The organism is Niallia yueguangensis (genome assembly GCF_052663115.1).
On sequence record NZ_JBQTCX010000023.1, the window covers coordinates 1 to 55,793 of the forward strand.

Annotated in this window: 73 protein-coding genes, 2 pseudogenes and 1 other annotated feature (1 of these 76 running past the window's edge); of the genes and pseudogenes, 64 read left to right on the forward strand and 11 right to left on the reverse strand. The window is 35.3% G+C overall.

What is annotated here, in order from left to right; all coding sequences use genetic code 11:
- Positions 1-60: 60 nt before the first annotated feature.
- Together ACTYA4_RS17650 and ACTYA4_RS17655 are read right to left on the reverse strand one after the other, a co-directional pair.
- Complete coding sequence (locus tag ACTYA4_RS17650; RefSeq protein ID WP_443481592.1) at positions 61-570, reverse strand: MepB family protein; 510 nt, start codon at positions 568-570, stop codon at positions 61-63.
- Between the two features lie 140 nt (positions 571-710).
- Positions 711-1,725 (reverse strand): annotated as a pseudogene (locus ACTYA4_RS17655) (IS1595 family transposase).
- A 374-nt stretch (positions 1,726-2,099) separates the two neighbouring features.
- Here ACTYA4_RS17655 and ACTYA4_RS17660 point away from each other — a divergent pair.
- From ACTYA4_RS17660 to ACTYA4_RS17670, 3 genes are all read left to right on the forward strand, one after another.
- On the forward strand, positions 2,100-2,759 hold the full coding sequence (locus ACTYA4_RS17660; RefSeq protein ID WP_443481593.1) for a type 1 glutamine amidotransferase domain-containing protein: 660 nt from the start codon (positions 2,100-2,102) through the stop codon (positions 2,757-2,759).
- Between the two features lie 97 nt (positions 2,760-2,856).
- Positions 2,857-3,741, forward strand: a complete 885-nt coding sequence (locus ACTYA4_RS17665) for a LysR family transcriptional regulator (RefSeq protein WP_443481594.1) — start codon at positions 2,857-2,859, stop codon at positions 3,739-3,741.
- 19 nt (positions 3,742-3,760) lie between these two features.
- A complete protein-coding gene (locus ACTYA4_RS17670; protein ID WP_443481595.1) occupies positions 3,761-4,717 on the forward strand; it encodes an NADP-dependent oxidoreductase in 957 nt (318 codons plus the stop codon).
- Between the two features lie 115 nt (positions 4,718-4,832).
- Here ACTYA4_RS17670 and ACTYA4_RS17675 read toward each other — a convergent pair whose 3' ends face one another.
- Both ACTYA4_RS17675 and ACTYA4_RS17680 read right to left on the reverse strand, forming a co-directional pair.
- The gene (locus ACTYA4_RS17675; RefSeq protein ID WP_443481596.1) at positions 4,833-5,330 is read right to left on the reverse strand and encodes a GNAT family N-acetyltransferase; all 498 of its coding nucleotides are present in this window, start codon (positions 5,328-5,330) and stop codon (positions 4,833-4,835) included.
- A gap of 199 nt (positions 5,331-5,529) precedes the next feature.
- Positions 5,530-5,781: a hypothetical protein gene (locus tag ACTYA4_RS17680; protein WP_443481597.1), complete on the reverse strand. Its 252-nt coding sequence runs from the start codon at positions 5,779-5,781 to the stop codon at positions 5,530-5,532.
- Positions 5,782-5,894: 113 nt separating this feature from the next.
- Between ACTYA4_RS17680 and ACTYA4_RS17685 the strand changes: the two genes are divergently transcribed.
- The 6 genes from ACTYA4_RS17685 to ACTYA4_RS17710 all read left to right on the forward strand — a co-directional run bounded on the left by ACTYA4_RS17685 (position 5,895) and on the right by ACTYA4_RS17710 (position 11,601).
- Positions 5,895-6,173 carry a hypothetical protein gene (locus ACTYA4_RS17685; protein ID WP_443481598.1) on the forward strand — a complete coding sequence of 93 codons (279 nt, stop codon included), beginning with the start codon at positions 5,895-5,897 and terminating at the stop codon, positions 6,171-6,173.
- Between the two features lie 120 nt (positions 6,174-6,293).
- A complete protein-coding gene (locus ACTYA4_RS17690) occupies positions 6,294-6,857 on the forward strand; it encodes an SMI1/KNR4 family protein (protein WP_443481719.1) in 564 nt (187 codons plus the stop codon).
- A 236-nt stretch (positions 6,858-7,093) separates the two neighbouring features.
- Positions 7,094-7,747, forward strand: a complete 654-nt coding sequence (locus ACTYA4_RS17695) for a YdeI/OmpD-associated family protein (protein ID WP_443481599.1) — start codon at positions 7,094-7,096, stop codon at positions 7,745-7,747.
- An 81-nt stretch (positions 7,748-7,828) separates the two neighbouring features.
- Positions 7,829-8,050, forward strand: a binding site (T-box leader).
- 236 nt (positions 8,051-8,286) lie between these two features.
- The gene (gene argS, locus ACTYA4_RS17700) at positions 8,287-9,966 is read left to right on the forward strand and encodes an arginine--tRNA ligase (protein WP_445505778.1); all 1,680 of its coding nucleotides are present in this window, start codon (positions 8,287-8,289) and stop codon (positions 9,964-9,966) included.
- A gap of 171 nt (positions 9,967-10,137) precedes the next feature.
- A complete protein-coding gene (locus tag ACTYA4_RS17705) occupies positions 10,138-10,458 on the forward strand; it encodes an iron-sulfur cluster biosynthesis family protein (protein WP_443481600.1) in 321 nt (106 codons plus the stop codon).
- A gap of 243 nt (positions 10,459-10,701) precedes the next feature.
- Positions 10,702-11,601 carry a PhzF family phenazine biosynthesis isomerase gene (locus ACTYA4_RS17710; RefSeq protein WP_443481601.1) on the forward strand — a complete coding sequence of 300 codons (900 nt, stop codon included), beginning with the start codon at positions 10,702-10,704 and terminating at the stop codon, positions 11,599-11,601.
- 131 nt (positions 11,602-11,732) lie between these two features.
- On the opposite strand, the gene ACTYA4_RS17715 is transcribed toward ACTYA4_RS17710, so the two are convergent.
- The gene (locus ACTYA4_RS17715; RefSeq protein ID WP_443481602.1) at positions 11,733-12,185 is read right to left on the reverse strand and encodes a YrvL family regulatory protein; all 453 of its coding nucleotides are present in this window, start codon (positions 12,183-12,185) and stop codon (positions 11,733-11,735) included.
- Positions 12,186-12,411: 226 nt separating this feature from the next.
- Here ACTYA4_RS17715 and ACTYA4_RS17720 point away from each other — a divergent pair, with 226 nt between their 5' ends.
- From ACTYA4_RS17720 to ACTYA4_RS17730, 3 genes are read left to right on the forward strand one after another with little or no spacing between them, the layout of a single operon-like run.
- A complete protein-coding gene (locus tag ACTYA4_RS17720; RefSeq protein WP_443481603.1) occupies positions 12,412-12,753 on the forward strand; it encodes a DMT family transporter in 342 nt (113 codons plus the stop codon).
- Positions 12,753-13,064, forward strand: a complete 312-nt coding sequence (locus tag ACTYA4_RS17725; RefSeq protein ID WP_443481604.1) for a DMT family transporter — start codon at positions 12,753-12,755, stop codon at positions 13,062-13,064. The genes ACTYA4_RS17720 and ACTYA4_RS17725 overlap by 1 nt, the downstream gene beginning before the upstream one ends.
- Positions 13,065-13,098: 34 nt before the next feature.
- Complete coding sequence (locus ACTYA4_RS17730) at positions 13,099-13,683, forward strand: TetR/AcrR family transcriptional regulator (RefSeq protein WP_443481605.1); 585 nt, start codon at positions 13,099-13,101, stop codon at positions 13,681-13,683.
- 69 nt (positions 13,684-13,752) lie between these two features.
- Here the strand turns inward: ACTYA4_RS17730 and ACTYA4_RS17735 are convergent, their stop codons facing one another.
- A complete protein-coding gene (locus tag ACTYA4_RS17735) occupies positions 13,753-14,880 on the reverse strand; it encodes an IscS subfamily cysteine desulfurase (protein ID WP_443481606.1) in 1,128 nt (375 codons plus the stop codon).
- Positions 14,881-15,041: 161 nt separating this feature from the next.
- On the opposite strand from ACTYA4_RS17735, the gene nadB reads away from it, so the two are divergent.
- The 5 genes from nadB to ACTYA4_RS17760 all read left to right on the forward strand — a co-directional run bounded on the left by nadB (position 15,042) and on the right by ACTYA4_RS17760 (position 20,669).
- Positions 15,042-16,610 carry an L-aspartate oxidase gene (gene nadB, locus ACTYA4_RS17740; RefSeq protein WP_443481607.1) on the forward strand — a complete coding sequence of 523 codons (1,569 nt, stop codon included), beginning with the start codon at positions 15,042-15,044 and terminating at the stop codon, positions 16,608-16,610.
- Positions 16,579-17,415: a carboxylating nicotinate-nucleotide diphosphorylase gene (nadC, locus tag ACTYA4_RS17745; protein ID WP_443481608.1), complete on the forward strand. Its 837-nt coding sequence runs from the start codon at positions 16,579-16,581 to the stop codon at positions 17,413-17,415. The genes nadB and nadC overlap by 32 nt, the downstream gene beginning before the upstream one ends.
- Before the next feature lie 23 nt (positions 17,416-17,438).
- Positions 17,439-18,545 carry a quinolinate synthase NadA gene (nadA, locus tag ACTYA4_RS17750; RefSeq protein ID WP_443481609.1) on the forward strand — a complete coding sequence of 369 codons (1,107 nt, stop codon included), beginning with the start codon at positions 17,439-17,441 and terminating at the stop codon, positions 18,543-18,545.
- Positions 18,546-18,717: 172 nt separating this feature from the next.
- Positions 18,718-19,131, forward strand: a complete 414-nt coding sequence (locus ACTYA4_RS17755) for a hypothetical protein (RefSeq protein WP_443481610.1) — start codon at positions 18,718-18,720, stop codon at positions 19,129-19,131.
- Positions 19,132-19,232: 101 nt separating this feature from the next.
- Complete coding sequence (locus tag ACTYA4_RS17760; RefSeq protein WP_443481611.1) at positions 19,233-20,669, forward strand: sigma factor-like helix-turn-helix DNA-binding protein; 1,437 nt, start codon at positions 19,233-19,235, stop codon at positions 20,667-20,669.
- A 39-nt stretch (positions 20,670-20,708) separates the two neighbouring features.
- On the opposite strand, the gene ACTYA4_RS17765 is transcribed toward ACTYA4_RS17760, so the two are convergent.
- The gene (locus ACTYA4_RS17765) at positions 20,709-20,840 is read right to left on the reverse strand and encodes a hypothetical protein (RefSeq protein WP_443481612.1); all 132 of its coding nucleotides are present in this window, start codon (positions 20,838-20,840) and stop codon (positions 20,709-20,711) included.
- A gap of 340 nt (positions 20,841-21,180) precedes the next feature.
- Here ACTYA4_RS17765 and miaA point away from each other — a divergent pair, with 340 nt between their 5' ends.
- From miaA to glnA, 7 genes are all read left to right on the forward strand, one after another.
- A complete protein-coding gene (miaA, locus tag ACTYA4_RS17770; protein WP_443481613.1) occupies positions 21,181-22,134 on the forward strand; it encodes a tRNA (adenosine(37)-N6)-dimethylallyltransferase MiaA in 954 nt (317 codons plus the stop codon).
- Positions 22,135-22,170: 36 nt separating this feature from the next.
- Entirely contained in the window at positions 22,171-22,407 is a 237-nt protein-coding gene (hfq, locus tag ACTYA4_RS17775; protein WP_443481614.1) for an RNA chaperone Hfq, read from the forward strand.
- A gap of 816 nt (positions 22,408-23,223) precedes the next feature.
- A complete protein-coding gene (gene spoVK, locus ACTYA4_RS17780; RefSeq protein ID WP_443481615.1) occupies positions 23,224-24,180 on the forward strand; it encodes a stage V sporulation protein K in 957 nt (318 codons plus the stop codon).
- A gap of 620 nt (positions 24,181-24,800) precedes the next feature.
- Positions 24,801-26,039 (forward strand): GTPase HflX, encoded by a 1,239-nt coding sequence (hflX, locus tag ACTYA4_RS17785; RefSeq protein WP_443481616.1) that lies wholly within the window; start codon positions 24,801-24,803, stop codon positions 26,037-26,039.
- Between the two features lie 27 nt (positions 26,040-26,066).
- Positions 26,067-27,338, forward strand: a complete 1,272-nt coding sequence (locus ACTYA4_RS17790; RefSeq protein ID WP_443481617.1) for a methionine gamma-lyase family protein — start codon at positions 26,067-26,069, stop codon at positions 27,336-27,338.
- A 124-nt stretch (positions 27,339-27,462) separates the two neighbouring features.
- Positions 27,463-27,882: a MerR family transcriptional regulator gene (locus ACTYA4_RS17795; RefSeq protein ID WP_443481618.1), complete on the forward strand. Its 420-nt coding sequence runs from the start codon at positions 27,463-27,465 to the stop codon at positions 27,880-27,882.
- 33 nt (positions 27,883-27,915) lie between these two features.
- Positions 27,916-29,253 carry a type I glutamate--ammonia ligase gene (gene glnA / locus ACTYA4_RS17800; RefSeq protein ID WP_443481619.1) on the forward strand — a complete coding sequence of 446 codons (1,338 nt, stop codon included), beginning with the start codon at positions 27,916-27,918 and terminating at the stop codon, positions 29,251-29,253.
- Between the two features lie 110 nt (positions 29,254-29,363).
- On the opposite strand, the pseudogene ACTYA4_RS17805 reads toward glnA, so the two are convergent.
- From ACTYA4_RS17805 to ACTYA4_RS17820, 3 genes and pseudogenes are all read right to left on the reverse strand, one after another.
- A pseudogene (locus ACTYA4_RS17805) lies at positions 29,364-30,508 on the reverse strand (site-specific integrase).
- Positions 30,509-30,588: 80 nt separating this feature from the next.
- A complete protein-coding gene (locus ACTYA4_RS17815; RefSeq protein WP_443481622.1) occupies positions 30,589-31,020 on the reverse strand; it encodes an ImmA/IrrE family metallo-endopeptidase in 432 nt (143 codons plus the stop codon).
- A 9-nt stretch (positions 31,021-31,029) separates the two neighbouring features.
- Entirely contained in the window at positions 31,030-31,467 is a 438-nt protein-coding gene (locus tag ACTYA4_RS17820; protein ID WP_443481623.1) for a helix-turn-helix domain-containing protein, read from the reverse strand.
- Positions 31,468-31,716: 249 nt separating this feature from the next.
- Between ACTYA4_RS17820 and ACTYA4_RS17825 the strand changes: the two genes are divergently transcribed.
- The 20 genes from ACTYA4_RS17825 to ACTYA4_RS17920 all read left to right on the forward strand — a co-directional run bounded on the left by ACTYA4_RS17825 (position 31,717) and on the right by ACTYA4_RS17920 (position 40,312).
- The gene (locus ACTYA4_RS17825; protein ID WP_443481624.1) at positions 31,717-31,941 is read left to right on the forward strand and encodes a helix-turn-helix domain-containing protein; all 225 of its coding nucleotides are present in this window, start codon (positions 31,717-31,719) and stop codon (positions 31,939-31,941) included.
- Positions 31,938-32,192 carry a hypothetical protein gene (locus ACTYA4_RS17830; protein ID WP_443481625.1) on the forward strand — a complete coding sequence of 85 codons (255 nt, stop codon included), beginning with the start codon at positions 31,938-31,940 and terminating at the stop codon, positions 32,190-32,192. Before ACTYA4_RS17825 ends, ACTYA4_RS17830 begins: the two co-directional genes overlap by 4 nt.
- 391 nt (positions 32,193-32,583) lie before the next feature.
- Positions 32,584-32,970, forward strand: a complete 387-nt coding sequence (locus ACTYA4_RS17835) for a hypothetical protein (protein WP_443481626.1) — start codon at positions 32,584-32,586, stop codon at positions 32,968-32,970.
- Positions 32,960-33,181 carry a YqaI family protein gene (locus ACTYA4_RS17840; protein WP_445505773.1) on the forward strand — a complete coding sequence of 74 codons (222 nt, stop codon included), beginning with the start codon at positions 32,960-32,962 and terminating at the stop codon, positions 33,179-33,181. Before ACTYA4_RS17835 ends, ACTYA4_RS17840 begins: the two co-directional genes overlap by 11 nt.
- An 11-nt stretch (positions 33,182-33,192) precedes the next feature.
- Positions 33,193-33,348, forward strand: coding sequence for a DUF6906 family protein (locus tag ACTYA4_RS17845; protein WP_443481627.1), 156 nt, complete (start codon positions 33,193-33,195; stop codon positions 33,346-33,348).
- A 106-nt stretch (positions 33,349-33,454) separates the two neighbouring features.
- Positions 33,455-33,628 carry a hypothetical protein gene (locus ACTYA4_RS17850; RefSeq protein ID WP_443481628.1) on the forward strand — a complete coding sequence of 58 codons (174 nt, stop codon included), beginning with the start codon at positions 33,455-33,457 and terminating at the stop codon, positions 33,626-33,628.
- The gene (locus ACTYA4_RS17855; RefSeq protein ID WP_443481629.1) at positions 33,628-34,512 is read left to right on the forward strand and encodes a hypothetical protein; all 885 of its coding nucleotides are present in this window, start codon (positions 33,628-33,630) and stop codon (positions 34,510-34,512) included. The genes ACTYA4_RS17850 and ACTYA4_RS17855 overlap by 1 nt, the downstream gene beginning before the upstream one ends.
- A gap of 16 nt (positions 34,513-34,528) precedes the next feature.
- A complete protein-coding gene (locus ACTYA4_RS17860) occupies positions 34,529-35,269 on the forward strand; it encodes a PD-(D/E)XK nuclease-like domain-containing protein (RefSeq protein WP_443481722.1) in 741 nt (246 codons plus the stop codon).
- Positions 35,262-35,429 (forward strand): hypothetical protein, encoded by a 168-nt coding sequence (locus ACTYA4_RS17865; protein WP_443481630.1) that lies wholly within the window; start codon positions 35,262-35,264, stop codon positions 35,427-35,429. The genes ACTYA4_RS17860 and ACTYA4_RS17865 overlap by 8 nt, the downstream gene beginning before the upstream one ends.
- A 101-nt stretch (positions 35,430-35,530) precedes the next feature.
- The gene (locus tag ACTYA4_RS17870) at positions 35,531-35,857 is read left to right on the forward strand and encodes an HTH domain-containing protein (protein ID WP_443481631.1); all 327 of its coding nucleotides are present in this window, start codon (positions 35,531-35,533) and stop codon (positions 35,855-35,857) included.
- Positions 35,841-36,356: a DnaD domain protein gene (locus ACTYA4_RS17875; RefSeq protein WP_443481632.1), complete on the forward strand. Its 516-nt coding sequence runs from the start codon at positions 35,841-35,843 to the stop codon at positions 36,354-36,356. Before ACTYA4_RS17870 ends, ACTYA4_RS17875 begins: the two co-directional genes overlap by 17 nt.
- Positions 36,357-36,369: 13 nt before the next feature.
- A complete protein-coding gene (locus ACTYA4_RS17880; RefSeq protein WP_443481633.1) occupies positions 36,370-37,218 on the forward strand; it encodes an ATP-binding protein in 849 nt (282 codons plus the stop codon).
- A 1-nt stretch (position 37,219) separates the two neighbouring features.
- Complete coding sequence (locus ACTYA4_RS17885; protein WP_445505774.1) at positions 37,220-37,396, forward strand: hypothetical protein; 177 nt, start codon at positions 37,220-37,222, stop codon at positions 37,394-37,396.
- Positions 37,389-37,655, forward strand: a complete 267-nt coding sequence (locus tag ACTYA4_RS17890; protein WP_443481635.1) for a hypothetical protein — start codon at positions 37,389-37,391, stop codon at positions 37,653-37,655. Before ACTYA4_RS17885 ends, ACTYA4_RS17890 begins: the two co-directional genes overlap by 8 nt.
- 1 nt (position 37,656) lies before the next feature.
- Positions 37,657-37,923, forward strand: a complete 267-nt coding sequence (locus ACTYA4_RS17895; protein WP_443481636.1) for a hypothetical protein — start codon at positions 37,657-37,659, stop codon at positions 37,921-37,923.
- Positions 37,920-38,120: a hypothetical protein gene (locus ACTYA4_RS17900; protein WP_443481637.1), complete on the forward strand. Its 201-nt coding sequence runs from the start codon at positions 37,920-37,922 to the stop codon at positions 38,118-38,120. The genes ACTYA4_RS17895 and ACTYA4_RS17900 overlap by 4 nt, the downstream gene beginning before the upstream one ends.
- Before the next feature lie 5 nt (positions 38,121-38,125).
- Positions 38,126-38,554: a RusA family crossover junction endodeoxyribonuclease gene (locus tag ACTYA4_RS17905; RefSeq protein ID WP_443481638.1), complete on the forward strand. Its 429-nt coding sequence runs from the start codon at positions 38,126-38,128 to the stop codon at positions 38,552-38,554.
- Between the two features lies 1 nt (position 38,555).
- On the forward strand, positions 38,556-39,275 hold the full coding sequence (locus ACTYA4_RS17910) for a 2-methylcitrate dehydratase (protein WP_443481639.1): 720 nt from the start codon (positions 38,556-38,558) through the stop codon (positions 39,273-39,275).
- Between the two features lie 124 nt (positions 39,276-39,399).
- The gene (locus ACTYA4_RS17915) at positions 39,400-39,978 is read left to right on the forward strand and encodes a dUTP diphosphatase (protein ID WP_443481640.1); all 579 of its coding nucleotides are present in this window, start codon (positions 39,400-39,402) and stop codon (positions 39,976-39,978) included.
- Between the two features lie 19 nt (positions 39,979-39,997).
- Positions 39,998-40,312 (forward strand): hypothetical protein, encoded by a 315-nt coding sequence (locus ACTYA4_RS17920; RefSeq protein WP_443481641.1) that lies wholly within the window; start codon positions 39,998-40,000, stop codon positions 40,310-40,312.
- Positions 40,313-40,372: 60 nt separating this feature from the next.
- Here the strand turns inward: ACTYA4_RS17920 and ACTYA4_RS17925 are convergent, their stop codons facing one another.
- A complete protein-coding gene (locus ACTYA4_RS17925) occupies positions 40,373-40,921 on the reverse strand; it encodes a GrpB family protein (RefSeq protein ID WP_443481642.1) in 549 nt (182 codons plus the stop codon).
- Positions 40,922-41,048: 127 nt separating this feature from the next.
- Here ACTYA4_RS17925 and ACTYA4_RS17930 point away from each other — a divergent pair, with 127 nt between their 5' ends.
- The 20 genes from ACTYA4_RS17930 to ACTYA4_RS18025 all read left to right on the forward strand — a co-directional run.
- Positions 41,049-41,210 carry a hypothetical protein gene (locus ACTYA4_RS17930; protein ID WP_443481643.1) on the forward strand — a complete coding sequence of 54 codons (162 nt, stop codon included), beginning with the start codon at positions 41,049-41,051 and terminating at the stop codon, positions 41,208-41,210.
- A gap of 20 nt (positions 41,211-41,230) precedes the next feature.
- Positions 41,231-42,226, forward strand: coding sequence for a DNA cytosine methyltransferase (locus ACTYA4_RS17935; RefSeq protein ID WP_443481644.1), 996 nt, complete (start codon positions 41,231-41,233; stop codon positions 42,224-42,226).
- Positions 42,227-42,313: 87 nt separating this feature from the next.
- Entirely contained in the window at positions 42,314-42,682 is a 369-nt protein-coding gene (locus ACTYA4_RS17940; RefSeq protein ID WP_443481723.1) for an ArpU family phage packaging/lysis transcriptional regulator, read from the forward strand.
- Between the two features lie 536 nt (positions 42,683-43,218).
- Positions 43,219-43,383 carry a hypothetical protein gene (locus ACTYA4_RS17945; protein WP_443481645.1) on the forward strand — a complete coding sequence of 55 codons (165 nt, stop codon included), beginning with the start codon at positions 43,219-43,221 and terminating at the stop codon, positions 43,381-43,383.
- A gap of 420 nt (positions 43,384-43,803) precedes the next feature.
- Positions 43,804-44,661: a DUF5677 domain-containing protein gene (locus ACTYA4_RS17950; RefSeq protein WP_443481646.1), complete on the forward strand. Its 858-nt coding sequence runs from the start codon at positions 43,804-43,806 to the stop codon at positions 44,659-44,661.
- Between the two features lie 178 nt (positions 44,662-44,839).
- Entirely contained in the window at positions 44,840-45,253 is a 414-nt protein-coding gene (locus ACTYA4_RS17955; RefSeq protein WP_445505775.1) for a hypothetical protein, read from the forward strand.
- Between the two features lie 442 nt (positions 45,254-45,695).
- Positions 45,696-46,301 (forward strand): DUF4145 domain-containing protein, encoded by a 606-nt coding sequence (locus ACTYA4_RS17960; RefSeq protein ID WP_443481648.1) that lies wholly within the window; start codon positions 45,696-45,698, stop codon positions 46,299-46,301.
- 167 nt (positions 46,302-46,468) lie between these two features.
- Positions 46,469-46,987: a hypothetical protein gene (locus ACTYA4_RS17965; RefSeq protein ID WP_443481649.1), complete on the forward strand. Its 519-nt coding sequence runs from the start codon at positions 46,469-46,471 to the stop codon at positions 46,985-46,987.
- Positions 46,965-48,794, forward strand: a complete 1,830-nt coding sequence (locus ACTYA4_RS17970; protein ID WP_443481650.1) for a terminase gpA endonuclease subunit — start codon at positions 46,965-46,967, stop codon at positions 48,792-48,794. The genes ACTYA4_RS17965 and ACTYA4_RS17970 overlap by 23 nt, the downstream gene beginning before the upstream one ends.
- Positions 48,795-48,806: 12 nt before the next feature.
- On the forward strand, positions 48,807-49,022 hold the full coding sequence (locus tag ACTYA4_RS17975) for a DUF6148 family protein (RefSeq protein ID WP_443481651.1): 216 nt from the start codon (positions 48,807-48,809) through the stop codon (positions 49,020-49,022).
- 5 nt (positions 49,023-49,027) lie between these two features.
- Complete coding sequence (locus ACTYA4_RS17980) at positions 49,028-50,467, forward strand: phage portal protein (RefSeq protein WP_445505776.1); 1,440 nt, start codon at positions 49,028-49,030, stop codon at positions 50,465-50,467.
- A complete protein-coding gene (locus ACTYA4_RS17985) occupies positions 50,451-51,056 on the forward strand; it encodes an HK97 family phage prohead protease (protein ID WP_443481724.1) in 606 nt (201 codons plus the stop codon). Before ACTYA4_RS17980 ends, ACTYA4_RS17985 begins: the two co-directional genes overlap by 17 nt.
- Position 51,057: 1 nt before the next feature.
- The gene (locus ACTYA4_RS17990; RefSeq protein WP_445505777.1) at positions 51,058-52,521 is read left to right on the forward strand and encodes a phage major capsid protein; all 1,464 of its coding nucleotides are present in this window, start codon (positions 51,058-51,060) and stop codon (positions 52,519-52,521) included.
- A 22-nt stretch (positions 52,522-52,543) separates the two neighbouring features.
- Complete coding sequence (locus ACTYA4_RS17995) at positions 52,544-52,879, forward strand: DUF2190 family protein (protein WP_443481654.1); 336 nt, start codon at positions 52,544-52,546, stop codon at positions 52,877-52,879.
- A gap of 11 nt (positions 52,880-52,890) precedes the next feature.
- Entirely contained in the window at positions 52,891-53,064 is a 174-nt protein-coding gene (locus ACTYA4_RS18000) for a hypothetical protein (RefSeq protein WP_443481655.1), read from the forward strand.
- Positions 53,061-53,387, forward strand: coding sequence for a hypothetical protein (locus ACTYA4_RS18005; RefSeq protein WP_443481656.1), 327 nt, complete (start codon positions 53,061-53,063; stop codon positions 53,385-53,387). The genes ACTYA4_RS18000 and ACTYA4_RS18005 overlap by 4 nt, the downstream gene beginning before the upstream one ends.
- A gap of 11 nt (positions 53,388-53,398) precedes the next feature.
- Positions 53,399-53,956 carry a phage tail protein gene (locus ACTYA4_RS18010; RefSeq protein ID WP_443481657.1) on the forward strand — a complete coding sequence of 186 codons (558 nt, stop codon included), beginning with the start codon at positions 53,399-53,401 and terminating at the stop codon, positions 53,954-53,956.
- Positions 53,956-54,453, forward strand: a complete 498-nt coding sequence (locus tag ACTYA4_RS18015) for a hypothetical protein (protein WP_443481658.1) — start codon at positions 53,956-53,958, stop codon at positions 54,451-54,453. The genes ACTYA4_RS18010 and ACTYA4_RS18015 overlap by 1 nt, the downstream gene beginning before the upstream one ends.
- Positions 54,446-54,769 carry a hypothetical protein gene (locus ACTYA4_RS18020; protein ID WP_443481659.1) on the forward strand — a complete coding sequence of 108 codons (324 nt, stop codon included), beginning with the start codon at positions 54,446-54,448 and terminating at the stop codon, positions 54,767-54,769. Before ACTYA4_RS18015 ends, ACTYA4_RS18020 begins: the two co-directional genes overlap by 8 nt.
- A gap of 1 nt (position 54,770) precedes the next feature.
- Positions 54,771-55,793 carry the 5' portion of a phage tail sheath family protein gene (locus ACTYA4_RS18025; protein WP_443481660.1) on the forward strand. It continues 423 nt past the right edge of the window, so the window shows 1,023 of its 1,446 coding nt (coding positions 1-1,023); it begins with the start codon at positions 54,771-54,773; the stop codon falls past the right edge of the window.

Genomic DNA, 55,793 nt, shown 5'->3' on the forward strand with positions numbered 1-55,793 from the left:
CGCCCGTTAGTTGAAGTGTTAAACTTCACAAACTATTAGCCAGCTCAAGGCTATCCAATTTTAGTTAGAATATAGCTTTAATAGTTCTTGTACTGGAAAACTATTTGTATTGTTCACCTCAACAAAATATGCTAACTGCCATTTTTGTGTTTCGATAGCTTGTTTGCTAGTGGGATTTTCCCATCTAGGGTAAACTCTAATTGCCATTTTTCCTTTTGTAGTGCCTGTTTTAAGGATATTTTGTTTTACAAGAACTTCTTTTGGAAAAACGAATTGTCCAAAATTATTATTACTAGTAAAAGTATTGATAACCAATAAATCAGTAGCCTTTTCATATGAAAAGGCTTGGTTTTTATTATTTCCATCTTTTTCCCAAAAAGCAACAAACTGTCCTATCTTGTTAGGTGTTATTTTTGCGACTCTAAATCTAACCGATTTTGAATTTAGTTGAAACATACCAGCCCCATAATCTGAATTTTGAGCTTCTTCTCGAATAGCATTTATTGTTAAGTGATTTGGTTCATAAAAAATTTTATTTACATATGTTAACGCCTTATAAAATTCATTCACTGCTTTGTACTCCTTATTTTTTATACTACGTAATCCAATGCCTTCTTGAATAGAATAGGCTAATCATAAAATACCGTCAAAATTTTCTTATTATATCACGTTTCTTATCTAGCTATCCTGCTCCGTTAGTTAAATAAGAACTAAATAGCGAAATTTGATAAGCGTAAACTGCGATATGTTTCTTTCACTTCAAAAACAAATGATGTCAAAAGAAACTCTTTGATGTTATGTTTTGTACTTTCATTACTATGACTATCTACAAATAAGAACGAAGCAAGATAATTATCAAGGTATTTAGTAGCCACACCTTTAAAACGGTTTATCCAATGTTTTAAACGTGAGTGCAGTCCATTAACATTTTGAATATGGTACAAACCTTTAATAACGTGTTTCCCATCATTAGATTTAATACGATAATGTTCTATCCCTTTTTCCTTTGCATAGGTTTTATAGGCTCTCCAAGCATCTGTAACAAGAACATTTTCAGGTGTCAGTTTAGAACCAATCATATTATCAACCTTTGTTTTCACAACCCGCTCCATACACGCTACCTTAGAAACCGTTGATTTAGTTCGCTCTCTAGCGACAAGAACACAGACTTGTTCTTTGCTTATTCCTCTATGTTTGGATTTTCCGCCTCGTTTACGAGGTTTACGTTTCTTAATACCACGTTGTCCTTTTTGAGAGTACAGAAAATAGGTCTCGTCAACTTCAACAATACCGTCAAATTGCTTAAAATCCATTTGTTTAAGGGCTGATAATATCTTGTGTCTCCAATAAAAAAGCGTAACCCAAGTAACCCCTACGATTTCCGCTGATTTTCGTAGGGAATATCCTTTAAACATACATTCAACAAAAGTAATCCATTCGTTTCCTTTTCGAGTTCGGAACAGAATCGTATTTGTAGTATCTGTAAAGGTTTTACGACAAGCCTTACAACGATAACGTTGGCGACAATTAGTTTTGCCAAATCTATTGACGTGTTCAGAAGTACAATGGGGGCATTTAAAGCCTTCTTTGAAACGTGCTTCTCTCTAGACGACCACCAACAGTTGAGGAAGGTTCAACATAGCGTTTTCATTGAAACACTCGTTCTTTATTTGTATGTGATAATTTATCAATATGTTTTAATAAATTGCTAAACGCTTTGCTCATTTCGAACTCTCCTATACGAATGTTTGTTCTTATTATAACCGCATTTTGGAAACGTATCAAATATCAACATTATTTTTTAACAGAGCCTACGTAAAAAATAGGAGTCTATGTGGACTCAGCAGACTGAATACACGTAGACTCCTATGGGAATGCGAGAAAGACGAGACTTAAGCAGAGCGTATGAGACGAGGAGGCTCGACGCTCGCTAAACGGACGAAGTATATTCAGATACTAACGAAACAGAATACTGGGTAAAAAGCGTATTATCTATAAAAATATTTATAGATGATGCGCTTTTTTATAATTTGTTTTATGAATAACTGTGACTTACAATTACACTTGTAACATAGAAATCTAAATATGGAGGAAAGACAATGTCAAAAAAAATATTAATGGTAGTTACAAATCATAAGCAAATAAATGAGGAGAAAGCTACGGGCGTTTGGTTATCAGAGTTTGCTGAAGCATATCTAGCATTCGAGAAAAAAGAATATGAGATAACCGTAGCAAGTCCACTTGGCGGAATAGTTCCAGTAGATCCAGGTAGTGTAGATGAAAGTACGCCACAAGAAATTTTGGACACGAAACAATACTTGCAAAACACGGTGAAACTTGATTCATTATCTGCTGAAGGTTTCCATGCAATTTTCTTGCCAGGTGGACACGGAACAATGTTTGATCTGCCAAAGAGCGAAAAACTTCAGGAATTGCTTCGTGATTTTTATGAAGGAGATAAAATTGTTGCAGCTGTTTGCCACGGACCAGCTGGATTAGTAGGAGCAACTCTTTCAGATGGTCAACCTCTAGTAGCTGGAAAACGTGTCAATACATTTACAGATCGTGAAGAAGCTGAAACTACACTTGACCAATATATGCCGTTTTTATTAGAAAGCAAAATGCGTGAACTCGGAGCCATTTTTGTCGCTGCTCCTAATTGGACGACGCATTATGAAGTAGATGGGAACCTAATTACTGGACAGAATCCTCAATCTACAATAGCGGTAACAAATGCTGTTATCGAAAAACTAGGATAAAACTTATAGGTTGATATCTTTTGAAGATATCAACCTATTAAATTTTTTGCATCAACTCTCTAAATAAGATAAGATCGTTAAAAAAAGGATGATGAACGTGGTTGATTTTGAATGGTATCGAAGTTTTATCAGCATCTATAAGCATAACTCTGTATCCGAAGCCGCAAAAGAAAGAATCATGACACAGCCTGCCATGAGCCAGCATCTAGCAGCACTGGAAGCTGAGGTTGGGCAGCCTCTATTTACAAGAACATCCCGAAAGATGCTTCCTACTGAAAGAGGCAAAGAGCTTTATTCAGAAGTTGCCCCGCTTATAGAAGCGTTGGAGGAAAAGACAATTGGACTGAAAAGTGTCTCGCTATCGAGCGTACCAGTGATTAGATTCGGCTCGGCCATTGAATTTTTCAATGAACTAATCCTGCCTAATCTAAACGATGAAAAATTCCGCATGATAGCTCATTTTGGTGTTGCATCTCAATTAATGGATCAATTATCAGAGGATAAAGTAGACCTTATTGTTACATCTAAAAAATTTCACATGCCAGGGATTGAATATATTCCATTAATGAAGGAAGAATTCGTTTTAGTTGCACCTAAAGAATTAATGGTTCCAGACTTTCAAGACTTAAATGAGGTTGAAAATTGGCTGGTAAACCAAAAATGGTTAAGTTATGGTTTGGACCTGCCAATTATAAGAAGATTTTGGAGGCAGCACTTTAGCAAGCGTCCCCAACTTAAACCAATCCACGTTATCCCAAATCTTCATGCTTTGTTAGCAAGTGTGGAATATGGAACTGGCATCACCTTAATTCCAACCTTCCTATTAGATCATTCGATGAATGGTGAAAAGGCTAAAAAAATAATGGAGCATTTAAAAGTACCTAATGAATTATATATCGCTTATAAAACGAAGCATAAAAACTCACCAGAAATGAATCAAGCAATAGACTTCATTAAGCGAATTTCAAATAAAGATGTATGAAGTAATGGAGGTAATTACGATGAAGGGAATAGGTATAAAACAATATGGTAATGTACTACAGCTCACGACAATTTCTATTCCTACAAAATCAGTAGGACCAAACGAACTGCTTATTTCAATTAAAGCAAGTGGAGTAAACCCTGTAGACTGGAAAGTGCGAGAAGGGTATTTGAAAGAGGACTTTCCATATAAAATGCCTCTTATTTTAGGATGGGATGCAGCAGGAATAGTAACGGGCGTTGGGAGTAACGTAAAGGAATTTCAAGTGGGAGATGACGTTTTTTTTAGACCTGAAATGGAGAAACAGGGTACATACGCCGACGAAATCGTAGTTCCAGCATATCTTGTTGCCCGAATGCCTAAAAAATTGTCCTATGTGGAAGCTGCTTCCCTCCCGTTAGTAGGGCTTACGGTTTGGCAGGCACTTGTTGAAGTAGGAAATATTCAGCAGGGGGATAAAGTGCTTATTTTAGCAGGTAGTGGCGGGATTGGTTCTGCTGCTATTCAAGTCGCAAAAGCGTTTGGTGCATATGTGGCGGCAACAACTAGCTCAAAAAATCGTGACTTTGTACGTGAATTGGGAGCAGATGAAGTTCTTGCATATGATCTTGGGGGCATGAATACAAACACCAAATTTGACTTTATGTTAGATGGAATTGGAGGCTCAGCATATGGTGATGTATTACATCTTATGAAGAAAAATGGTAAAGTAGCTACAATCATTAGTGAGCGAGATACCGTCCGTCCTGAGTATATAGATGCATTGGAAAAAGAACGTGAACTAGTAGTTCAGTTTGTGTTTACAAGACCAGATCGAGAAAATTTGAAAAATATTGCTGATCTAGTTGAAGCACAAAAACTGAAGCCGGTAGTTTCAGAAGTATATCCGCTTACAATAGATGGAGCAAAAAAAGCCCATCTTTCTAGTCAGACTGGTCGAACAAGAGGTAAGATTGTTTTAAGTAGAGAGGACTAAGCTCTATAAAATAATATTATTGTAGACAGAATAAAAGGAACAGTGAGGTAGTAATTTAAACAGTCTGAATATCATCCAAAGCAGATATCACTCTCTTTTACACAAAAGCTAAAAATTATATTAATTTTGCCATATAGTATTCATCAATATACTGATTATTAATCATTAAAGAGTGCTTTTTTGTTCCTTCTATTTGAAAACCCATTTTTTTGTAAAGGGCGATGGCTGCTTCATTGTGGGTCATAACTGTAAGTTCCAGCCTATGAATATTGTTTGAATAAGCCCAATCTTCCAATACAGAAAATAAATTTGTTCCGATTTTTTTACCTGTATAAGCCTTAAGTATTCCTATTATAATATACGCACTATGACCCATTCTCTTAAAACTTTCTCTTGTTGCAGAAAGGTATCCAACTATCTTACCATCTATCTCGCATACAAGAATGAGTGATAAATGATTATATAAAGTTTGCTTAATATATTCCTTCTGTTGTTCTAACGTTGTTTGTCGTTCATCAGGTTCAAGCATCATAAATTCTGATTCTTCATCCAATGTTTTACGGAGTGTAAGAAAGTTTTCTGAATCAGAAGTTTCTATTTTTCTAATTATCACAATAAAGTACTCCTTATAAAGTATTTTACTGTTATTATAGGAGATGGCTAGAATTTTTACTACAATTTTGCATAATTGGAGTTTAGCTGTTAAAAAGAATAAATAAAATAAAGCTATTATAAGGAATATATTGAAAAAAACATGCTAGTATAGAAACGAATCTATAGCTAGCATATTTTTTATAAACGTAAAAAATTCATTAATAAAAAGGTGGATAATAGTTTGCATAAGGATTAAGATATGGTTGGTATGGATTGGTTGATTGCATAGCAGGGTGCAAATATGGATAAATAATGACTGGACTTCCAGCTGTAAAACTTGTGGTAGCAGGCACTGCTCCATGCCCGATAGCACCTGTCCCACCTGCGCCATGGACAATTGGTGGAACAACTGGAACTGTTCCGATAACTGGAGCACCATGTAATCTGTTTTTCGAATGGATAGGATACATTATTTTCACCTCCGTGGTATTTTATTATATGTGTAGTAAGGAGAGTCGCTACATGTCAATATTAGTTATGTACATTCATAAAACAGTAAATGGAAAAAATACAGGTGGTTTTTATGAGTGAAAGATTAGTATATAGTGTTCTAAAGCGGATTAATGACGGAGATGTTGGAATCATTTCTAAAGATTATCGAATGCCGGATCGGGATTTTAATCAATTTATTTCATTATTAAATTCAAATGGTTATATCGATCAATCCTCGCTTACTAAAGTTAAACTTACGATTAAAGGATTAGAATTTCTCAAGGAAAATAAAAGGTTTGATGAAGAGATACCCGAATCTATAAAAGAACTTCCTCAATGGGTTCGATATGCAGGCGCTATTTATAAATGAAAGAAAAAGAAAATTAAACCTTATACATACGACATTTATAACTATATAGAATGGCAAGTAATTTTAAATCAAACCCTTCAACTGACAAAAAACAAACATGCTGAAATTCAACATATAGATATTTTTGACAAAGCAAATAAGGAAGAAATTAAGAATATTGAAATTCAAATAGGAATGTCACTTCCCATTTCGTATAAAAATGTAGTGCAGCAGTTTTCAAAAAGGGTTCATTTCTATTGGGCAGTGAGTGAAGAAAATGCATTGAATATCAATAACCGTTTGATTAGTTCGGGCAGTTTTTTGGATGGGCCACTTTGGGATGTTGACCAACTAATTATGTTAAATGAGATGAGGCGTGACAATGAGGGTTTAGATGAAGATCAGGCTCTTGATCATTGGAAGTATTCATTTATATTCTCTCGACATGGAAACGGGAATTATTTTGCAATCGATTTAAAATATCATCCAGGGGAAGTTATTTATTTAGCAAGTGATGGAATGATGCATGGATTAAGGCTTGGAGAAAGTTTTGAATCGTTTATGGATAATTGGATTCGTATTGGATGTGCAGGACACTGGGGAGAAGATTTTGAGTTGTTTTCAGATGACTACGTTTATTTAGATCACACATCTTTGAATTCATTACTGTGTAAAAAGTGGCTTGGGTTAATTTACTTTTCTTAGGAGTGCTACATGTTTAATAAGTTGGTTTCAACATTAGTTGTGTTCTTTTACCAAACAAGTTGTTAAGTGACAATAAAGTTGTTTAAAACGTCAGTCATGCTATTCAACAATCGGGTCATAGAAAATGATTCTAGGTTGATGGATATTCAAGTAAGGCCAAAAAGTAACAGGAAGAATTGGAGAATGATCATTCTTGACTGTCAGCTGATCAAAAAATTGAAAAGGGGTGTTCCTTGATGACAAATAGTAGAATGAATCCTAAGGTTGATGAATTTTTAAGTAATGCTAAAAAGTGGAAGGAAGAATATGAGACGTTGAGAAATATCGTTCTTGACTGTGAGCTGACCGAAGAATTTAAGTGGATGCATCCTTGTTACACGTTTAAGAAAAAAAACATCGTTTTAATACATGGATTTAAAGAATATTGTGCGCTTCTGTTTCACAAAGGTGCCTTGTTAAAGGATGCTCATGGAATTCTAATCCAACAAACGGAGAATGTACAGGCAGCGCGCCAGATTCGGTTCACCAATGTTCAAGAAATAGTTGAAATGGAAACCATCTTGAAAGCCTATATTTATGAAGCCATTGAAGTTGAAAAAGCCGGTTTGGAAGTGAATTTTAAAAAGAATACTGAATTCATAATACCTGAAGAACTTCAAAATAAATTCGATGAAATTCCTGCCTTGAAAACTGCTTTTGAAGCATTGACGCCGGGACGGCAAAGAGCATACATTCTTCATTTTTCTCAACCCAAACAATCCAAAACTCGAGAGTCAAGGGTTGAAAAATGTATACAGAAAATTCTCAATGGAAAGGGATTAAATGATTGCACTTGTGGACTATCTCAAAAACAGCCCAATTGTGACGGCTCGCACAAGAACATTCGATAAGAAAATCAATTAATCAAAATAAAAATTAGTGAATTTATAGTTGCAATGAAGAATATAATAAGTATAATAAATGAAAAATAGTAAAAATCTTGGAAAAAGAGAGTAGTTATTTGGAAAGTCACAGCGAATTAGGGTAGGTGGGAGCCTAATACCGAACAAATAATGAAGCGCACTTTGGAGATGTTTTTCTGAAAACAGTAGGAAAAACCGGAAATAATCCGTTAACATAGGCAAGTGGTTTTTTCTAATAGGAAAAAACAATTAGAGTGGTACCGCGGGATATTAAAAACTCTCGCCTCTTCAAATAGAAGGGGCGGGAGTTTTTTTATGTAGAAACTAGCATGAGAATTTTCTTTAAGACCTTTATGGAAAAAAGAATTGTATGCAGACTCAGGACATAATAAAGGCGGCGTGAGTAGAGAACTCACTATATATTCGAATAAAAAAACAAAATATTGGGCACATGGGCACAGAACCGCGTTATTTTCCATCTAAATTTCGAAGCTCTGTCCCCTTTTCCACAGAAAGGAGAAAATATGTTGAACATAAAAAACGAACTAGCCAATTGTTTAGTTAATAGTTTACAAGGAGAAATAGAAAAAGAAACGATTATTTCTTTCTTGGAAAAGCCGAAATTGTCCCATTTAGGGGATTATGCCTTTCCATGCTTTCCATTAGCAAAGCGGTTTCGGAAGGCTCCGCAAGCAATTGCCGAAGATCTTGCTGCAAAACTAAAGTCACCATTAATAGATAAAGTGGAAGTGGTTACAGGATACGTCAATATCTTCTTAAAAAAGCCTGTCTTATCTTCCTATATTTTAAAAGAAATAATGATAAAGAAAGAAAGCTACGGTCAACAAGTCATTGGCAATGGTGGCGTCATAACCGTTGATTTTTCTTCTCCTAATATTGCTAAGCCATTTTCGATGGGACATTTACGATCGACGGTAATTGGAAATTCCTTAGCACATATTGCTGAGAAAAATGGGTACAAACCAGTTAGAATTAATCATTTGGGGGATTGGGGAACACAGTTTGGAAAGCTGATGGTTGCCTATCAATTATGGGGAGATAAAGAGAAGGTTAAAGAAAATCCAATTAAAGAATTATTAAAACTATATGTAGCATTTCATGAAGAAGCAGAAAAAAATCCTCAGTTAAATGATCAAGGGAGATATTGGTTTAAAAAATTGGAAGACAGTGAGGAGGAAGCAGTTGAATTATGGAAATACTTTCGAGAAGAATCAGTAAAAGAATTTAACAAGGTGTATCAATTACTTGGCATTACTTTTGATTCTAAAAATGGTGAAGCTTTTTATAATGATAAGATGGATAAGGTTATTGATTTATTAGAAAAAGACCATTTGCTTTTAGAATCAGAAGGTGCAAAAGTCGTTCAATTAGATGGTTTTCCACCTTGTTTAATCAAGAAAAAAGATGGCACCACCCTCTATGCCACCCGTGATTTAGCGGCTGCCATATATCGACAAGAAACGTATCAGTTTGTAAAAGCTATATATGTAGTAGGAAATGAACAAACACTGCATTTTAAACAGCTTTTTGCTGTGCTAAATAAAATGGGGTATGATTGGCAAAATGGAATGGTTCATATTCCGTTTGGGATGATGTTAAAAGATGGCAAAAAAATGTCTACGAGAAAAGGGAAAGTAGTATTACTGGAAGAAGTGTTAAACGAGGCGATTGATCTTGCCTGTCAAAGCATCGAAGAAAAAAATCCAAGCTTACAAGCAAAAGAGGAAGTGGCAATACAAGTAGGCACAGGTGCGGTTATCTTTCATGATTTAAAGCATTATCGATTATCGGATATTGAATTTTCATTACATGATATGCTTCGTTTTGAAGGAGAAACAGGACCTTATGTTCAATATACACATGCACGAGCATGCTCCTTATTAAGAAAAGGGAATATGATGGAATTAGAAAAGTATGAACTTGCAGATGATATAAGCTGGAATGTGATAAAGGTATTACTGCATTTTCCAGAAAAAATAAAACGGGCGATGATCAACTATGATCCGTCTGAAATAGCCAAATACGTGCTTGACCTTTCAAAAGCTTTTAATAAATATTACGCATCTACACGAATTCTAGAAGAAGATGCCCTAAAACAACAAAGATTAGCACTTGTGTATGCAGTAACAATCGTTTTAAAAGAAGGTTTGCGGTTATTAGGAATAGAAGCACCGGAAGAAATGTAAAAGTAATTGCATTTTCAAAAAATAGGTAAAAATGATGAGCAGATGTTTTTCTAAAAAAGATAACTTGTCTTACAATGGAATTGTGGAAGCATGCTTCATCTTTTCTTCGTGATGGAATAATAGACGAAGAACAAACAGGTTATTTCCACCTAATAAAGGAGTGGCGTAAAAATGAATATCACGATTACAGAAGATGCGAAAAATAAATTGCAAACATATGATGTTCCAGAAGGAGCAAATTTTAAAATAAGTACCATTTTCAGCGGCGGATGCAGTTATACGTATGATTTCGAATTTGCTTTAGATTATATAGATGATAAGGATACAAAATTTGAAGATAACGGAATCGTAATTTATTTAGATCAACTGACGTTAAAACATACTAATGAAGACTTAAAGTTGGATTATGTACAAGGAAAAGGCTTTCGTTTAGTAGGCGCAAGTCAAATCTATTCCTTCTATTTAGAAGTGAAAAGAAAAGTAACCGTATAAAATAATAAAAATCGCTTTCCAGAGAGGGAGAGCATTTTTTATAAGTCTATATAAAAGCTCATTGTTGATTTTGACACGATGTTGATTGGAGTGGAAGGCGTGAGACTCCTGCGGGAAAAGTGAGTCAGAGGAAGACCACACAGGCACACAGCGAGCGATAAGCTTCGGAAATCCCCTTTTAACTAAGCCTTTTTATAAAAAAATACATCCTATCAAAAATGATCGAAAAGGAGGGAATAGGCAGTGGGGAATTCAGTAAAAGTTTATCATTATGATGCGTTTAGTCAAATGCCGAATAAAGGGAATCCAGCCGGCGTCGTATTAGACGCTGATCACTTAACAGACGAAGAGATGCAGAAAATAGCCCATCTTATTGGCTTTAATGAAACGTCCTTTCTTGTTGCATCAGAAGTTGCAGATATAAGGATTCGTTATTTCACACCTGGTCACGAAATGGATTTATGTGGACATGGAACGATGGCTGCCATTGGTGCATTAGTGTTACAAGATAAATTGCGACAAAAAAAGGTCACAATTGAAACGAAAGCAGGTATATTTACTGTAGAAATTAACTTTTTAGCAAATGGTGAATATGAAATAACGATGAAGCAAGCTGCACCGAAATTTCATGAGTATAAAGGATCAAGGCAAGCGCTTGCTCTTTCTATTAGTATTTTAGAAGAGGAAATAGATAAAAATTTGCCGATTGTTTACGGAAGTACAGGAATATGGACTTTGCTAATTCCAATAAAAAAATTAGACACCTTCCAAAAAATGAAACCTATAAATCAAGATTTCCCAACGATATTAACGGAAAAACCACATGCATCATTGCATCCATTTTGTTTAGAAACCTATCATGCAGAAGCAAACATGCATGGTCGCCATTTTTCCTCTCCATATTCTGGAACGGTAGAGGATCCTGTTACAGGTACAGCTTCAGGTGTTATGGGGGCATATTATGCGACATACATAAATAAGCTATTGAAGCAAGACGAAAAAATGAAATTAATAGTCGAACAAGGACAGGAAATGAACAAAGATGGAAAAGTATTGGTGGAAGTTTGTAACCAGGATAAAGGATTTGAGGTGCAAATTACTGGGAGTGCAGTGTATGTAAAAGAATGGAGATTGGAATATTAATAAATAAGTAATATTACGATAACCTAAAAGAAAGCCAAGTCATTCACACTTTTACACAACGTGAATGATTTGGCTTTGTTTAGCCAGCAATAAAATGGAGATGAAAACCCCCTACTGTGATAGCTTCTTACTTATGTATTTTCATTCTTTTTCCCCGATTTTTCAACGACTAGTTCTATTAAGCTGATCAAAGCAGCAGCTAATATTTGTGTATATTCACCAATTTGAATAGAATCCATCCAACTGTCTAATAAAAAAATAATCGCCCAGTTGACAAAATAGTTTAATAGAAACTCAGTGAAAAACTGCATAAAGGCTGTTGGGATTAATGCATGGATCAATGTATTTAACAATTTGAAAATAATCTCCCCAATAATGCCTAATAAAAGATAAAACAGCACAAACAGAAATAGCGTGTAAAAAGAGTCATACTGTACATGAAGAAGCTTAAAAAATCCTAATAAACCAAAATAATAAGTAGCAAATACAAAAGCAAGTGCAAATAGAATCAAAAAAGTAATGATGGAAATAATAAAGATTTTTGATTTAAGTGTTTCATTGCGAAATGGTTTTTCTGAATTCATATCGATACACTCCTAAACTTCTAAACAAGCTAAATATTATGAATCATCTTGTAAGAAAACAAAGGCATTCTTTTATACGATTAGAGAATAATATAGTTTCAAGTAATTCCAAAAAATTTACTATAAACGATTTGTTTGACAAGGAAAAAGAAACGTGGCAAAATAACTACCGAACGGTCGGTTGGTTCGATAGTAAAATAGTTAGAAGCTCTAGAGGAGGCAAAATATGAATCGTTATTGGATGATGGTTTTTGGAGCAGGTTTAGTAGAAGTGCTTTGGGTTGCAGGATTAAAATATGCAGAAACACCTTTAGAATGGATTGGAACCGGAATAGCCATTATTTTTAGTTTTTCCCTGCTAATATATACAACTAATTTTTTGCCGATTGGAACCGTATATGCAGTTTTTACTGGTCTTGGAACAGTAGGTACTGTGGTAGGAGAGATTATCCTATTTCATGAACCGATACAGCCATTAAAAATATTGTTTATCGGAATATTACTGGCAGGTGTAATCGGTTTGAAAATAGTGACAGATAAAAACCCTGGAACAAAGGAGAAAGTATAATGGCGTGGATTGCGTTAATGATAGCAGGTTTATGTGAAGTGGCAGGCGTGCTTAATATAAAAAGATTGACACAGAAAAAATGGGATGCGGTCATTTTTCTTGTTTTAGGATTTGTATTAAGTTTTGGTATGTTGACATACGCATTAAAGACCATTCCAATGGGAACAGCATATGGAATTTGGACAGGAATCGGCACAATTGGTTCTGCATGTATCGGCATGTTTTTATATAATGAACCAAAAGACTGGAAACGATTATTATTTATCAGCATGATTTTAGCAGCGTCAATCGGACTAAAAATAATTTCATAGTGAAGTTAATCATTTCATGAAAGGAGGAGACCTTGTGAAACGTGAGGAATTAAAACAGGCGGCTTTAAAATATTTTGGATTACACGGATACGAGGGCACCTCCCTTGCACAAATTGCAGAAGAAGCAGGCATTAAGAAATCTTCTATTTATGCCCATTTTAAGGGGAAGGATGAGTTGTTTTTAGAAGTATTAAGAGAAGCAAAAAAAGTAGAAATAAGCTTAAAAGAAACGTATTTTCAACAAAATAATACGAGAAATGCAGATGATTTTTTATATGGTTATTTAGTACATACAAAAGAAATGTTTCAAAAAAATGAAAGCTTAAAATTTTGGCTCCGCATGGGTTTTTTTCCGCCCGCCCATCTTTATCAAGAGGTGCATAAAGACGTAATGGAAGTAGAGATATTACAGGAAATGCTGTTGAAAAAAGCATTTAAACAATGGATACAACAAGATGCCCTAACAGCAGAAGAGAATGAAGAGACTTTAACGATTGCTTATACAGGGATGATTATGGCCATTATGGTGGAGCTAGTTTATTTTCATACGTCTAATCGAGTAGAAGAAAAGCTTGAGGCGTTATGGAGAATTTTTTGGCAGGGAATAAAGAGAAGGTAGAACGGTAGAAAGTGCAGTATTTGTAAAAAAGACAAAAAACTGCACTATTGCTAGTTATTAATCTTGTTGTTAGCTAGATGTTTCAGCAATCATTTCTTTTAATAGTTGTGCATACTGTTCTACTTCTTCGATTGTTGTATCTTTCCCAAACGAAATCCGCACAAATTCCTTTGCTTGTTCATCCGAAAAGCCCATTGCCTTCATTGACTTTGATGGAGTTTGTTGACCGACTTGACAGGCACTACCTGTTGAAATCGCATATCCTCTTCGATTACTTTCCAACATGACCCACTGACCTTCCATATTCTTTACTCGTAATCCAATAATAGATGGAAGTTGCTGGGCACATTCTATTACATGGATAGATGAATTTCCTTTTGTTTTTTGTAAAAAGGCGTTTCGCAGCTGCTTAAAATGAAACTGATTCCCCTCTAATTGCAAATGTGCTTTTTGCGCAGCAACCGTCATGGATACAATTCCTGCCGTATTTAACGTGCCAGGTCTAAACCCATTTTCATGAGTCGTTCCCGGGTAATAGCCTTCCCAATTATGTTTTGGGTTGATATATGCGACTCCGACTCCTTTTGGTCCATAAAACTTATGACTTGATAGAGAAAAACCATCAAGCATGTTTGTGAAAGAGGTAAGTGGAAGTTTGCCAAAGCTTTGTACAAAGTCACTATGAAAAAGAACACCATGTTTTTTGCAAATGGAACCTATTTCCTCAATCGGTTGAATGGCACCAGTTTCTGAGTTGACATGATGAATCGAAACTAGTGCAGTATTTTCGTTTAACCTTTTTTCAAAGAGCTCTAAATCAATTAGCCCGTTATTCATGACGGGAAGATAATCTATTTCATATCCTTGTTTTTCTAGTATTTTCATCGTGCTGTGAATCGAAGAGTGCTCTGCTAATGTTGTTATTATATGATTCTTGTTCTTTGGTTGTTCCGACAGCAAAGCCTGGATCGTTAAAAAGTTGCTTTCCGATCCGCCGCTTGTAAAATAAATTCCCTCTTTGTCTACTCCTAATAAAGAAGCAAAATCACTGCGGCATTGTTCTATAAAAGATTGAACTGTGCCTCCCATATCATGAAGACTGTTAGAGTTGGCAAAATAATTAGCAGCTACTTTAATATATGCGCTAGCTGCATCTTTATCCAACGGACAAGTTGCCGCATAATCGAAATAAATCATCGTGTTCCCTCCAAATAGTTGCTTGATGAATCCATAAAAAAATCCTTCTTAACATAAAGAAAATGAGAATATTAAAAAGTCCTAAAAGAAAATACTTGTCATAAGTTTAAAACTATGTAAATATAAGTGTCAAGACACCTGTTAATAAGGGGAGTAAAAATATGAAATCAGATGTATTAATTATTGGCAGTGGATTGGCAAGTTTACAATTGGCAAAGTTACTTTCTAAGCATTTAAATGTGATGATTCTCACAAAGTCACACTCATTTCATAGTAATTCTTATTTGGCACAAGGAGGAGTTGCTGCATCCATAAGCAAGCAAGATGATTTTAAAAAACATGCACTTGATACACTCGAAGCAGGCAGATTTCATAATAATGTCGAGGTAGTAAAGACAATAACAAAAAATGCCCCCGACTTAATTCATGAATTGCTAGGCGGTGGCTGTGCTTTTGATCAAGATGACAACGGAAACTTGTTGCTAGGCATGGAAGGAGCCCATAGTGAAAATCGTATTGTTCATGGAGGAGGCGATTCAACTGGCAAAAGGCTAGTTGAGTTTTTAACCCACTCTTTAGGTAATAATGTCACGATTTTAGAAAACTTTTTTGTGGATGAATTGATTCAAAACAATCAAAACGAATGTATAGGTGTAAAAGGAACACATGCAAATGGCCAACAAGATTGTTTTTTTGCAGCACATACAGTGCTTGCCACTGGTGGATGTGGGCAAATTTATTCCTTAACTTCAAGTGAAAATACGATTACAGGAGACGGGATAGCACTGGCATATTTAGCTGGGGCTGCTGTAACAGATATGGAGTTTGTACAATTTCATCCTACCTTGCTTTCAATTGAAGGGAAAACAGTTGGTCTTGTTTCAGAAGCTGTACGAGGAGAAGGAGCAAGGCTTATATCGGAAAAAGGATCATACATTATGGAGGGCGTGCATCCATATAAAGATCTTGCTCCAAGGCATATTGTCTCCCAAACGATTTTTAGCCATATAAAAAAAGGGGAAAAAGTGTATTTAGATATTAGCAGTATTCAACATTTTGAACAAAGATTTCCCTCCATTTCAAAGATGTGTATACAAAATGGCATTGATTTAGCTAAAAAGAAAATTCCAGTTGCACCTGGCAGTCATTTTTTAATGGGAGGAATTGAAACAGATCTGATTGGCAGAACAACAATTAAAGGATTATATGCGATCGGCGAAGCAGCATGTACGGGATTTCATGGAGCAAACCGGTTAGCAAGCAATTCTTTATTGGAAGGTTTATTTATGGGAAAACAGCTTGCTTGGTATATTAGTACGACCAACTATCTTCCATCGACTTTTATTAGAAAAGAAACAAAAGTATCCCATCTTGGAACGCCCCTAAGCTTACCAGAAGTAAATGTACTAAAGGAAAGCATGATGGAGAATGTCGGCATTGTAAGAAAGAAACAAGATTTGCAAAACCAGCTGCATTGGCTGAAGGGATTTGGAATACATGATCTATCTATTAATCTTGATACATTCTCTTCAAAAGAAAAAGAAATTGCTTTTATGCTAATTACCGCCTGGTTGATTACAAAATCTGCTTTAGCTAGAACAGAGAGCAGAGGCGGACATTATCGCGAAGATTTTCCGGAAGAAAAAGAAGAATGGCTAAAAAGAAAGATCGTTCATAAAAAAGAAAAGGTAGGACATGATGAATACAATAAAATTGCGAAAACAACTTGAACAGTTTTTTATAGAAGATATTGGAGAAAGAGATGTTACAACCGACACGATATTTCCAGCTTATACAACAGGCGAAATTGTATTTATAGCAAAAAGTTCGGGAATATTCTGTGGGCAAACCGTTATTGAACATGGTTTCCAATTGCTTGAACCATCCATGGACATAAACATGCTGATAAAAGATGGAGAAAAAGTGGAGATAGGACAAGAAATTGCAACCGTAAAAGGAACAATTCGCAATCTTTTAAAAGGAGAAAGGGTTGTTCTCAATCTTATTCAAAGAATGAGCGGTATTGCCACGAAAACAAAAGAATGTGTCGATCGTTTGAACAGCCCTTATACGAAAATTTGTGATACAAGAAAAACGACTCCAGGCCTTCGTATGCTGGAAAAATATGCAGTAACAGTCGGCGGCGGTTATAATCATCGCTACGGTTTATATGATGCCGTCATGATCAAAGATAATCATATTTCTTTTGTAGGTTCTATTAGAAATGCCGTTAAAACCATCAAACAATCTATTGGTCATATGGTAAAAGTAGAAGTCGAGGTCGAAACAAAAGCACAAATGGTAGAAGCATTGGAAGCTGGAGCGGATGTGATTATGTTTGATAATCGCAGTCCAGAAGAGATAAAAAAATGGATTAAATATATTCCAGAAACAATCATTACAGAGGCATCTGGAGGAATCACATTAGAAAACGTAGCTTCCTACAAGGATTGTGGAGTTGATTATATCTCGCTCGGTTTTTTGACCCATTCGGTTGCTTCGTTGGATATAAGTGTAAAGGTGAACCTATCATAATTTAATCAAAGGGGATGAAATCGATGAATATTCTTGATCAATTACAAACAAATCATAAACAAATTCCAGAACACTATAAAAATATGTCGACACAAGAATTAGAAGCTCGAGCAATGAAAATAAAAAGGAAACTCGGAGATCGTTTATTTGTTCCAGGTCATCATTACCAAAAAGATGAAGTAATCCAGTTTGCTGATACAACAGGTGATAGCTTACAGCTTGCTCAAGTTGCAGCTGATAACAAGGAAGCAGAATATATTGTTTTTTGCGGCGTGTATTTTATGGCAGAAACAGCGGATATTTTAACATCAAAACAGCAAAAAGTGTATCTTCCTGATATGCGGGCAGGCTGTTCTATGGCAGATATGGCAGATATTTATCAAACCGATCGTGCATGGGAGAAGCTGCTGCAGCTTTTTGGAGATACAATTATTCCACTTACTTATGTCAATTCAACTGCTGCAATTAAAGCATTTGTTGGCATAAATGGAGGTGCAACTGTTACGTCATCGAATGCAGAAAAAATGGTTTCCTGGGCCCTAACACAAAAGGAGAGGTTACTATTTTTACCAGATCAGCATTTAGGAAGAAATACCGCATTTAATTTAGGGATACCATTAGAAAATATGGCCGTGTGGGATCCTATTAAGAATGAATTGGAATATTCCGGTCCCTTGGAGAATGTTCAAGTCATTTTATGGAAAGGACACTGTTCTGTACATGAAAACTTTACGGTGAAAAATATTTTTGATGTAAGAGAACAATTTCCAGATATGAAAATTATCGTTCATCCAGAGTGTCGTCGTGAGGTGGTGGAGTTAGCAGATTATGCTGGTTCTACCAACTATATAATAAACTGCATTCAAAATGCTGCTCCTGGAACATCGTTTGCAATCGGAACAGAAATGAACTTAGTAAAACGAATCATAAAAGAGCATGCGGATAAACATATTATTTCCTTAAACCCCAATATGTGCCCTTGTTTAACAATGAATAGAATTGATTTGCCTCATTTTGTTTGGTGTTTAGAATCTTTAGAAGATGGATTTGAAATGAACCAGATTATAGTAGAAGAACCCATTGCAAGTAACGCTCGTTTAGCACTCGAAAGAATGCTGACAACTACATGAATTAATTTAATTATTAAATAAATTTACTAAAAAAGCTGTTGACGTCATAATCGTTGACAGTTTTTTTACATTATTTTTGATTTTTTTGTAACTTTTTTAATTGTTATTCGTTTCTATATATGAAGAAGTTAATATTCTTTATCGTAAATGAATAAAGGGGATGTAGGATAATATGTGGATTACAATATTTTTACTACTGATCTTTTCTATCATACAATATCGAGATATAGCGCATCCTAAGGAACCCCAATTAACAAGAGTGGATATTGCCAATCAACAAGATGAAGGAAATAAGATGATAGTAGACGATCATACGTTAACGGAACTACAACATGTTTGGGACAATGCTTTATGGGAACAGTCAAAAAGAAATATGTCGAGAGTAGAGGATGTGGATATTCAGCTCTTTTATGAATACAGATCAGATTTTCCTAAGAGTATTGAACAGTACAAAATATGGTTTTCCGTTAATGGAAGTACAGAAATAATCAACCCAATCGATCATACATACGTAAAATTAGAAGGAGAAAAAGCAAAAAAGGTGAAAAATATTCTTCTGAACAAAACGGTTGAAAAAACAACATAAGAGCAATTCATATAGTAATAAATAGCTTACTCTTAAATGCAAAATGACAAGAAAACGATCTTGCTTTAAGATAGATGTAAAAAGAAGGGGAAAATGAAAAATTGTTTTTTTATAGAAAAAGTATAGATAAAAGAATAGTGCATCCTATAAGAGAAGAGATTTATGAAATTGCTTATCTATTAACAGGAAATCAAACAAAAGCACACCAATTAATGCAATCCGCTCTTTATAAAGCAAATTATTCATTATTAAAAATAAAAGAAGAAGCTTTTATACATAATCTTTGGAAAGATTACAAGATACTAATTAAAACAGATGCTTTAACACCTAATCCGAATCCATTCGATAAAATGCCATTATTAAAAAACTTGCATCATCTTTCTGAAATAGAAAAAATGGTCATTATTCTTCGTTATCATAAAGAATATCCAATCAAAAAAATAGCAAAAATCCTTTCTCTATCAAGACAAAAGGTAAGAAGCAAGCTCTTTCACTCAATTCCAATATGGAGTGGGGAAAACACAGCGATTTCTTTAGCACAGCTACCGGGGGTTTTTCAAACTGAAATTGCTAGGTTAGAAATACAGCTTGATGTTAAAGAAGTTCATATCCTTAAAATAAAAACATCTTCCAAAAAGAAATTCTATTATATGTGTGCGGGTATTTTAGTATTTTTAATTTTAGGCGGCAGCATGAATGATGCTACCGTAGATAAAACAAGGGCAAGTGCAGGACCTGATATTGTTAAAATTTATAAAGAAGGTACACTATTACAGATTATCAACCAAAAATTACACGATCTTGGTTTTTCGGAATGCTATTTGAATCGAGATTCTTTGTCCCATACAATTTCTATACAAACAGATAGTTTAAAAGTAAAAGATAAACAAGAGCAAATCATTTCGGCAGTTTCAGCCATATTAGATGCAAGACTTATAGATGATGCAGTCCAATTTGAATATTTTGAGTCATCCGAAGAAGGAGAAACAATAGAGGAAAACGAAGATCCGTTCATGAAAAAACGACAAGGACCTGAGGGTGAAATTTGGGTGGAAGTAAATCGAAAACTAATGTTTGCCGATGACTATTCTTCGGCTGATTTTGATGGGGATAAATGGATTTTAACGGTGCCGGATAATATCAGCGATGAACAAGAAGAAACAACGCGCAAGACAATACAAAAGATATTAAACAAATATCAAGAAAACACGGACGTCACCTTTCAATTTTATAATAAAAAACAAATAGATAGCATGCAAAGATGGTATTCACTTCTTGATTATATATCAGAAGGACTAGCCAATGACGAAAAATATCGATTTAATGAATTGATGATAGATTACAAAAATGGAGTAGTCCAATTAAATATTACGACCACCTTCTTTTCTGACGAAAAAGGACATGAATCGATAGTTCGAGAAATAAAAAGAGGCATTACGACATTTTTACAAGATAAAGAAATAAAAAAAATCATTAAAAAGGATAAGTATTCCATAAATGTACTAGCAACATCAGGGGAAAAGTTAGAAGGAGAATAACCAAGATGTAGACAGAGAAGTTGTCTACATCTTAACCTATTATTTATATGCTTTATTTTTTTCTTCTAAAAACTCGCCAAGTTCATCATCGTATTCAACATGATCATCAGTCGTGTACATATCGTCTTCATCTTTACTGAAATTAAATAAGTTTATTAATTGTTTAATCATCTCAAATCATCCTTACGTATTATTGCTGTTTTATTTGTTTCATAATTAGAATTTCCGCAAGCACTAATCCTTATACGAGCAATAAGAAATTAATTTTAAGAAGAACTGAATGAAGGTATACATCATAGGAAAATCGGCAATAATGTGTGGATGTTAATGAATAGATGTTTTAGCAAGTGCTCAAAAGGAGGAAAACCTGTGCGGGAAGGTTGAGGCACGAAAGTCACGAAGAGATTTGCCAGCTAAGTTTCCGGACTTTTTGAACAACCTCTTTTATGGTAAAATATATTCAATAGTCAAGATATATGGACTAAAATGCAGGTAAAGGCAGTGGAGTGGATTGACAAAAAAAGAAAAGGTCATTGTTTTGATAGGTCCAACAGCTGTTGGTAAGACAAAACTCAGCATAGAATTAGCGAAACGCTTTAATGGGGAGATTATTAGTGGTGATTCTATGCAAATATATAAAGGAATGGATATAGGAACAGCCAAAATAACAAAAGATGAAATGGAAGGAATTCCACATCATCTAATTGATATTATCCATCCAGAGGATAGTTTTTCTGTTGCCGAATTTCAAACGTTGGTAAGAGAAAAAATTTCAGAAATTACGAATCGTGGGAAAGTGCCATTTATAGTAGGAGGAACAGGTCTTTATATTCAATCTGTACTATATGATTATCATTTTCAGGAAACACCAACAGACAGTGCTTATCGAAAGCAGATGGAATCTTTAGCAGTAACTGAAGGTTCGCAAACAGTGCATGCTTTATTAGAAAAAATAGACCCTGATGCCGCATATTCGATTCCACATCAAAATGTGCGTCGTGTTATCCGAGCGCTTGAAGTATTTCACGTAACTGGAAAAAAAGCGTCAGACTGGCAAAAAGAACAAAGCAAAGATCTATTATATGATGCAGAAATAGTCGGATTAACGATGGATCGAGAACTTTTATATAGCCGCATAAATGAACGAGTAGATATCATGGTATCAGCGGGACTTGTGGATGAAGTAAAAAATCTTTACAACCGAGACATAAAAAATTGTCAATCTATTCAAGCAATCGGTTATAAGGAATTATATAAATATTTTGACGGCTTACTTTCTTTTGATGAGGCCATTGAAGAATTGAAACAAAATTCAAGACGTTATGCCAAAAGACAATTAACTTGGTTTCGTAATAAAATGAGTGTAAAATGGTTTGATATGACAGATAGTGTAAAACATGATAACATACGAAAAAAAATAATGGAAATTTCAACCTATCTGGAAGGAAGCTTTAAAGAAATATAGAATACATAGTATTAGAGAGAAAAGAGGAGGATTTTCATGAAGCAATCTGTTAATATTCAAGATCAATTTTTAAATCAACTACGAAAAGACGGGATAAGTGTAACAGTATTTTTATTAAATGGATTTCAAATTCGAGGATCAATAAAAGGATTTGATAATTTTACCGTTTTATTTGAATGTGAAGGAAAACAACAATTAGTATATAAACATGCAATTTCGACGTTTTCACCATTAAAAAATGTGCAAATTGATTTAGAAGGAAATCAAGCATAATGAAGAAAAACTCCACGTATCATGATACGTGGAGTTTTTTATTGGAAAAGGGGCTAGAGCTTCGCCAACTTTAATGGAAAAAATACGAGTAACGGTACTCTGTAGTTTGTTTTTATCCTTATTAAGATTGGAGTGGCTTCGCTCACGCCGCCTTTATTAGGTTTGAATCTGCTTTTTCCTTGTTAGATGGTCAAGTATCCATATGAGTTTTTGTGAAAAAAATGAACTCCGTTTAAATAGTATTTTTAATAAATAGGGCTAATCGTGAATATAAATAGATATGGGGCAGAAAATCGTTTCGTTATATTTGTAGCTGTAGGCTTAATGTTCAAGGGGAAGAAAGCATAAAATCTTTGAACTTAGTCGAGTGTCAAGCTCCGGCGCCTCGCTTTTCTAGTAATATTAGAATTTTTATCTAAAAGTTAGATGGATGTCTAGCTCCGACATACAGGATGTATTAGTGCCGGCGTAGCCACAGGGCGTGGCGCATTTAGCCGGCCAGCGCCTAGCCCTTGTGAAAAATAACCTCATGCCTCTAAAAGTAAAAAACACTTTTTTGAGTCATGAGAACATTTTTCTTCAGGGCTGAACAAGGCGCTTCTGCTTTTCTTATAGTATCAGAATTTATAAGTTTTAAGTTAGATAACTGTCTAGCTCCAGCGCCTATCGCCTATCGTACTTCAGGTCTTCTCCCTACGATAAGTCAACATCGATTCGCTTACGCTCTTCGTGTTTCCTTTATCTCAGTCGAAGCCCCTCCAGTCCGTACGGCGATAAACAAGGCGCTTGCGCTTTTCTTACTAGGAGGTGTGGCTTTTGGAACATCCAATAAGGATGAAAAATAATGGACAGATTAGTGTTGTGATTAATTCGCAAAAAAAGAAGGTTCAACCGAGACAGCTGCCAGAAGCGAAAACAATCCCTAAAAAAATTCCTAGTGAACATGCTGCACTGAAGGAAATTGAAGAGGAATTAGGAAGCCTTGTTGGCATGGATGAAATGAAAAAAATGATTAAAGAAATATATGCATGGATATATGTGAATAAAAAAAGAGAAGAAAATGGCCTGAAAGCAGGAAAGCAAGCACTTCATATGATGTTTAGAGGGAATCCGGGAACAGGAAAAACAACGGTTGCAAGATTAATCGGCAAATTATTTCAGAAAATGAATGTTCTTTCAAAAGGTCATTTAATAGAAGCGGAGAGGGCTGATTTAGTCGGAGAATATATCGGCCACACCGCACAAAAAACGAGGGATTTAGTAAAAAAGTCTTTAGGAGGCATTTTATTTATTGACGAAGCTTACTCTTTAGGCAGAGGCGGAGAAAAAGATTTTGGCAAAGAAGCAATCGATACGCTTGTGAAGCATATGGAAGATAAACAACATGAGTTTATTTTAATTCTCGCCGGTTATTCAAGAGAAATGGAATTTTTCTTATCATTAAATCCTGGTCTTCATTCCAGGTTTCCTCTCGTAATTGACTTCCCCGATTACACGACTGAGCAATTAATGGAAATTGGCCATCGCATGTTGGAAGAAAGAGAATATACATTAAGTCATGAAGCAGAAAAAGGCTTAAAAGAACATTTGAATTATATCCAAACGGTACAGCATCCGAAAACATTTTCTAATGGGAGATATATACGGAATATCATCGAAAAGTCGATAAGAGCACAAGCGATGCGCCTGCTCATGCAAAGCAATTATGATCGACACGAATTAATGACAATCAGAAGTAACGATTTAGTATTTGATCAGAAGGAAAAAGGATAAATCGTATAGAAATAGATATAAATAGATATAAATGACACTAATGAAATGATTAGTGTTTTTTTTTGTCACCAGGAAATTATAAACGAAATGGGATTGTGGATAACTTGGCGGTTGTGTCCGCATCCAGCTCCAGCGCCTAGCTCTTGTGAAAAATAACCCCATGCCTCTAAAAGTAAAAAGCACTTTTTGAGTCATGTGAACATTTTTCTTCAGAGCTGTTCAAGGCGCTTGCGCTTTTGTTCCGAAAGGCTGTTTTCTATAAGTTTGTTGTTTTGAATAAAATAATAAACACGGATGAAGCACTGAGCAGCCTGAATACACGTAGACTTCTGCTTAGAAAAGCGAGAAAGACGAGAACCCACAGGAGCATAGCGACGAGGAGGCTCGGCACTCGTCCGCGGAAAGCGAAGTGTATTCAGGCTGCGGGTTAAATAACAACAATCTATACGAAAACAGCTTAAGAAAAGAAAAAATGAATATAGGTTTTTGTTGGATATTGTCGATTTAATAAGATGTTGTATTAAAATGATTAATTGATGATAAGATAGACTCCATTAGGAAAGAAAACGTTTTTTTGTTATAATAAACTGCAAGAGTAATATGGAAAGAAGGTTTGTTTATTGAAACAAGCGAAAGAAAAAGTAATACTCGTGGGCTGTCAAACAATTGAAGATACAACAAGATATGAGTATTCAATGGAAGAGCTTGCAAGTTTAACTGAAACAGCAAATGGAGAAGTAGTTGCATCCCTTATTCAAAACCGTGACCGTATCCACCCGTCTACTTATATTGGGAAAGGGAAAGTGGAAGAATTAGAAGCACTTGCAGAAGAATTAGAAGCAGATATTATTATTTTTAATGATGAGTTATCTCCTAGTCAAATTCGTAATCTATCGAAAAATATAGAAGCGAGAATTATTGATCGCACCCAGCTAATTTTAGATATTTTTGCTGGCAGAGCCCGTTCAAAAGAAGGGAAGCTGCAAGTAGAATTAGCGCAGCTTCAATATTTATTGCCTAGATTAGGCGGCCAAGGTCTTGCGCTTTCAAGATTGGGAGCAGGAATTGGAACGAGGGGACCAGGTGAAACGAAACTAGAATCAGATCGAAGACATATACGTCGAAGAATTGATGATATTAAATCACAGCTGAAAGTAATCGTTCAGCACCGTGATCGTTATAGGGAAAGAAGAAAAAAAAATAAAGCATTTCAAATTGCCCTTGTCGGATATACAAATGCAGGGAAATCGACTTTGTTTAACCGGCTGGCAGAAGCAGATTCTTATGAGGAAGATATTTTATTTGCAACCCTCGACCCAATGACAAGAAAAGTTATTTTACCAAGTGGATTTACTGCATTAATAACGGATACGGTTGGTTTTATTCAAGATTTGCCGACCACATTAGTAGCTGCGTTTCGATCGACATTAGAAGAAGTGAAAGAGGCGGATCTATTGCTGCATGTCGTGGATATGTCGAATGAAGAATATTATCAACACGAAGAAACGGTGCACAAACTGTTAGATGATTTAGACATGCCTCCCGTTTCTCAATTAACCGTTTATAATAAACGAGATTTAATGCATAAAGAATTTGTGCCGACCAGTAAAACAGAAAGTATTGTGATTACTGCATTAGATAAAGAAGACCGGAATAAATTGAAACAAAAAATCGAAAAGCTGATGATCGAGAAGATGGATTATTATGAAGTCGACGTTCCTGCAAGTAATGGGAAACTACTATCTCAATTAAAAAACGAAACCATTTTACGCAGTTTACTGTTTGATGAAGATAAACAGCACTATATTTGTAAGGGGTATGTGTTAAAAGAACATGCCCTTCAAACAAAATTGGTGTAATATAACAGAATTTGAATGGAGAAACAGATGTACGAACATTTATCATTTGGGCAGAAGCTTCAATCGCTAGTAAAAGAAGTGGAACAGCAAATAAGCCCTGTTCATAAACAAATAGAAGATGCGATAGATGTAAATCAATATCGTGTATTAGCTAGTTTTCAACAGAATAAAGTAAGCGAGTCTCATTTTATTCCTTCAACAGGTTATGGATATGACGATTTAGGAAGAGATACGTTAGAAAAAATATATGCAGATGTTTTTGGAGGAGAATCAGGCTTGGTCCGCCCGCAAATTATTTCTGGCACTCATGCTATCAGTATAGCACTATTTGGCATATTGCGACCTGGTGATGAATTATTATATATAACTGGGAAACCTTATGATACATTAGAAGAAATAGTCGGTATTCGCGGGGACGGAGTTGGCTCATTAAAAGAATTTCAAATCGGTTATAAAAGTATAGATTTACTTCCAAGTGGAAAAGTAGATTTTGAGGCAATTGCAGCAAATATCAAACCAAACACAAAAATGATTGGCATACAACGATCGAAAGGATATGCAACGAGGCCATCTTTTACCATTTCAGAAATTAAAGAAATGATTCGCTTTGTAAAAGAGTTAAAAGAGGATGTCGTTGTGTTTGTAGACAATTGTTATGGGGAGTTTGTTGAGCAGCAAGAGCCGTGTCATGTTGGAGCAGATTTAATGGCAGGCTCCTTAATTAAAAATCCGGGTGGAGGGATCGCAAAAACGGGCGGTTACATCGTCGGAAAAAAAGAGTTTGTAAAAGCATGCTCTTATCGAATGACATCACCAGGGATTGGAGCAGAAGCAGGAGCATCCCTTAATAGCCTTCAAGAAATGTATCAAGGTTTTTTCCTTGCTCCGCATATTGTAGGGCAAAGTTTAAAAGGTGCTGTTTTTACTGCAGCCATACTGGAAAAACTAGGTATGAATTCCACGCCAAAATGGAATGTACCACGAACAGATTTAATACAGTCTGTTCAATTTGATGATAAAGATAAAATGGTAGCATTTTGTCAGGCCATACAATTTGCTTCCCCAGTAAATTCCCATGTTACGGCTTATCCAAACTATATGCCAGGGTATGAAGATGATGTTATTATGGCCGCAGGAACCTTTATACAAGGAGCAAGTATAGAATTAACGGCAGACGGTCCAATCCGCCCTCCATATGTTGCATATGTTCAAGGCGGGCTAACGTATTCCCATGTAAAAATTGCCGTATGCATGGCCATCAATCGGTTATTAGAACAAAAATTGATTAAAATAGATTAAAAATTTTTATTCGAATTCGCGTTGTTAACAAACAAAAGTTAGAAAGTATCACATAGGTTGACAACAATTCTTACCAAAACTATAATGAAATTGGGTAAATTTATATAAAAGGAGCCGAAAAACTATGTCTGGTAGTCAAATTCGTCGGTCGATGCCTCTATTCCCAATAAGTATTGTTATGCAGTTAACGGAGCTGTCCGCTCGACAAATTCGCTACTATGAAGAGCATGAATTAGTGGCTCCAGCAAGAACGGATGGCAATAGACGACTTTTCTCATTAACTGATATTGATACATTATTGGAAATTAAAGATTTAATCGATCAAGGAGTAAACCTTGCTGGCATTAAACAAATTTTCTCTGTTAAGGAAAAACAAGAATTAACAGAAGATGTAAAAAAAGAAGCAGAAAAGGCACGTCGAGAATTATCTGATGAAGATTTACGTAAACTTTTACGTAAAGAGTTATTAAATGCTGGACGCTTTAACAATTCTACTCGAACATCCATGCGACAAGGAGATATGACAAGATTTTTTCCGAGATAACTTAGAACTGACTGTATTTTAGGAGGAGAAAACATGGCTAAAAATTATACAAAAGAAGATATTAAACAATTTGCAAAAGAAAGCGATGTAAAATTTATTCGTCTTCAATTTACAGATATTTTAGGAACCATTAAAAACGTGGAAATTCCAATCAGCCAGCTTGATAAAGCATTAGAAAATAAGATGATGTTTGACGGATCATCCATTGAAGGATTTGTTCGTATTGAAGAATCAGATATGTATTTATATCCTGATTTAGATACATGGGTTGTTTTCCCTTGGACAGCGGAAAAAGGGAAAGTGGCTCGCCTTATTTGTGACATTTATAATCCTGATGGCACTCCATTTGAAGGAGATCCACGCAATAATTTAAGAAGAATTCTTAAAGAAATGGAAGCGCTTGGATTTACAAACTTCAATTTAGGACCTGAACCAGAATTCTTTTTATTTAAATTAGATGAAAAAGGGGCTCCAACACTTGAGTTAAATGATAACGGTGGATATTTTGACTTGGCACCTACTGATTTAGGTGAAAACTGCCGCCGTGATATCGTACTAGAACTAGAGGAAATGGGCTTTGAAATCGAAGCATCCCACCATGAAGTGGCTCCTGGCCAACATGAGATCGATTTTAAATATGAGGATGCTATTACAGCATGTGACCAGATTCAAACGTTTAAATTGGTCGTAAAAACAATAGCCCGTAAACACGGTCTTCATGCAACCTTTATGCCGAAGCCGCTGTTTGGAGTGAACGGTTCTGGAATGCATTGTAATTTGTCATTATTTAAAAATGGCGAAAATGCATTTTTTGATCCAACAAGTGAACTGGAATTAAGTGAAACGGCATTGCAGTTTATCGCAGGGATCATTAAACATGCAACAGCATTTACAGCAGTAACGAACCCAACCGTTAACTCTTATAAACGATTAGTTCCAGGCTATGAAGCACCTTGTTATGTGGCATGGTCTGCACGCAACCGTTCTCCGCTTATACGTATTCCGGCATCACGTGGCTTAAGTACACGTGTGGAAGTTCGCAGCGTAGATCCAGCTGCAAATCCATATTTAGCGATGGCGGCACTTTTAAAAGCAGGATTAGATGGAATCAAAAATGATTTATTCCCGCCAGCTCCAGTAGACCGCAATATCTACATCATGAGCAAAGAAGAGCGTATAGCAGAAGGTGTTGTCGATTTACCAGATACATTAGCAGTAGCATTAGACGAATTAAAACGAAATGAAGTCATGATCGATGCACTTGGTGAACACATTACTGCACATTTTATTGAAGCAAAAGAAATTGAGTGGGACATGTTCCGTACGCAAGTACACCCATGGGAGAGAGATCAGTACTTGGAAATGTACTAAGAACGGAATAGGTTGATATAACTGGGTTTTTAAGGATTAATAATCATGGGTGCGTACATGTGTTATTGTAGAAGAATAGCACACGCCCAGTAAACGCCCATGAATTCTTTTTAACCCAGTATATTACCCATATGATTTTCGTATTTATCTAAAGTATCTTTTTCTATTTTCTTTGATATATGCGAATATAGATCGACAGTGACTTGGTAGTTTTTGTGGCCAAGTCTTTTTTGTACGTATTCGATACTAGCTCCGGATTCAATTAGCAAAACTGCATGGGTGTCTCTAAGAGCATGAATAGGTATTTGCTGAAGATTTGCTCTAAGTAAGATTCTTTCCATCGCATTAAATAAACTTGACTTAGGCATAAAATTCCCATCGTTCCTGCAAAGGACTAAATTAAGATCATGTAAATAATTTTCTTTTAATGCTAATTTATTTTGATTCTGATAGTTTCTGTGAAAAGATAAATCATTGATTAATCCTTTTCGGATAGTAATAATCCTGTTTGATGTGAATGTCTTTGGATCACCAAAAAGATCGTCATCATCTTTAGCTTGAAAATCCAATGTCTTATTAATGTTTATTGTACCTTCTTTTAAATCAATGTCTTTCCAAGTTAGTGCAGCTGCTTCTCCTTTTCGCATACCTGTTTCCAAAAGTATCTTAAAGAATATCCAATAAATATAACCATATTGATATGCAGCTTGTAAGAACACTGGTATATTATCAGATTCCATGTACTCTAATTTCTTTTTCTGCTTTACTGGTTTAGGTATAGTGACTCCAACAGCAGGGTTAAATTCAATTTTTTTTAGCGTTACTGCCTTTTCCATTGCAGAGAAGAAGGTACCATGTATAATCTCTATAGTTCTACGACTATAATCTTTTTGGGCAAGTGACTTTAGAAACTTTTGATACATAATTGGTTTGAGTTCAATTAAATTAATTTCTTTGAAATAAGGTATTAAATGATTTTCAATACTGCGCTTATGAATGTTAAATGTATTCTTTCTTACATTCGGTTTCTTATATTCCATTAGCCATTCAATTAAAAGTCTTTGAGAAGAAGTTTATTATCAACTTCTAGACCACTCATTAGCTTCTTTTCATGCTCCTGTGCAGCAAATCTTGCTTCAGGTTTAGTTACGAATCCTCGTTTTGACTTTTCCTTTTGTTTTTTGGTAATTGGATCTTGGAAGGTAATTCGATATTCCCATTTCCCATCATTCCTTTTTCGATAACTAATAGCCATATAAATATTCCTTTCTTTAAAATTTTCCGACTTCTAAAAATGAATCACCTCCTTTAAGGAACGCATGTTCTGTTTTATGTTTAAAAAAATTTAGAGGTATAATGAGTGATTAATAGTTTCTCAGGTATACCATATTCAACAATTGCTTCGTGAAAAGATATCTCATCTGAAAAATCTTCATCGGAGAATAAAAGGTTTATAGCAAACATATTTGCTTCCATTTCAATTTTATCTGTTGAAAATAATGTGTGTTTCTTTAAAAAAGGAGTATTTGCATCTGGGTGTAGAACAGCATGTCCAAGTTCGTGAGCACCAGTGAATTTCTTTTGGTATTCATTAGCATTCTCGTTGATGTGCAAAACCTTAATTCTAAAGTGCCTGCTATAATACCCTAATGTATTCCCTAAGTTTTCAAATAAAACTTCAATGCCCAGTATTTCTGCAAGCTTAAAAGGGCAATTAGTTTTATGTGTTTTTTTCAATTTCTGAACCTTAGCAATAATCGACTCCATAGTAAACTCCTAATTACGATATTTGTTAGGTGTGAATTTTTGTTTAGCGATTCTTTTTGCAATTCTTAAAGAATTTTCTAATGATGAAAGTAATAATTCCCTATCTTCCTCATCCATATCTTCGATTGTTTCTCCATTGAAGTGAGCATATCCATTTTTTCCTTCTAATCCATCAATCATTTTTTGAAGTTCTTTTTGAATATCTTTCTCATCTTTTTCTGTTAATTCTGGATTAAAATCTTCAATCTTATTTTTATCTTCAACAATATCGCTCACATTAATATTTAGTGCAACTGCGATTGCCTTTAATGTATCTAGACTTGGGTTGTATCTATTTCTTTCCAAATCAGCTAGGTAAGAACGTGACATATTTGCTTTTTCAGCTAATTGCTGCTGTGTTAATTTTGCTTTTTTTCTATGCAATTTTATATTTTCACCAACAGTCATCTTTTTTACCCTCCGTATTTGTCGGTAATTCCGACTTGATATTTCTATTATATATAGAAAATGTCGGCAATACAATGTTTAAAATGACGGAAATACGAGTAATTTTAAGAAAAATGACGTGCATACCAGTGTTTTTCTTCTATTTGCTCAAATATGCTTAATTTTAAAGTTTTTTGGACTTTTACACATTGTCGTGAATACAATGCAATTCAGTTATACAAATTAAGAGTAACAACTGGAGGTGATAACATGTTAGACAAAAAAAAGTTAGGTGCTCTTATTAAAGCAAAGCGTAAAGAGAAAAAACTTACTCAAATCATTATTTCAGAAGAAACAGGCCTATCTAGAAACTACATCTCAGATATTGAGAATGGAAGATATATGCCAAGTACAGAATCACTATACAAAATAGCTTCATGTATTGACATGGATTTAAATGTGTTAAAAATGACGGAAATACAAGTTGTGGAGTGATTGAATTGATCAGTATCAACATTGATGAAAAATTTGTTGAACAGCAATTTCTCCAAGAGTTAAATAAAAGACTTCAAGAAATAGAAAATCGCTGTACTTTTTGGGACATGAAGGAGCTCATAAAACAAACCAACATGAGCGAGAACAGCATCAAAGATAAGTTTTTTTATGATAAAAGGTTTCCTAAACACAGAGTAGGAGGGAAGTGGTACTTTCCAGCAAGAGAAGCAGAACAATTTCTAATTATGTGAATTAAGGAACAACCGACTCAATAGGTGGTGATATTCATGCTCTTGGAGAAAGCTGAAATGTTTATTGAATTTTCAGTGCTTATGTACTCAAAAAACAGAATTAATATAGCAATTTGGGCAACTAAACAAAGTGAAATTTGCTTAGATAACCATTTAAAAGAAATCAAAAATTAGCAATTACTTTTTTTCAAACTTACTAATCAAAGAGCTGTTAACCGAGCCAATGACGGTTAGTGATAGAACTGATAGCTGAAAAGACGGTAGCAACGTCAATAAGTGTGGAAGGGTGAAATATATGAAAATCAAACCATCTGAATGGTTTCAATTAGAGCCGGCTGATCGATATATAAAGATTGTTAAATCATCTAAATATGCGAAAGGTGTGAAGTAAATGAATAACTATTTAGCAACTGATTTATCAGCATTAGAAGCAGTTGGAAATGGTGTTGTGTTGGAAAAAGTAAATGAAAGGGTGAAAGTAATGAACGCAGCACAAATGAGAATCAAATCAAAAGAAAATAGTCATAAAATCGCTGTATCAATGAAAGAGCAATTCATTATTCAAGCAAACAAAAAGATTGAAGAGAGAGCAAGCGAAGGTTATTTAAATGCTCTAATTCAAGTGGTTAATAATCCAACTTGGAATGAGTATTTTCTTACGGAAGTTGTAAGCATGCACTATACGAAATTAGGTTTCAAAGTAGAGGTTACACCATTTTTACTTTCATTAAACTTCAGAATATCGTGGGCGGAAGGTGATGAAACTTATGAATCTTGAACATCCGATGATCACTCGTATTAACGATACCGGCTATCCGTCAAAAGATATTGAACCAGTTGAAAAAGCAAGTGCTGGTACAGATTATTTCGGAAATGAAATCTTTGTTGGTGATGAAGTAGTGGTCCATAACGGAGAAACAATTTTAGTTGATAGTTTGGAAGATTACTTGATTGAAGTTTTGGAATTTGAATTTAAGAAAGCTGAATAGGAGGACAAGCTATGAAACAAGGTAAAAAACCAACTCGTCGTCAAAAAATGGTCATCGAATCAGCTGGATTAAACGTAGAAAATTGGCTTGTGTTTAAAAATGATGGTGATTATATCTCTTTAGTTCACAGGGGGACTGGCGATACTAGAAAGATTACAAAAAATTGAAAAAGACCCACTTGGCAGAGTGAATCTAATCAAACAGTACTACCTCAAAATAATCGTAACCATATTTTATGGTAAATACTTTGCAAAATCAAGAGGAGGTTATAAATTGCCATTTTTCTACACAGGTAATCGTACAGTCTATAGTCCTGAAAACACTAAATTGGAGCAGTTTTATAGCTTCCTAGAAAAGCATAACAGTATTTTTTCTGGAAGCAAGTTTTATGAAGAACTTTTAGATACGTATGAAAAATTAGATGACGAATTGAAGGAGGAAAAATAGTGAACGAACTATCTGAACAATTCAATCAGCAACAGCAACCTAGTGTTTTGGCTCATTCATCCAGTAGTCGTGAAATGGAGGAAGTGAAAGGGCAAATATTTATGGCTAAACAATTTCCACGTAATATTTTTGAAGCTGAGAAGCGCATTCTGGATAATTGCAAACGTCAAGCGTTAGCTGAACAAGCAGTCTATAGCTATCCACGTGGAGGAACTAAGGTAGAAGGTCCATCTATTCGATTAGCTGAAGTGTTGGCCCAAAACTGGGGGAACTTATCATTTGGAGTAAAAGAATTAGAGCAACGTGCTGGTGAATCAGTTGCTATGGCATATGCATGGGATTTAGAAACCAATGTAAGACAAGAAAAGATATTTACTGTTCCGCATTCTCGAAAAGCAAGAGGAAGTATTAAAAAACTTGATGATCCACGTGATATCTATGAGTTGGTTGCCAACCAAGGTTCCCGAAGGGTAAGAGCTTGTATTTTAAGTATCATCCCAGGGGACATAGTAGACAGAGCGATTGAGGAATGTAACCGAACCATGCAAGGGAATAATCCAAAACCGTTTAAAGAGCGTTTGAGTGCTGCATTAAAGATGTTCAAAGAAAAACACCGTGTAACACAAGAACAGATTGAAGAGCATTTCGGATATAACGTATCTGCTTTCACTGAACGTGATCTGAATGATTTAGGCAAGATTTTCAATTCCATTAAAGACGGCATGAGTAAAGTGGATGATTGGTTTGATAAAGCTGCCAAAAACAAAAAAGAGGGCAGCGGTTCCTTATCAGAGTCCTTTAAGGAAAAGGAAGAGGTGAAGTCTGATGACAAAGGAAAAGAAGACAAGCCTCCAGTTGAACAGGGAAAACTATCATTCGATTGAAGCTGATCGTGAATATATGTCAGTTTCCCAGTTTAAAAGCTTTGTAGAGTGCGAGGCACGGACAATGGCGAAGTTGAAGGGTGAATATAAACAGCCCTTCTCCAATGCCTTATTAGTTGGTTCTTATGTACATGCAGCATTTGAAAGTGATGAAGCATTCAAACAATTTGTTGAAGAAAATAACGGAGCAATTTTTAAGCCGCGAGGTGGTAAGTACTCTGACTTTGAAACAGCGGACCGTATGATTGAAACGATTAAGGATGATAAATTTGCTCTCTTTGCTTTAGAAGGAGAAAAAGAAGTTATCTATACAGCCAATCTTTACGGATCTCCTTGGAAAATTAAAGTGGATTCCATTAATCATAGCCGAAGTACCTTTTCTGATTTAAAAACAACACAAGACCTACATAAACGGTACTGGAGTACGAAATATGATGAATGGGTATCTTTTATTGAAGCATGGGATTATGTGCTACAAATGGCTATGTATAAACGGGTTATTCAAGAAAACTTAGGTAGGACTTACAACCCGTATATTGTGGCCGTTACGAAAGAAAGTCCTCCAAATAAAGCGGTTTTGCATTTTGATGAATCTCGTTTTGCTTTTGAGTATGAATATATAGAAATGAAAATGGAACGATTTTTACAACTTAAACAAGAAAAAGTCGAACCAATAAGATGTGGTAAATGCAATTATTGCAGAACGGTAAAAAAGCTGTCAGACACAATGGAAATTGGTGTGTTAATCCATGTATGACTATGACGTTCCTACTCATGTTGTTCTTCCAGAACGACTGTGGGAAGAAGCAAAGGATGCTGAACATCTTAAAGAACTTATTCTTCAATACATGCAGCGTTATCCACAACTTAAAGTTAAAACTGTTCATAACGGTATGGCAGTCTGCAAAAGAAAGTAGGTGAGACAATGCCCGAAGCCTTTTATTTTCCTGTACACACGGGACTCTTTTCACCTCGGCATAAAGAAAATATAGGTAACGCCTTATGGGAGTTTCTCTGGATGATCGCTAAGACAACAAAAGAAGTGAAGGATGATGAAGGAGAAACTTGGGGCATTGTTCTTGGTGGAAAACCTATAAAACTATCTGAAATTGCTGAGGACATTGGTACAAGTGAAAGGACAATCCAAAGAAATATTTCAAGGCTTAAAGATTATGGATATATACAATCTGTTAAAACACCATATGGGGATATTTTCAAAGTGAAAAATTCGAAGAAATTTTATAAAAACAGACATGACAAAAGTGTCGTGTCTGAGGAAAAGAGAGACGACAAAAATGGCATGTCTCTTAAGGAGAGACACGACAAATTTGGTAGAGAGACATGACAAAAGTGTCGTGTCTAATAAGAAAAAGAAAGATAAAGAAATAAAACATGATAAAGAAAACAACAACAAGATAAAAAAAGAAAACGAGGTTGTTATGGTGGAACAAAATCCATTTTTAGAATATGAAAAATCATTCGGTTTTCCATCACCAATGTTAATCGAAGAATTCAATTTTTGGATTGATAATGATAAATCATTTTTCCAAGAACCTGAAGCGATAATTTGCGAAGTGATTAAGGAAGCTAGGAAACATGTTCCTAATAATCCGCCTAGTTATGTGAAGGCAATTATTAAAAAGTATCACGATATGCAGCTATTTACTTTAGCAGATGTACAAGCCTATAACCGCAAGTTTGAAGAAAAACGAACTGGTAAAGCGAAACGGTCAATCTTTGAGCAAGGTGAAGAAAGCAAAAAAAGACAGGCTGCCATTCAATTCACGGAAGAAGATAAACAAAGGCTTATTGAAGAAATTCAGAATGATCCTGATTTGATATAAAGGAGTGGTTCGAATGTCTGAGTTCGTTCACTTATTAGACGTACTAGGAATTAAACGTACTGAAGACTTGCTGTTTAAAGTAAGGCCTTCCCTTAAAGAAAAAGTACAGAATGTTAAAACAATTAAAGAGAACTGTATTAGATGTGGATTACCTAATGTGATGGCATGGACATATGAACAAGATGGACAACAAAAGAGTTATCGGTTTTCTGAGATTTGTTCTGGATGCATAAAAGGAGTACAGGCATCTGAAATCACAAATGAAATGCTCGCTCAAAGAAAACAAACTCTTCATGCTCGTTGGTATCACATTAAGTCAGATGATCAATGCGGCTTTAGAAACTACGAACCTTGCAATCTCATTGTAAGTAAAGCTTTAGAAGAAGCGAAGTGGTTCACAAAAGAGCTTATCAAAGGAGACTTAACCCTTAATTGTTTGATGATGGGGTCAACTGGTACAGGAAAAAGTCATTTAGCTAAAGCTATCGCTAAAACAGCGTATGAAAAGAATTTATCTACAGCCTTTATTGAAGCAACAGAGTTGTTTGAAATGATAAAGAGTACATTTGGTCACGATCGCCATAAAGAGATTCTTATGAATGAATTTATAAGCTTTGATGTGGTTGTAATTGATGATGTTGGATTGGAGACAAAGAAACAAAGTGAAGTGTCCTGGACTGTATCTGAATGGACAAGTTTAATAAATGCTCGTTCTAAAAAATCAACAGTATTCACAACAAATTTAGATGATTCGTCGTTGGGAGAAATTATCGGAAAACGCGCATTCAGCAGAATGTATGACAATACAAAATTTATTGATTTGTTTACGGATGATTACCGAAAAAAGAAAAGGATTGGTTAATATGTGTGAAACATGCGGCGGCAGTAGGGTAATCCATTCCATTGATTCCTTTTCTGTAAGAACATCACCTTGTTCTATCTGTCCTCCAGAAACAGTAGAGGAAAGGAATAATCGGTTGGAATCTTTATATCAAGCATTAGCAAAATATGAAATGAAGATGGTGAAAGAACATGCATAATCAGCAAGAAATTAAAGAGGATTTGCTTTTCTTGCTACAAGATTCAAAAGCAAGGCATAAGCACCTGTTACTGAAAATCTATAAATATATTGAAAAGCAACACAAAGTAATGCGTGAGATGAAAAATAAAACAAGTTTTATCAATTACATGAAAATAGCCAAAGAAAATTTGGCATTGGCAGAACAAGTGAAGCAGCTGGAAGAAGAATTAAAAATTACTAAACAAACCTACGAAGCTTACAAAAAGGCTGTTATGTGATGTGGTTAAACAAAGAAATAGATCATCACCATACAATTATAAAAAAGATAACAAAGCGAGAAGTGACCCAAAGATAACCATCCTTGAAGATTGTGATTTTGAGTTTTATGAAAGTGAACTCATTGAAATAGCAAAGTGGTACACAAATTACAGAGATTTAGAGCCTATTGCCAAGTGGTTAAAGCGTGATCCAGACGAGATTATATTAGCTGTTATCCATTTAGCAAAAGAAAGAAAAATAAACAGAAAGGGTGCGAAGAAATTATGAAATGTTGTTATCCTTATTGTTTTGAAAAAGCAAGCAACACATGGGCACTTGTTCCTTTATGCGTACATCATTATAAGTCTATCAAAGAAGAAACAGACAAATATTATTGTCTAGATAAATCTAAACGTATCCAATATGAACATCGCGATAAATACATGATGATAGTTGAACAAATCCCTTGGAGTAAGGTGGATTGAAAATTATGAGCAATATTTCTTTTACAGTTTATGGGGAACCAGTCGCACAAGGTAGACCACGTTTTAGCAATCAAGGTGGTTTTACTCGAGCGTATGATCCGAAGAAATCAAAGGATTTTAAGCAATATGTAAAGTTAGTAGCATCGGATTATAGACCACCAGCACTTTTAGAAGGTCCACTTGCATTAGAAGTAAAGGTGTTCAAGTCATCTTTAAAAAGTTTTTCTAAGAAGAAAACGATGGCTGCTGAAGCTGGTGAATTAAGACCACTTACCAAGCCGGATGTTGATAATTTTGTCAAAGGAATAAAGGACGCTTTAAAGGCGGTGATATGGAAAGACGATAGCCAAGTTGTTGATTTACATGTTAGCAAGTGGTATAGCCAAAATCCAAGAATTGAAGTAACCATTAAACCAATATTAGGGGGAATGTAACATGTCATATGTAGATTTCAAAGCGTTAATCAAAAAAATCAACCTTAAGCCAAAAGGTGTAAAAGAAATTGTATTAGAAGTGAGTGATTCTGCTTTAAAGGGACACTTGGACAAGCTTGCTGAAATGATTGATGAAAAGGCAGAGATTCAAATTGAATCCACTGTAGTTAGCTATAATGTGACTTTAAACGCTCAAACAAACCGTCCTTTAACAGAATATAAAGTCAACAATGATGGGATTGTGGAACAAGTAAAACCGCAAGCTGAACAATTAGAAGCTGATCTTGATTTGCCGGAAGAAAAGGTTCAGACGAAAGAAGAGAAAAAAGAAATTGATCGTGAACATATTGATCAATTCATTTTAGAAGGATTAGCACCTCATTTAGAAGGATATCCAGTAAACTTTGTTGATATTGTGAAAAGAAAAGTGGAAGGTGATTCTTTTATTAAGTTGTCCAAAGAATTGAAAATTCCTTCAGAAAAAGTTGCTGATTTAATTGACGAGTACCGAAAAGAAGTAGCTCCACTTGCTGAAGCTTGGTGGAATTGGAAAGAAGGAAATGAAGTGGCTGCGGAAACGGAAAAAGAAGAAGTCGAAACAGAAAGTGAAGAAAACGAACAGAAAAATGAAGATAGTGAACAAGATTCTGATGAAAGTGAACAGCAATCAGAAGAAAGTGAGCAATCTAAAGAAGACACTGATCAAGACGGAGCTGCTTAATGGCACGCAAACCAAAATGGACTCTCCTTTTCCGAATGGAGGAGGGGAGAGCCGTTTATCTGTATGAGCCGTTGCGATGGTATGAGTTATGTAAAAAGTTGAAGAAAGGATGGAGAGTTATTAAATGAACTTATCTAAGTTATTTGAAACACAAAAAATATTACGTGAACGAATCAATTATCAAGGTGAAGATCGGTTTGAAAAGTTAATCCTTGCTCTATTGGTGGAGCTTGGTGAATGCGCTAATGAATGGCGTGGATTTAAGTTTTGGAGTAAGGACCAGAAACCGAGAACTAAAATACTTTGTCTTACTTGTCATGGCATAGGTGAAGTTTATCAACCGATTGATGGAATTTATATTAATTGTCCTCATTGTGATGGAGAAGGAATAGAAGAACCAAAAAATCCACTACTCGAAGAATATGTGGACGGATTGCATTTTGTGTTGGAATTAATGATTGAACAAGGAGTTAAGAAGATAGTCTATCATGGTCGTCAATTAGAAGATGTAAATAATCAATTTTTGAATATCTACTACTTGGTATCTGAATTTGAAAATATAAGAACTGAACAAAACTTAATTATCTTAGTTCAATATTTTTTAGGTTTAGGAAATATGCTCGGCTTTACTTGGGAGCAAATAGAACAAGCTTATTTTGAAAAGAATCAAGTGAATCATGAACGCCAGGCGAATGGCTATTAATTAGAAAGGAGACCTAATCATGGAATACTTACAACCAATTGATTATGAAATCGCTGAAGACAATGGAATATCCGCACATACTTTAGAAACACGATTTAGAAAATTGGGATGGACAAGGGAACAAGCTAGAAGTATTCCACCGAAGAAACGACATGATACTGGATGGTCTCAGCATAAAGATATTTGCAAGAAAAACGGCATTAGCTATGTTACCTATATCCATCGTGTGAGAAAACAAAAAATGTCTCCTGAAAAAGCGAGTACCTTGCCTTTACAAGATGTGGGATTGAATTTAGAAAAAGCTCATGCGAGAAGATGGGTTGATGATCTTTAGACAATTACTGTGCAACAAAATTGATTAACAAACAGGTGTATTTGGTTGTCTATATCGTTACTATTTGAATTTAAGAACACGGTTTATAAAGTCTGTTTTTGCTGAAGTATATTCTTCTCGGCTATTACGGAATTCAATAGCAAGTGTTGTTTTTAGATGTGCATATTCCATTGTAAGTTGTTTATTATTTCTCAATATATCACGAAATAATAGTTGCTTATCCCAGCGAACTTCTTCATCAAGTAAAAAGTGAAGATGGGCAACACGTTTTTCATTTTTAACCTTTACAAAGAACCGTTGCCAAGGACGATTATCTAAATGAGGAGGAACGTAATGCCAGTCGAAGTCAGCCAAAAGCAAAGCTATGTCATCTATTTTGTTAAAAGTATAAACTTTTGCCATTAGATCTATGATGGGCTTAGATGGTAATTGAGGGATAGATGTACTGCCGTAATGTTCAATCTCGTGTATTCCTAAGGGAGAGAGAAGTTCATTAAGCATTCTTTTTTCTTGTAATCCCTTGGATAACCAATTTGGATCTGGGCTTGCTATTTCAATTGATTCAGTAGCCCAAACAGGCCAATTATTTTCATCATTTTTTTTAATCATTAAAGAGCTCCTTTTAGTTAGATAGATGTTAATAATTGCAACAGTGATGTCTAAATTTTAGCAGACTCTTCAATCATATTAAAAAGTTTTGCGTCACAGTACGAAAAAACAGGGAAGGATGATGTTATTGTCTGAATACAAAAAACTTCAAATTATAAAACATGCCTTGCAGCATTATATAAAACGACCAGGTGCAACGGAAAAAGATATTCTTGTTGAAAAACGCATACTGGAGAAGGTTACGAATCAAGTTGAGTATTTGAAAGAAAAGTATGGGATTAAACAATAAAACAGGGAAGGAGTGATAATTTGATTAAAATCCTTGAACTGTTTGGAGGTATTGGTGCTCCAAGAAAAGCATTAATTAATCTTGCTGTTAACCATAAAGCAATTGATTATGTAGAAATAGATGAAAAATCAGTTAGAACATATAACGCATTATATGAAAATAAATATCAGCCACAATCTGTTGTTGGATATAATCTTAAACCAGATATTTTGGTTCATGGATCACCATGCCAGGACTTCTCTCGTGCCGGAAAAAGATTAGGTGGCAATGATGAAGATAAAACAAGAAGTTCGTTAATGTGGGAAACATTAAAGATTATAGAAAATCTTGGAGTTTGGAAACCTAGATTCGTAGTCTGGGAGAATGTAAAAGGTGTCTTAGATAAGGATATGATTCATTCTTTCAGCAAATACCTTAATGAAATGACTAGATTAGGATATACGAGTAATTATGATGTTTTAAATGCAATGGATTTTGGCATACCTCAGAAAAGAGAAAGGGTTTTTACCATATCAATATTAGGTAAAGATAAATTTGATTTTTCTAAGTTGAAAAAGAAGCAAATGAGAGATATCAATGAGTTTTTAGAAAAAGATGTGGATGAAAAATATACAATAAAAACTCCATCAATGTTAAGCAGAATTGGTCATAACAATAGTGGTTCCTTTGCCGGGAGATTGCAGCCAATAAAAGATTATGTATGGACTATTACTACAAAACAAAATAGGTGCCCTAACAGTGGAATAGTACCGATTGGAAATGGCAAATACAGATTGCTTACTGAAAGAGAATGTTGGAGATTAATGGGTTTTGATGATGGGGATTATAACAATGTAGTAGCAGAGCATCCAACGAGAAAAGGATGCACAAACGGAATACTTTATAAACAGGCCGGCAATAGCATTGTTGTAAATGTTTTAGAAGCAATATTCGAAGTATTATTGAATGAAGAATTTATAAAAACAGAAGAAGGTTTTGTATCAAATTTTGAAGGGCAATTAGAGATAATATGTTAAATAAAAATAAAAAAACTGAGATTCCTCCCAGTTCTAATTTAATCGGCAAATTAATTATAACACATGGGGGGAGTCGTCTTGAAACAAATGTCCTTCTTTCAAACTGTGGACGACAAAGAGATAAGAAGAGTAGTTGCGCGTCAATTAAAACATTATAAAGCATATAAAGTGGCAGTTGAAAATAAAACAGAACAAGATAAGGAAGGGATAGAACAACTCTTCCCAATGCTTAACGACCATGAAAATGAGAAATTCTTATTTGTTAAACAAATTGACCGTGCTATGGAAAATGCACTGGATGAAATAGAGAGAGATATAATACAACGAAAATATTTAGGAAACCATAGAGTAAAAGATATTGATGTGTATTTAGATTTAGGACTCACCAAAGACCAATACTACATACACAAAAAGTATGCCATAAACCTTATAGCTACAGCACTTAGAATAATCTAGGTGCTGTTCTTTATTTCCCGACAAAAACCCGACAAAATATAGGATAAAACATAGGACAAAACAGGGGACTATTTTAATTTCCTAAAAAGGTAAGATTTTCTTATCAGCTAGTTACTTAGTTGAGGGGAGAAGCGCCTTTCCCTTATCAAGACGTACTCGGGTGTATCGAATGACTATGAAGGTTACCAGCTGAACAGGAGTAGTAACTGGAGTCTAGCAGTATTGCGTGCGATAGCTATGGGGTAGAAAGTTGGTGAGATTCCACTTTCGAGGGAAGGGTGCAATAATGGCCGACTTTTTCCTGAATATCAAGCGTACTCCTGGATGATTCATCGGAAAATGAAACCCTATTTTCTTTGTAAACAGGATGGAACTAATTCTGTTTTGTTTAGATAGAAAATGGCTTGTGTAAAAACCCGTCGTTATTTGTCAATATTAACGATTTTTAATAAATTAATACATTTGTATATGAATCTATTTAAAACGTTATATAATCCAATTCTGTAAGTCTGATAACTATTTAAGAAGGTGATGATATGAAAATAGCCAATCATCTTAATGCAGACCAGCTGAGACAACTTGAAAAGATGAGAAAGAAGAAAAAGAAACGTAATAAGCAGCCAAAAGAAGAAAAGGTAATTTGGGTTAATATAATGGGAATGGATAGGGATAGGGATAGATATAAGCGTGGTCGTGGATGAGCTATGGAGAGAAAATGATAATTCATAAAAAATATGTTGACCCTTAAAACAAAATAAATTATATTTTTGATGGCAACTGCATACATTGTAGAGAAAAGAAAAAAGAACAGTGCTTCGGGAGAGCACCGTTCTTAAATAATTACTGTTTGACTTTAATATAGATTATGGTGATGTTAATATTACTCGGGGATAAAAGCTTACCCATAATTTTCAGTATTAAAGATATCAAACGCATAATTTATTACCTGCCTTTTTTATTTTTTTATGACAATGAAAGTATATTCAAATAAAAGGCAGATAGAACAAAATGGGCATCTATTAATTATGGATGCTATTTTTGTCGTTATTTGACGAAAGATAGGGTATTGTACCTATTTTCTCACTAGTTCATAATTAATTGGACGAAGGGAGAGAGTACTTTTGGAAATATTAAATTTTAGTCCTATAAATAGTAAGTTAAAACCATTTTTTAATGATTTTGTAATCACATATTTAGATGACTTTTATATTAATACAATTAAAGAAATAGAGCCTAAAAATGAAATACAAGAAAGAGCATTGGTTCTATTTATAAAAACAATTAATAGTTTAAAATCAATTAATACATTATTTAATACAGGAGATGTAGTATCAGCAAGAATCCTTATGAGAAGCTTGTTTGAATTAGTAGTATTAATTAAAAAGCTTAAAAATGATGCTAATGAATTTATACGTTATTCAAAAGCTTATGAAAAATTTAAGACTATTGAAATGAACAAATATAATTTAGAAAATGTAGATAAGCCAGATTTTATGCATTTTTTTAGTAAAGAAGAGTTAGAAAATAATATAGAGAAGTTGAAGAATGAAATAACTGCTTTAGGTTTTACTCCTACTTGGAATGCTAATACAGGAAAACCTAAAGTAGAAAAGTATTTTGAAATAAAACAAATGGCAATTGATGTAGATATGGAGTATTTATACAAAACAACTTATAAAAATCTTTGTTTAGATACACATACTTCTTCAGGTCATTTCAATAAGTATTATTTTTTAAATGATTCTGGAGAAAAAATTGTTAATTTGCACCCATATTTATATGAATTGGATTTAATGATATTTTCATTAATCGGTTTATTATTTGATTTTTTTCCAGATTTTAATAAATTGTTAAACATAAAAGAAAAAACTATAACTGAAATTCAGTATAATAAACTATGTCATATATCTTATGGATTGATACCTTTAATTACATTACAGGGTCAATTTAAAAAGGAAGGAATAGGCCTTATGCTGTAAGAAGTACTCGTTTTATGGGTGCTTTTTCTTTTGAGGAGATTTAGTTTATTTTGTTTTAATAGATTTATTATACATTTAAAAAGGATGGAGCATGAGTATTGCGTAATTTGTCGGTAATTGGCGAACGATAGGATCTTGTACCTATTTTACCTTTCTCTGATAATTAGGAGGAAGGGAGGTGGATGATATGTCAATAACAAAACAGAATTATGCTAAAAAACTTTCCGAATTGGGCGAACAATTAAAAAAGGTTGCAGAAGAGTATGCGGAAATTCCTAAAAAGTTTCAATTAAGAACTCAGGAAGATGTAGATAAGTTAAAGAAAGCTTGGCTTCTTAAAACTGATGATTTCAGGATTATTCAAAGTGAAATCCATATACTTGAGATTCCAACAGGATTTGAAGCAGATGGACAAAAGTTAAGAGATACTTATCAGAAATATGTTGATTATATAGAAGAAAAGACCATGAAATTTGGTTTAGAAGCTATGAAAAGTGGAGAAATCGATTTAATACAAAAACTAGAGATTGAGGCATCCCAGGAAATAAAAAGGTTAACAAGTAAATTAGCAAAAGATATGTTCGGTCAGTAAAGTATTCCTTCGGGAGTGCTTTTTCTATGTCAAAAACCAAAACGTTGATATAATCATTTATTACTTTTAGTAAGTGATATTACTTACTTTAAATAAGTTGATAAATAACTAACGAATACTTAAAGATACTCAAAATATCTACTAGATACTATACGAAATGTTTTTTATCATGATTTCAGGGTGTTTACAATAACTGGATTGTTTCTGCATACATTAACTAGGGTTATTGTTAACATTAACAATCGTTCTGCTGACATCATGTAAACATTAACTATGGTTTATGTATGCATTAAGTACACAAAAGAAAAGAAAAGAAAAGAAAAGAAATAATATATATGTAGAGCAAGCATTTAAAGTGCAGTTATTGTCGTTATTTGGTGAACGATAAAGAATTGTGTACTTGCTTCCTTTCTTTGATAATTAGGTGGAAGGGAGAGGTTTTATGGCAAAAATATTAGATGGAGAATGGAAAAATGTTTCCTTAATACAAGGAGTATCGTATTTATGTGGCCATTGTGGGAAGGATATTGGCCCTTCGATAGGGTATGAATGCGTAACTGACAGATATACAGGTGCAACATCAGGGGAAATATACATATGTCCTAATTGTAATAAACCCACTTATTTACTCAAGGATGCCTTTGGAGGAAGGATAATGGAGCAAGTGCCTGGACCAATGTTAGGTCAGGATATTGAGTTTCTTCCAGAGAATATTAATAGTATTTATAATGAAGCTAGAAATTGTATAGCTGTAAATGCTTATACTTCAGCAGTATTATCTTGCAGGAAATTATTAATGAATATTGCTGTATCAAAAGGTGCAGAAGAAGGAAAAAAATTCATACAATATGTTTCCTATCTTAAAGATAATCATTATCTTCCACCCGAAAGAGATTCGTGGGTAGATCATATTAGAAAAAAAGGAAATGAAGCAACTCATGAATTACCAAATTCAACTAAAGAAGATGCAGAAGAATTACTAACATTTTCTGAAATGTTATTGCGTTTTGTTTATGAAATGCCAGGTAGAATGGCTAAGCACACATAAAGTATTGACTCAAGATATCCATATTCATATTGGATGTCTTTTTATTGTTGAAAAGTCTTCGGGTCCTTCTGACGGGGGTGCCTCCATGCGGGGCTGTCGACTCCCGGGATTTGGCTCGATATTATAAAAAAATTTAACTTCGGAACTTCGGAAATGGGGGTGGATTTATGGATGGTTATAAGAGGGTAGATGACAAAGTTATTTTGTCCACAAAAGAATTATGCAAGCTTTTGGAAATCAGCGACAGAACGCTTACTGACTGGAAACGTCAAGGGTTAACTCAACATAGCCGAGGCTGGTGGGATTTGAAATTAATCCTCAAATGGAGAGGGGAAATGTACAGTGGAGATTCCGAAGTAAGCAAGTCCGTAAACTTGCAACAAAAAAAGCTCGAAGCCGAAGTTGCATTCAAGGAAGCTCAATCAGAAAGGACCAGGTTAAATACCGATATTGCAAACGGAAAATACATAGAGAGAGAATTAGTCGAGATTGAGTTGTCTCGATTTTTTCTTATCTTTAAAAAATCAGCCATGTCGTTACCAAGGAAATTAACGGGAGAAATCGGATCCCTAGTTGAGCCAATTGAAGCAAGGAGAATAGAAAAGGGTTTAACTGAAATAATCAACGATGCACTTGAGCAGATGAGTGTGGATGGTGTTTATAGTGCAAAGAAGAAAAGAAAATAAACTACCAGATTTTATTACTAACCCACTCAAATATTTAAGACCTCCTGAGAATTTGTTGGTAAGCGAATGGGCTGAAAAATATAGAAATCTTGATGCAAAGTCATCTGCCATTCCTGGTAAGTGGAGCAACTCTATAACTCCGTATTTGCTTGATATTATGAATGAGTTTAATAACGCGGAAATTGAAGAAATCACTTTTATAAAGCCTACGCAGGTTGGAGGGACAGAAGCTCTTCACAATATGTTAGGTTATATTGTTATGCAGGATCCCGGTCCGGTAATGATTGTTTATCCAACCGATACACTGGCTGAAAGTGTTTCAGAAAATCGAATACAGCCTATGTTTTTAAACTCGAGTAAATTAAAAGAGAAATTCAAAAAAAATGCCTCGAGTAAATTAGAGCTGCAGTGTGATGGAATGTACATCACGTTAAGCGGCGCCAACTCACCTTCATCACTAGCCAGTAAACCTATTCGTTTTTTGTTTTTGGATGAAGTGGATAAATATCCGGGTGCAAGCAAAAAAGAAGCAGATCCTATCAAGCTGGCAAAAGAGAGGACGAAAACATTTACCAACAATAAAAAAATATTTCAAACATCCACTCCTACTTTGAAAACGGGGCATATTTGGAAGGCGAAAGAAAATGCTGATGTCGTAAAACATTTTCGAGTACCTTGTCCTCATTGTGGTGAATATATTGAATTGTTATTCAAGCAAATCAAATGGCCAAAAAAAGAAGGCATGAGTGATGCTGACAGAGCTGAATTTGCAAACTATGCTTGCCAAGAATGTGGCTGTATTATCACGGATAACCATAAGCAGCAAATGCTCCGTTATGGAAGATGGGAAGTTGTTGAACAGAAAACACAATTTCCCCGAAAAGTTGCATATTGGATGAACACCTTATATTCTCCTTTTGTCCGTTTTAGTGAGATTGCAAAAGAATTCCTAGGAACAAAGGATGATCCTGAAGCTTTCCAGAACTTTGTAAACTCATGGCTAGCTGAGCCGTGGGAAGACACGAAATTAAAAACGAATGCAGATATGGTTCTGGAAAGGCAAACAGAATGTGAGGAATTTGAAGTGCCTGAATGGGCGGTAATGCTAACAGGTGGAGTCGATGTCCAAGAAACAAGTTTATATTGGACAATTCGAGCATGGGGCACGTTTTTAACTAGCCAAAATATTGCTCATGGGCAGGCTTTAAGTTTTCGAGAAATAGAAAATGTCATGAATGCCGAATATAGAAATAAAAATGGTGAAGCATTTATGGTTAACTTGTGTGGAATTGACTCAGGGGACCAAACGGATGAAGTATATGATTTTTGTGCATTGAATAGTGAATGGGCCATACCAGTAAAAGGGGTAGCAAGCGGTTATGCTCATTTCAAAATTAGTACCATTAATAAAGCTACATCCAATGCACATGGTACAAGGTTGCTCTTAGTTGATGGTGGAAAGTATAAAGATATGATTGCCTCGAGAATGAGGAAGCCAAATGGTCAAGGTTCCTGGATGGTATATAAAGATTGTGACCGAGAATACGCGGAGCAAGTTACTGCTGAACATAAAATAAATAGTAAAGGCAGCGGCGGCAAAATAACGCAAGTATGGGTCCCTAAAACAAGCCATGCGGACAATCATTATTTAGATACAGAAGTTTATGCTCTAGCTGCAGCGGACGTTTTACATGTTCGTAATATTCATTTAATGCAGGAAGAAGAAGAGCCTGATCCAGTTCCACAAGTGAACACACAAGCTATGGAAGCCAACGATGCCTGGTTAAAAAACAAAGAATGGTTTTAGGAGGAGAGCAAATTGACGTTAGAAGAACAGCTGCAGCAAATCAATGAAGCTATTACTGCTATAGAAATTGGTGGGCAAGAATATCAAATTGGCACAAGGCGATTGAGACGAGCAGATTTATCTTTGCTTTATAAAAGACAAAAGGAACTGCAGGATCAAATTAATTATGAAAATGATCAAAGCTCTGGGTTATCCAACACGTTTGTGAGCGTCTTTGATAGGAGGTGATAAATTTGAATTGGTTAGAAAAGGCGATAGCTTTTGTCTCACCAAGTGTTGCATTTAGACGTGAAGCATGGCGGAAAAGTTACGAAGAATTAAGAGGTTATGATGCTGGTGCAAACGACAGGTTAAATGCTGGATGGAATACAGTAAATGCATCTGCAGAACAAACGGATTGGATTCATCGAAATACTGTTCGATCAAGGGCTAGGGATTTAGAACGAAACTCAGATATTCAGGAAAGTATCGTTGGTGCTTTTGAAAGAAATATTGTTGGAATCGGCTTTAAGCTGCAAGCAAAGACAGATAATGAAGAGCTCAATACGCAAATCGAGGTACTTTGGAAAGAATGGTGTAAACCAAGAAATTGTGATGTAACTTTTCAACAAAGCTTTAGTGCGATGTGTCGAATGGCTGTTAGGCGTAAAAAAATTGATGGAGGCATTGTCTTTATCAAGAGATATACAAAAGGCGGAGTTGTTCCCTTTTCTATACAAACTCGTGAAGTAGACGATTTAGACACAATGCAAACTGGCAGAAATGATTTAAGAATTGTCAATGGCATTGAATACAATGAATTCAATCGTCCAATTGCATACTATTTTAAGCAATATGATGTCACTGGTTACTATTCGGGTAAATCCGAAAGAATTGTAGCTGATGATGTCATTTTTTTATGGAATAAAAAGCGACCTTCTCAAATTAGAGAAATGTCCGAAATGTCTCCAACCATTACGAGAATTAAAGATGTAAATTCTTACATGGAGGCAGTAAGCGTGAAAGAAAGAGTTGCTGCCTGTTTGTCTGTATTTATTAGACGTCAAAGTCCCACGCCTGGCGGATCTATTGGCAGGCAGGGGAAACAAAGCAACGCTAGCTATGAAGGGAAAACACTTAGCCCAGGCATGATTATGGAATTAAACCCAGGTGATGATGTATCCGTGGTTAATCCACCAGCACAAGGAGCGAGCGCAGCCGACTTTGTTCGATTACAACAAAGATTAACAGGAAGTGGCCAAGGTATTTCCTATGAAGCAACGGCAAGGGATATGTCTCAGGTGAACTATAGTAGTGCCCGTCAAGGTCTTCTTGAAGATCAAAAAACATATCAGATTGAGCAACAATATTTTGTGGACCATCTGTTAACAGAAATCTATGAAACTTTTTTAATTTCTGCAGTTTTAAGCGGCGCAATTGCCATAAAAGATTTCTGGATTAACAAGAAAAAATATATGCAGCATGAATGGACACCTCCTGGAAGTAAGTGGATTGATCCGATTAAAGAAGCAAATGCAAATAAGGTTTCTTTAAATACTAATCAAACTACTTTAGCTGAAATTGCTGCATCATCCGGTCAAGACTGGAAAGAAATTATTGATCAACGTGCTAGAGAATTAGAATATATGCGCCAGAAGGGGGTGAATATTGGTGACGATGCAACGAAAAAATAAACAATTATCGTTAAGCCGAGATTATAGTATTAATCTCCGAGCTGTGGATGAGGAAAAGAGGCAAGTTGAATTAAGTTTTTCTAGTGAAGAGCCATATGCCCGTTGGTTTGGAATAGAAATTTTAAGCCATAATGACGGCGCAATGGATCTTAGTAGATTAAAAGAAATTGGCTGCCTTTTGTTTAATCATGACAGAAATAAAGTTATTGGAAGAATTGATGATGCCTGGTTAAAAGATGGAAGAGGTCATGCATTAGTAACTTTTGATGAAGATGATGCTAGTGATGTTATCTTTCAAAAGGTAAAAAGCAGCACATTGAAAGGTGTTAGTGTTGGTTATCGTGTGGACAGCTGGGAGGAAGTATCTGCAGGGAAAACATCAAGTGATGGAAAACATACTGGCCCGTGCAGTATTGCATTAAAATGGCTGCCTTACGAAATTTCCATTGTATCGATTCCAGCAGATGCCACTGTTGGAGTGGGAAGAGAAATGGAAGGTTATCATGAAAAGCCAAATGAGCGGTCTGAACCATTGTCCGTTTATTTTAGACAAATTCAATTAAACAGCAATTATTTAGGAGGCATATAAGATGACATTAGAACAAATGTTAGCAAGACAACAAGCAATTGTGAACGCAGCTAAAGTCCAACAAAGGGATTTATCAGAAGCAGAGAAAAGTGAATTTGACAATCTACAAAGAAGCATCGATGCAATTAGAGCTAGTGCAAGTAATACACTAACTGGAAATTCAGGAACACCTGAACCAGTAAATGTTGAAGATCTGCAAAGACAGGCTATGGAAGCTGAGAGACAGCGAACTATTGATATTGATAGTTTGTGCAGAAGTTTTGGATATGATGCTCAAGAATACATCAAAGAAGGAAAGTCCTTGGATGAAGTTCGAGCACTTATTCTTGAAAAGCAAATAGCTGAAAAGAAGCCATCTAGTGTAGGCATTATCCAGGATGAAGGGGATAAATTCCGTGCTGCAGCAAAAGACGGGTTATCTTTACGTGTAGGTCTACAAGTTGAAAAGCCAGCACCTGGCGCAACAGAGCTAAGAAACCTATCATTACGTGAATTAGCAAAAGAAACACTACGTTTAGAAGGGGTTGCTAATGCATCTCGATTAAGTGACGACGAGCTTTTACGTCAATATATGACTCCTACAAGCTTATTTACAGGAATCATGGACCAAACAGCAAGAACGGTTTTTGAAAAAGCCTATACTGAAGCGTCTACCACATACCAATTATGGACGAAACGTGGAACCTTAAAAGATTTCCGTCCAACTAAGACGTATCAAGTTGGAACTGCAGGGGAATTGTTACTTGTGCCAGAAAACGGCGAATTAAAGCATGATGCTCCAAATGCTGAAGCAGGTCCGCAACGTCAGCTGTTAACATTTGGTCGTCAATTTACGATGTCACGCCAGGCATTTATCAATGATGATGTGGACTTTATTTCCACAATTCCTGCTTTGTACGCTCAATCAGCACGATTAGGTATAAACCGTTTAGTTTATCAATTACTTGCGAAAAACCCGGCTATTTGGGACGGTAAACAGTTATTTTCATCAGATCATGGCAATATTTCAAGTGTTGGTTCAGCGCCATCCGTTGAAGCATTGTCTGATATGAGAATCAAAATGAGAAATCAAAAAGCTGCAGGAGGAGAGGTGAAGTTAAACATCCCTGCTAAATTTATGTTGGTTCCTACAGCGCTTGAAACAAAAGCAGGGCAATTAATTGGTGCTTCCGTGGATCCAGCACAAACAAATCCAAATATACCTAACCCATTCTTTAATAGCTTTACCATTATCAGTGATGCTGAATTAGATGAGGCAACAGAGAATGGTGTAAAGGAGTGGTATTTGACTGCTGACCAATTAAGAAGCCCAATTCAAGTAGACTATTTGAATGGTGTTGACATGCCAACCATCGTGATGAAGCAGCCACCAGCTGGGCAACTTGGCTATATGTGGGATATTTACATTGATTATGGTGTAACAATTGTAGATTACAAGACTGCCATTAAAAATAATGGCCAATAATTTGAGAAAGGTGGAATAACTTATGTTAAATAATCCTCAAACTTCTTATGTTCAACGTGGGGAATCTATTGATTTTATAAATAGTGGATCAACGTTAATTAAAGCAAACGATGTTGTACCTTTAACAACCAGAATCGGCATCGCGGGGTGTGACATTCCTGTAGGAGCTGTTGGGAGCGTAAATGTAATCGGTGTATATGATATCCCAGCTGTTACAACAGAAGCTTTTGCAGCAGGACAAACGGTATACTGGAAAAACAATGCTTTAACAACGGATTCAGTAGATGCTGTTAATGCAGGTTGGGTAGTAGAAGCAAAAGCTTCATCTAAAGCGATAGCTCGAGTAAAAATTGGATGAGGTGATTTTCTATGAAAATATTAAAAGCCAAAATACCCGTTTTTATTAATGGGGTGATTATTGAACCTGAAAGTATTTTTTCTTGTCCGGAAGAACAGGCTGATAAATTTATTAAAAGTAAGTCAGCTGTGCTTCATACCGAAAAGAAAACTAAAACTACAAATTCTAAGGAACCTTCTGCATGAACTTTAAAGACCAGTTAAAGAAGGATTTAGGAGTGTTCTTTAACAATAATGAATTTGGGGAAGAACACAACGTTAATGGGGTAGTCATTGACATTATTGTAGAAGATGATGATGTGAAAGAACGATCACGAGTACCAGTCGAACTTTATAATATGACACAAGCGAATTATGTAGAGAGCAAAACACTTTACATTAAATGCGAAGATATGGATAAGCCAGAACCAGATGAGACTATTTTTTTAGATGGAGTAAAGTACAAGGTCGACTTTGCTAGTGAAGATAATGGAATGCTTTCTATTCATATTAGCGCGTATCGTTCTTAGGAGGTGACGACTTGATTAATGTAAGTGTAGAGAATCTTGATAGGATACAAGCCGTTCTACATGAGACACCGAAAAAAGTGCCTGTTGCTGTATCTCGGGCGATTAATCGAGCTTCTAGTACCACGAAAACAGAAGCAGGAAGAAAAATACGGGAGAAATACTATGTAAAGCATGGGGATGTCTTAAAAACATTCAGGATATCTAAAGCGAGTCCTGGAAACCTGCATGCTGAAATAAACTCAAAAGGATCTGTTATTCCTTTATATGCGTTTCGGGTATCTCCTAGATCCGTTCAGCTACGCCGACAAACGCCGATTACAGCAGCTGTAAAAAAAGGAGCTGGTGGTCCATTAGGAAGTGCATTTGTTGGCAGGATGGGGAGTGGTCATGCAGGTGTTTTTGCCCGTGTTGGTAAGCCTAGATTGCCAATCAATGAAAAGTATGGTCCATCTATTCCCAAAATGTTGGGGAGTGATTCGGTATCGCAATATGTCGAACAGAAAACACAAGAAAAGCTGGATGAGCGCTTAAATCATGAATTGAGTAGAGCGGTAGAGGGGTCTGGCTAATGGAATATCTTTTAACAAATATCGGGCTTATGGATTGTCTAAAAGACAAGATTAAAGAGGCAATTAAAGATTTTCGAATGAGTACTGGTGAGGGACAAGAAAAAGTTCCTAAAGTGAGCATTCAGTTTTTGGAAGAAAAGCCTGTATCAAGGATGAAAAAGCAGCAAGAAGTAGAAAGAGAAGCAGATTATCCTCATGTCGTTATTCGCTTTTTGGAAGAACGGGAGGTAGAAGGGACACCCGTTGTAGAGGTTCGTATCATTGCAGGCATACATTGTGATGATGTCCAGCAGGCCCATCTAGATTTATTGAATCTATTAAACCGAATCAAGATACATTTAGTTAAAAATAAATTAATGGCATCTTTTAATATGAGAAAAGACTCGTATGTCACTGTTATTCCGGAAGAACAAGAGCATCCTTATTGGATAGGTTTTTCGAATATCCAATATAATTTACAACCAATCAGATTTGAAGGAGATGTTGATTTTGGCTGAAGTGAGCAATCAGAAAAATAATAATCAAAAGCCTGTACCTACAGTTAATAAAACTGCAAGTAAAAAAGAAACAAAGAAAGATTCAGAACAAGTTATTTATTGTGGTCCATCATTGCCAGGTGGCGTACTGTTTCAGCATGCTGTTTTTTTGAATGGAGTACCTGATCACATTGATTTAGAAAAGTATCCGACAATTGAAAAGTTATTTATACCAGTTAGTCAATTGAATGAGTTTGAACAACGCTTGTCTCAGACAGGTAGTGCGGAGCAGGCGTTTTTTCATGCAGTAAAAGAAGAAATGAAGGCGGTGAAGTAAGTTGGTTTATAATCATGGAATTAGATATTCAGAACAATCTACAAGCATTGGAACCCCTGTAGAAGCAACATCGGGTTTAACGGTTGCTGTTGGAACCGCACCAATTAATATGGGGGATTTAACAGCAGTCAATAAGCCGATTTTAGCTTTCTCTATTGCAGAAGCTAAAAAGGCATTAGGATACTCACTGGATTATGCAAAATACACACTTAGCGAAGTAATCAGTACTCACTTTGAGTTATTCGGTGTGGCTCCAGTTGTATTTGTTAACGTGTTAGATCCTGCCAAACATAAAAAGAGTGTTACAACCCCTGAATCAATTACAACTACTAGTAGAATAGGTCTAATTGATCGAACTGGAATATTACTAGACAGTGTAAAAATCACTGTGGACGGTATTTTAGAAGAAATAAAAATTAATGAGGATTACACATTATCTTTTAATGACGAAGGAAAGGTAATAGTGGCTACAGTAGAATCTGGAAAAATCACAAATGATGAAGCAACGTTAAAAGTGATTTACGATTATTTAGATCCTGATATGGTCACAGAAAACGATATTATCGGCGGATACGATGCAGCAACAGGTAAAAATACAGGTTTGGAATTAGTCAACTCAGTTTTTCCAAACTTTCAGTTGGTGCCAGGTATCATTATTGCTCCGAAGTATAGTAAAAATCCTACTGTTGCAGCAGTAATGAGAGCTAAACAGCAAAAAATCAATGGTGTTTTTAATGCTGTCAGCATTGCTGATATCGATAATACTGTAGCAAATGTGTACACAAAAGCACCACAATATAAAAATGAAAAATCATTAGTTAATCCGAGCCAATTAGCAACTTATGCGGATTTAAAATTAGGGTCTCGAACTTATAATTTTTCGTCACAAGCTGCTGCATTAATGGCACAAGTAGATGCAGCAAACGGGGATACGCCACATGTAAGTCCGTCTAATAAATCATTACAAGCAGAAAGCTTAGTAATTAATGGGGAAGAAATGCAGCTAGATCTTGCTCAAGCTAAT

Excerpts from the sequence above, each read along its gene's own strand:
- ACTYA4_RS17660 (WP_443481593.1), top strand. The coding sequence starts at position 2,100 with ATGTCAAAAAAAATATTAATGGTAGTTACAAATCATAAGCAAATAAAT.
- ACTYA4_RS17670 (WP_443481595.1), top strand. The coding sequence starts at position 3,761 with ATGAAGGGAATAGGTATAAAACAATATGGTAATGTACTACAGCTCACG.
- ACTYA4_RS17680 (WP_443481597.1), bottom strand. The coding sequence starts at position 5,781 with ATGTATCCTATCCATTCGAAAAACAGATTACATGGTGCTCCAGTTATC.
- ACTYA4_RS17685 (WP_443481598.1), top strand. The coding sequence starts at position 5,895 with ATGAGTGAAAGATTAGTATATAGTGTTCTAAAGCGGATTAATGACGGA.
- ACTYA4_RS17695 (WP_443481599.1), top strand. The coding sequence starts at position 7,094 with ATGACAAATAGTAGAATGAATCCTAAGGTTGATGAATTTTTAAGTAAT.
- ACTYA4_RS17705 (WP_443481600.1), top strand. The coding sequence starts at position 10,138 with ATGAATATCACGATTACAGAAGATGCGAAAAATAAATTGCAAACATAT.
- ACTYA4_RS17715 (WP_443481602.1), bottom strand. The coding sequence starts at position 12,185 with ATGAATTCAGAAAAACCATTTCGCAATGAAACACTTAAATCAAAAATC.
- ACTYA4_RS17720 (WP_443481603.1), top strand. The coding sequence starts at position 12,412 with ATGAATCGTTATTGGATGATGGTTTTTGGAGCAGGTTTAGTAGAAGTG.
- ACTYA4_RS17725 (WP_443481604.1), top strand. The coding sequence starts at position 12,753 with ATGGCGTGGATTGCGTTAATGATAGCAGGTTTATGTGAAGTGGCAGGC.
- ACTYA4_RS17735 (WP_443481606.1), bottom strand. The coding sequence starts at position 14,880 with ATGATTTATTTCGATTATGCGGCAACTTGTCCGTTGGATAAAGATGCA.
- nadB (WP_443481607.1), top strand. The coding sequence starts at position 15,042 with ATGAAATCAGATGTATTAATTATTGGCAGTGGATTGGCAAGTTTACAA.
- nadC (WP_443481608.1), top strand. The coding sequence starts at position 16,579 with ATGAATACAATAAAATTGCGAAAACAACTTGAACAGTTTTTTATAGAA.
- nadA (WP_443481609.1), top strand. The coding sequence starts at position 17,439 with ATGAATATTCTTGATCAATTACAAACAAATCATAAACAAATTCCAGAA.
- ACTYA4_RS17755 (WP_443481610.1), top strand. The coding sequence starts at position 18,718 with ATGTGGATTACAATATTTTTACTACTGATCTTTTCTATCATACAATAT.
- ACTYA4_RS17765 (WP_443481612.1), bottom strand. The coding sequence starts at position 20,840 with ATGATTAAACAATTAATAAACTTATTTAATTTCAGTAAAGATGAAGAC.
- hfq (WP_443481614.1), top strand. The coding sequence starts at position 22,171 with ATGAAGCAATCTGTTAATATTCAAGATCAATTTTTAAATCAACTACGA.
- ACTYA4_RS17790 (WP_443481617.1), top strand. The coding sequence starts at position 26,067 with ATGTACGAACATTTATCATTTGGGCAGAAGCTTCAATCGCTAGTAAAA.
- ACTYA4_RS17795 (WP_443481618.1), top strand. The coding sequence starts at position 27,463 with ATGTCTGGTAGTCAAATTCGTCGGTCGATGCCTCTATTCCCAATAAGT.
- glnA (WP_443481619.1), top strand. The coding sequence starts at position 27,916 with ATGGCTAAAAATTATACAAAAGAAGATATTAAACAATTTGCAAAAGAA.
- ACTYA4_RS17815 (WP_443481622.1), bottom strand. The coding sequence starts at position 31,020 with ATGGAGTCGATTATTGCTAAGGTTCAGAAATTGAAAAAAACACATAAA.
- ACTYA4_RS17820 (WP_443481623.1), bottom strand. The coding sequence starts at position 31,467 with ATGACTGTTGGTGAAAATATAAAATTGCATAGAAAAAAAGCAAAATTA.
- ACTYA4_RS17825 (WP_443481624.1), top strand. The coding sequence starts at position 31,717 with ATGTTAGACAAAAAAAAGTTAGGTGCTCTTATTAAAGCAAAGCGTAAA.
- ACTYA4_RS17835 (WP_443481626.1), top strand. The coding sequence starts at position 32,584 with ATGAATAACTATTTAGCAACTGATTTATCAGCATTAGAAGCAGTTGGA.
- ACTYA4_RS17840 (WP_445505773.1), top strand. The coding sequence starts at position 32,960 with ATGAATCTTGAACATCCGATGATCACTCGTATTAACGATACCGGCTAT.
- ACTYA4_RS17845 (WP_443481627.1), top strand. The coding sequence starts at position 33,193 with ATGAAACAAGGTAAAAAACCAACTCGTCGTCAAAAAATGGTCATCGAA.
- ACTYA4_RS17860 (WP_443481722.1), top strand. The coding sequence starts at position 34,529 with ATGTCAGTTTCCCAGTTTAAAAGCTTTGTAGAGTGCGAGGCACGGACA.
- ACTYA4_RS17865 (WP_443481630.1), top strand. The coding sequence starts at position 35,262 with ATGTATGACTATGACGTTCCTACTCATGTTGTTCTTCCAGAACGACTG.
- ACTYA4_RS17870 (WP_443481631.1), top strand. The coding sequence starts at position 35,531 with ATGATCGCTAAGACAACAAAAGAAGTGAAGGATGATGAAGGAGAAACT.
- ACTYA4_RS17880 (WP_443481633.1), top strand. The coding sequence starts at position 36,370 with ATGTCTGAGTTCGTTCACTTATTAGACGTACTAGGAATTAAACGTACT.
- ACTYA4_RS17885 (WP_445505774.1), top strand. The coding sequence starts at position 37,220 with ATGTGTGAAACATGCGGCGGCAGTAGGGTAATCCATTCCATTGATTCC.
- ACTYA4_RS17890 (WP_443481635.1), top strand. The coding sequence starts at position 37,389 with ATGCATAATCAGCAAGAAATTAAAGAGGATTTGCTTTTCTTGCTACAA.
- ACTYA4_RS17900 (WP_443481637.1), top strand. The coding sequence starts at position 37,920 with ATGAAATGTTGTTATCCTTATTGTTTTGAAAAAGCAAGCAACACATGG.
- ACTYA4_RS17905 (WP_443481638.1), top strand. The coding sequence starts at position 38,126 with ATGAGCAATATTTCTTTTACAGTTTATGGGGAACCAGTCGCACAAGGT.
- ACTYA4_RS17910 (WP_443481639.1), top strand. The coding sequence starts at position 38,556 with ATGTCATATGTAGATTTCAAAGCGTTAATCAAAAAAATCAACCTTAAG.
- ACTYA4_RS17915 (WP_443481640.1), top strand. The coding sequence starts at position 39,400 with ATGAACTTATCTAAGTTATTTGAAACACAAAAAATATTACGTGAACGA.
- ACTYA4_RS17920 (WP_443481641.1), top strand. The coding sequence starts at position 39,998 with ATGGAATACTTACAACCAATTGATTATGAAATCGCTGAAGACAATGGA.
- ACTYA4_RS17925 (WP_443481642.1), bottom strand. The coding sequence starts at position 40,921 with ATGATTAAAAAAAATGATGAAAATAATTGGCCTGTTTGGGCTACTGAA.
- ACTYA4_RS17940 (WP_443481723.1), top strand. The coding sequence starts at position 42,314 with ATGTCCTTCTTTCAAACTGTGGACGACAAAGAGATAAGAAGAGTAGTT.
- ACTYA4_RS17945 (WP_443481645.1), top strand. The coding sequence starts at position 43,219 with ATGAAAATAGCCAATCATCTTAATGCAGACCAGCTGAGACAACTTGAA.
- ACTYA4_RS17960 (WP_443481648.1), top strand. The coding sequence starts at position 45,696 with ATGGCAAAAATATTAGATGGAGAATGGAAAAATGTTTCCTTAATACAA.
- ACTYA4_RS17965 (WP_443481649.1), top strand. The coding sequence starts at position 46,469 with ATGGATGGTTATAAGAGGGTAGATGACAAAGTTATTTTGTCCACAAAA.
- ACTYA4_RS17985 (WP_443481724.1), top strand. The coding sequence starts at position 50,451 with ATGCAACGAAAAAATAAACAATTATCGTTAAGCCGAGATTATAGTATT.
- ACTYA4_RS17990 (WP_445505777.1), top strand. The coding sequence starts at position 51,058 with ATGACATTAGAACAAATGTTAGCAAGACAACAAGCAATTGTGAACGCA.
- ACTYA4_RS17995 (WP_443481654.1), top strand. The coding sequence starts at position 52,544 with ATGTTAAATAATCCTCAAACTTCTTATGTTCAACGTGGGGAATCTATT.
- ACTYA4_RS18000 (WP_443481655.1), top strand. The coding sequence starts at position 52,891 with ATGAAAATATTAAAAGCCAAAATACCCGTTTTTATTAATGGGGTGATT.
- ACTYA4_RS18005 (WP_443481656.1), top strand. The coding sequence starts at position 53,061 with ATGAACTTTAAAGACCAGTTAAAGAAGGATTTAGGAGTGTTCTTTAAC.
- ACTYA4_RS18015 (WP_443481658.1), top strand. The coding sequence starts at position 53,956 with ATGGAATATCTTTTAACAAATATCGGGCTTATGGATTGTCTAAAAGAC.